This is a genomic window from Coprococcus sp. RTP21204st1_G4_RTP21204_210225, from assembly GCF_040915385.1.
GTDB classification, from domain to species: domain Bacteria; phylum Bacillota; class Clostridia; order Lachnospirales; family Lachnospiraceae; genus Allocoprococcus; species Allocoprococcus comes.
In genome coordinates, this window is record NZ_JBCPDP010000003.1 from 173,015 (window position 1) to 230,685 (window position 57,671).

The window sequence follows — 57,671 nt, forward strand, 5'->3', positions numbered from 1 at the left end:
TGTGCAGTATCTGCGTTGCCTGCGGGAGAAGATGGAAGCAGTGCCGGATGAAGCGGATCGGGTGATCTGGGCGCAGTCGGTTGAAGATGCGGTGGAATATCTGCAAAATACAGAAGGAAAGATCCTGATTACCACCGGAAGCAAGGAACTGATAAAATATACAAAGCTTACGGAGTATAAAGAGCGCTGCTTTGCGCGAGTCCTCTCTACGGAGCAGGCGGTTATGGAGTCGGTCGCGCTTGGCTTTGAAGGAAAGCATCTCATTGCAATGCAGGGACCATTTTCAAAGGAGATGAACGTGGCTACGATCCATCAGACAGGCGCAAAATATTTTGTGACCAAAGAATCGGGAAAAGCCGGAGGCTTTGGAGAAAAGGTACAGGCAGCAAAGGAAACAGGGGCAGTTCTTGTTGCGGTAGGAAGACCAAAAGAAACAGGGAGAACATTTTCAGAAGTCTGTAAATGGCTGGAAAAGAATCTGTAATAAAAGTTCAGAAAATAGTTATGGGGAGATAAAGTCAGAGATCAGAAAGGCAGATGGGGAAGATGAATCTGACAGATTTGCATTATGTAGTTGAAATCGATAAGAGTGGATCAATCTCAAAGGCGGCGAAGGAACTTTATGTGGCGCAGCCAAATCTTAGTAAAGCGATCAAGCATCTGGAGCGGGAATTTGGAATTTCTATCTTTGAGCGGTCGTCAAAGGGAGTTAAGGCGACAAGAGAAGGACAGAAATTTCTGGAGTATGCCAAAAGGATCATTTACGAAATAGAGGAAATGAAAAGGGACTGCAGTGATCTGGGGAAAGAAAATCTCTCATTTAAGATTACTGTTCCGAGGGCAAGTTACATTTCCAGTGCATTTGCAGAGTTTATCGGAATGCAGAGCAAGGAAACGGCGATCAAAGCAGAATTTCAGGAAAGCAGTTCTATGCATGCCATTGAAAATGTGTTGCAGAACGGGTATTCCATGGGAATCATCCGGTATCTGTGCGAGAATGAACCTTATTTTCAGTCGCTTCTTGATCTGAAAGGGCTGGATGCAGAACTTCTGGCAGAGCTTCCGTATGTGATCTTAACTTCTGCGGATGGAGATCTTGCAAAGAGGGAGTTAAAGATAAGAGAAGAACTGGAAGATGGTGTGGAAATCCTGCATGGGGACTGGAAACTTCCGACCGGAGAATACACCGAGCTGAGTGAGAATGGAGAGTCGCTTTATCCACATAATAAAATTTATATTTTTGAAAGGGGAAGCCAGTTTGATATTTTGCGGGAAGTAAAAAACAGTTATATGTGGGTATCGCCAGTACCGGAAAAATTAAGGAAAAACTACAATCTGGTGCAGAAGCATGCCGGATTTTCCAGACAGATGATCCGGGATGTGCTGATCTACAAAAAGGGTTATCAGAAAAAATTGTACGAAAGAGAATTTATTGGGCATTTAAAAGAAACAATCCGTGAAATGATGTAAATGAGAGCAGAATGATATATCGGACCAAGATATATCCATTCTGCTCTTTTTGTGTATTTGATGAGCTGGGTACACATTTATCCGTCTATTCATAAATACTAATACTTTTGATTCTTGTATTATTATATATTGGAAAATATATAGCTATCATATATGAAACGTATAAACGAAAACTATAGATATATGTTATAATGTCATAAAAATAATAGAATAATAAGAAGGAAATGTACAATATGACGAAGGAGGAAATGGAATGTTAGATGCATCTTATTATCAGAAAACGGATGAGATCATTGCCATGCATACAAGGGAGGAACGCTCATTGATACCGATCATTCAGGATATTCAGGAGGAATACCGTTATCTTCCACCGGAACTGCTTACCTATGTAGCAAAACAGATCGGGATTACAGAGGCAAAAGCGTACAGTGTGGCAAGCTTTTATGAGAATTTTTCATTTGAACCGAAAGGAAAGTATGTGATCAAGGTCTGTGACGGAACAGCCTGTCATGTGCGTAAATCCATTCCTATCCTGGAAGCGCTGTATAAAGAGCTGGGGTTAAATGAGCACAAGCATACATCAGACGATATGCTTTTTACAGTAGAGACTGTATCCTGTCTTGGAGCCTGTGGACTTGCACCTGCGATCACAGTTAATGATGAAGTACATCCGAAGATGTCACCGGAGAAGGTAATCAAACTTCTTGAAGAACTGAGAGGTGAAGAAAATGAAAATTGAAAACAGAACGGAACTGAAGGAATATCGTATTGAATGTCAGAAAAAACAATCGGCTGACTGCAGAGTACTGGTTTGCGGGGGAACCGGATGTCTGGCAAGTGGATCAGGCAAGATTTATGAAAAGTTAAAAGAACTGACAAAAGATCATACAGGGGTAGAAGTAAAGATCGGGGAAGAAATCGCACATACAAAGGTTATGAAGAGTGGATGTCATGGCTTCTGCGAGATGGGACCTCTGGTAAGAATTGAGCCATATAATTATTTATATATTAAAGTAAAACTGGAAGACTGCGAAGAGATTTATAACAAAACAATCCTGGGCGGCAGACCGGTAGAGCGACTTCTCTACAAGATGGATGGAGTGACCTATCCGTCACAGGAAGAGATTCCGTTCTACGCAAAGCAGACCAGACTGGTACTGAAGAATTGCGGACATATCGACGCAGAGCATATTGGGGGTGCACTTGCAGTCGGTGCTTATGCTGGAATCGAAAAGGCACTCTTTGAGATGACACCGGAAGCAGTGATCCAGACAATCTATGATTCGAATCTGCGTGGACGTGGAGGTGCTGGATTCCGCACCGGCAGAAAGTGGCAGCAGGTTGCTTCCCAGAAAGAAAAGATCCGCTATGTGGTCTGCAATGGTGATGAAGGTGATCCGGGTGCATTTATGGATCGAAGTATCATGGAAGGTGATCCGCACCGTATGATCGAGGGCATGATGATCGCAGCATATGCAGTACAGGCACAGGAAGGCTATATCTATGTACGTGCAGAATATCCGCTTGCGATTGAAAGACTGAAGACAGCGATCAGCCAGGCAGAGGCAATCGGACTTTTAGGAGACAACATTCTTGGAACCAATTTCAGTTTCCATTTACATATCAACCGTGGTGCAGGTGCATTCGTCTGTGGAGAAGGCAGCGCACTGACGGCATCCATTGAAGGAAAACGTGGAATGCCGAGAGTAAAACCGCCACGTACAGTAGAGCAGGGATTATGGGCAAGACCAACTGTTCTTAATAATGTAGAAACCTATGCCAATGTTCCAATGATCGTAACAAATGGTGCAGACTGGTTCAAAGGAATCGGTACACCAGAGAGTCCCGGAACGAAAGCATTTGCACTGACCGGTAATGTAAGAAATACAGGACTGATCGAAGTACCAATGGGAATTACATTGCGCGAAGTTATTTATGACATCGGCGGTGGAATCCAGAATGACAAGAAATTCAAAGCAGTACAGATCGGTGGTCCGTCCGGTGGATGTCTGACCGAGGATCAGCTGGACAGTAAGATGGACTTTGATTCACTGGCGAAGATCGGGGCAATGATCGGTTCGGGCGGTCTGGTTATCATGGACGAGGATACCTGTATGGTAGAGGTTGCCAGATTCTTCATGAGTTTTACACAGAGAGAAAGCTGTGGAAAATGTGTTCCTTGCCGTGAAGGTACAAAGAGAATGCTTGAAATCCTGGAGCGTATTGTAGCAGGAAACGGAAAACCATCCGATATGGACGAGCTTCGTGAACTGGCAGATATGATTGAGAGTACGGCGCTTTGCGGACTTGGAAAGAGCGCACCGAAACCGGTTATCAGTACCATGAATGCATTTGAAGAGGAATATCTGGAACATATCAACGAGAAACGCTGCCGGACAGGTGTCTGTTCAAATCTGCGTAAATTCCAGATCGATCCGGAGATATGCAAGGGCTGCTCGAAGTGTGCAAGAAACTGTCCGGCAGGTGCAATTGAAGGCGTGCTGAAATCTCCTTATCATATCAATCAGGAGAAATGTATCAAGTGCGGAGCCTGCATGGAACAGTGTCCGTTTAAAGCAATTCATATCGAGAAATAGGAGGAATGAGTCATGGGATATATGACAATAGATGGAAGGAAGGTAGAGTTTACAGATGAGCCGAATGTACTTTCTGTCATCCGTAATGCAGATATAGATATACCGACACTCTGCTACCATTCAGAACTGTCTGTGTATGGAGCCTGTCGTTTGTGTACCGTAGAAGATGAGAGAGGAAAGACGTTTGCATCCTGTTCAGAACCGCCAAGAGATGGGATGGTCATTTACACGAATACTCCGCGTCTTATGAAATATCGTAAGATGATTCTGGAGCTTTTACTTGCTGCACATTGCAGAGACTGTACAACCTGTATCAAGAGTGGAGAATGTCAGCTTCAGGCGCTGGCACACCGTATGGGCGTCACAACCGTCCGATTTGAAAATACAAAAGAACAGTATCCACTGGATTTCAGTTCACCGTCAATCGTGCGTGACCCGAATAAATGTATTCTCTGTGGTGACTGTGTCCGTATGTGCGACAATGTACAGTCTGTTAATGCGATTGATTTTGCATACCGGGGAACAAAGGCTCTGGTAACACCGGCATTTAACAAAAAGATTGCAGAGACAGACTGCGTAAACTGTGGACAGTGCAGGGTTGTCTGTCCTACAGGTGCGATCAGTATCAATACCAATATCGAAGTGATCTGGGATTTTCTTGCAGATAAGAATACAAAGGTGATCGCACAGATCGCACCGGCAGTCCGGGTCGCAGTCGGCGATCAGTTCGGCCTTCCAAGAGGGGAAAATGTGATGGGAAAACTCGTCAATGTGTTGCACCGCCTTGGATTTGATGAAGTTTATGATACTTCTTATGGTGCAGACCTTACGGTGATCGAGGAATCTGAAGAGCTTCTTGAACGACTTGCATCCGGAGAAAATCTCCCATTATTTACATCCTGCTGTCCGGCATGGGTAAAATTCTGTGAGAACCGTTATCCGGATCTGGCAAAAAATCTGTCAACCTGCCGTTCACCGCAGCAGATGTTTGGTGCTGTGATCCGTGAATACTATAAGGATCCGGAAAAGAATGGTGGAAAGAGAATCGTTTCTGTATCGATCATGCCGTGTACTGCAAAGAAAGAAGAGATTTTAAGACCGGAATCTTCCACGAATGGAAAACAGGATATTGATTATGTACTGACTACAACAGAGCTGATTACAATGATCCGGAAATCCGGTATCCGCTTTGAAAATCTGGAGATCGAAGCATCCGATATGCCGTTTGGTATCGGATCTGGTGCAGGTGTGATCTTCGGAGTAACCGGTGGTGTGACAGAAGCCGTACTCAGGCGCCTTCGTGAAGGACATAACCGTGTGGAAATGGATAAGATCAAATTCAGTGGAGTTCGTGGAGAAGAAGGACTGAAAGAAGTAGAGTTTGATTACAACGGACGTACTATCCATGCAGCTGTTGTCAGTGGACTTGGAAATGCAGATGCGCTGATGAAGAAGATCCAGAAGGGCGAGGTACATTACGACTTTGTTGAGGTTATGGCATGCAGGCGCGGATGTATCATGGGTGGCGGACAGCCAGTCCCGGCAGGTCCGAGAAGCAGGATAGCCAGAAGCAAAGGCCTGTATGATACCGATATCAATACGCAGATTAAGAAGTCGAATGAGAATCCGCTGATCCTGTCATTATATGATGAACTTCTGAAAGGAAAGACCCACGAATTACTTCATCGTAATTTTGAGGCAGCGAAAAAATAAAATTGTACGAAAAAGAGTATAAGACAATGCAGTCGTCGATCTGGTGGCTGCATTGTCTTATTTCAGAGTATTTCCATACATTCACTGGCACTTTTTTCTCATTTCGATCCCCTTCGCTTTCTATATATAAATGAAGTAGGTCATGAAATTATGATAAACATATAGTCATTAAGGTGTCGATTTTGAAACAAAAACTTCCGGGATTTTTAATGGAGAGTTTGGAAAAAATAGGGAAATAAACCAGGAAAGATGACTCTTGTCAAGAAGAAACATATCTGTTATAGTGAGTAAGAATAAATAAAGAAACTTTTTCAGTGCTAGGCAGAAGAATTTCTGGTCGGCTTAAAAGGGAATCAGGTGAAAGTCCTGAGCGATCCGGTCACTGTAAATGAGGAGCAAAGCGGCGGCAAGCCATTGCATAAAAATGTGAGAAGGTGCAGCTTTGTTAAGATCCATAAGCCAGGAGACCTGCTGAAAGAGAGTAAATTGCTTCCGATGAAAGCGCGTTTACATACACAAAGAAATGATATCTTGCTTCATACTGAGTATGAAAGCAAGATTTTTGTGCTGCCATATATACGGAAAAGAGTTCCGGTGGCAGAGGATGTAGGTGAAGTCTGCTTTCAGGAAAAAGGAAGCAGATTTTTTTGCATACGATGAGCCAAGTGCAGATTTATGCTTGCACGAGGAACTGAATTTGGCGAATGTACATCATCGAGCTGTCAAGCGACAAAAGATCAGGACATCAGGAGGAAGAGTTGGATTATGAAGAGGAATTCAAAACAGTTTCTTGCACTTTTCATGGCAATTGCAATGTCGGTTACACCGGTTTCTTATGCTTACGCTGAGGACAGTGCAGTGGCAGGAGTAGAAAATACAGAATCAGGTCAGCAGACTGTAGAAGTAACAGACGGAAAAATCGGTGCGGCAGACGCAGCAGGTCAGCCGGCTGAAGAAGTGACTGGACAGGAAGAAGAAACGACTGCCGGACAGGGAACGGACGAGAATCAGAAGAGTCAGGAAGAGCCGAAAGCAGAAGAAAATGCGGCAACAGGGAATGTAACTGAGGCAGAGAAGAAAGAAGCGGGCGAAGACGGAAAGAGCGAAGAGAAAGCTGCAGAGGAGCAGAAGGTTAAGTCGGAAGAAACGGCGGAAAATGCCGGGGAAGTGAAGACGCAGGAAGCGAAAAATATTATCAGTGATTTTGCAATGTTTAAGGTTGGACCGTCTTCTGTTGTAAAAGAAAATGATCACCTGAAAGTTTCGATAGAAACAGAGAGTAAAACTTACAATAAAATTTATATTGGAAGTAAAGCTGATACAGTTGAACGGAAAGAAGAAAAGGCGATAGTTGGAACGGGAACAGGCAAAGGGTATTTATTTACGTTTGAACTTCCACTGTCAGCAGATGGAACGGATGTTGCCTTTGTACCACATAGCCAAGAGAACGGCTGGGAGAGTAGGAAAGCAGACGGAGATTACACGCTTCATATCTCATCGTCAGCAGAAAATAAAAAAGACGACACAGAAAATCCTGAACAGAGAGGCAATTCAGGAGAGAGCAAACCGGGAACCGAAAGTGGCGAGAATCAGAAAGAAGATGAGAGTACTAATAAGACCTTACCTGGTGGAAAGTATGCAATAAAAGAGGTTACTTCTAGTTCACCTATGTTCCGTGTAGTAAGTTGTGAACTTATTTCAGCTAATGGGGAAATGTATGCAGATATTACACTTAATGGGACAGGTTACGATTATTTATATGCCGGAACAGCTGATGCAGCCGGAAAAGCAAAACAGGAAGAGTGGAGTTGTTATAAAGAGAATGCACTTGGACGGTATGTATATAGAGTTAAGGTAACGAGTGTAGATAAAGGAATTGCGATAGCTGCACATTCGAAAAAAAATAATAAATGGTATGACCGTACATTAACTTTTAATACAATTGGAATGACTAAGGCTGTAGAAGCGGAAGATGGAACTTATAAGGCAAATGTAACTTCAAGCTCATCTATGTTTAAAGTTACAGATTGTGTTCTTACATCAAAGAACGGAAAGATGACTGCAAAGGTTACACTTAGTGGAACTGGCTATGATTATTTGTATGCAGGAACCAGTGCGAAAGCTGCTGCCGATTCAGCGAACTGGGTAAAGTTTGTTGAGGAGAATGGTAAGTATACCTATATAATTCCGGTAGATGCACTGGATGCAGAAATTCCGGTGGCTGCACATTCGAAAAAAAATAATAAATGGTATGACCGTACATTAGTATTTTCATCAACAGGTGTAAAAAAACCAGGCAGTAACGGTCCTGCAAATGGCAATAATGGCAACACCAACCAGGGAAATAGCACCAGCCAGAACACCAACTTTGGAACTGGCACCACTTCCGGCAACACAGGCACAAACCAGACCCCGGACAAAGAATCCAAATATGAGGCAGATTTAAATGGTGGAACTGCCCGTGTAAACAGTGCAACAACACTTGCAGACGGTGTCTATACACCGGATAAATTTTCCTGGTCAGGTGGAACCGGAAAGGTCAGCATCAGTTGTACCAAGATTACCGTGACAGGCGGTCAGGCATATGCTACCATTGTATTTAGCAGTGGTTCTTATGGCTATGTAAAGGCGAATGGAAATACCTATTATCCGACAACAACCGGAAGTACGTCTACATTTGTCATTCCGGTAGAACTGAACAAGAACAATACGATCATTGGTATGACAACCAAGATGTCAACAGCGCATGAAATCAGCTATTCGATTTTCATTTACCTAAGTGCTGCAGCAAAAGCAGACGGAACTACAGTAAGTGGGGAGACCAATTTAAGTGCAGATACACTGGATGAGAAAGCGCCGGAAATCATGGGACTTTCTTATCAGTCTGAGACAAAGGTAGAGCATGCTAAGTACTTCAAGATCTATCATTATGATCAGGGAATCACTCTTTTAGAAATCGATCAGAGAAAAGATGAGGATACAAAAGAGACCAAGACAAAGGATACAAAAGAAGATACAGATTCCGGACTGACACCGGCACAGGAAGAACAGCTTGCGCTTTACAAAGCAAAGATCGTCCGTTATCTGATCGTTCCGGAAGACGCAGAAATTCCGGCAGGTCTGGATAAAGAAATGATCGTGATCCAGAAGCCAAAGAAGTCTGCATATGTAGGTTCAGAGGAAGTACTGGAAATCCTGGATAAGCTGAATGCAACAGACCAGATTACATCAGTAGGGGTAAAACAGAAGAACTGTAAGGTAGAAGGCATTGCAAAAGCAATGAAAGCTAAGAAGATCATTTATGCAGGAACCTATAAGAAACCGGAAAATAAAAAACTGATGAAGAGTAAGTGTGATCTTGCAATCCTTTCCAATAAAATTCTTCCGGATGAAAAGAATGAGAAGAAAATGTCGGTAGAAGATCAGCAGAAGAGATACGAAGAGCTGGCAGAAAAATTTGTTCTTCTGGATGTTCCGATGATCGTTGACCGGTCAGCAGATGAGGAAAAGGATGATGCAAAAGCAGAGTGGAGCAAGGTTTACGAGGCAATTTTCGCGCAGACAGACAGTACAGATTCTTCTGCAAAAAACTAGGTAGATTCTTTTTTGGATACAGAGGTAGAAAATGAAAAAGAGAACGATGCGTCTGGGGTGCATTCTTTTGAGTACAGTGCTGCTTGGGACGGCAGCACTGACCGGATGCGGGCAGACGAAAAAGAATACAACAGATACAAAAAAAACAGAAAGCAGCAGTACGAAAGAAAGTGCCAAAGAAAAAAAAGGTCCGGAGATTGACGGACTCACTTATGAATCCGCGATGGATCTGGAATATGCCGAAGGTTTTCAGGTATATTACTACAAAGACGGCTATAAGATGATCGATATCAAAGACGATGCAAAATTTCTGGTCGTCCCGGAAAATCAGGATGTGCCGGATGGAGCCGAGGAGGATTACGTGATCCTTCAGCAGCCGCTGGATCATATTTATCTTGCGGCGACATCTGCAATGGCACTTTTTAATGCGATCGATTCTCTGGATAATATCACAATGACAGGTACCCAGGCTTCCGGATGGTATATTGAAAATGCAGTCAAAGCGATGGATGACGGGAAAATAAAATTTGCAGGGAAATACAGTGAACCGGATTATGAGATGCTGGTGGACGAAGACTGTGATCTTGCCATCGAATCGACCATGATCCTTCACACACCGAAGGTACAGGAGATGATTGAATCTCTGGATATCCCGGTGATGATCGACCGGTCCAGCTATGAATCGCATCCTCTAGGAAGAACTGAATGGATCAAACTTTATGCAGCAATGCTGAATAAAGAAGATGCAGCGGATGCATTTTTTGAAAAGCAGGTGGAAAATGTCGATGCGCTCAAAGATTTTAAGAATACCGAGAAGACAATTGCATTTTTCTATGTAAGCAGTGACGGAACGGTGGTAGTAAGAAGAAGTGATGATTATATTCCGAAAATGATCGAACTTTCCGGTGGAAGATATGTATTCGATGATCTGACTGGCGATGACAGTAATACTTCAGCAGTAAAACTTACAATGGAAGAATTTTACGCACAGGCGGCGGATGCAGATTATCTGATTTATAATTCAAGTATCGATAATCCAATCAACAGTGTAAAAGATCTGGAAGAAAAAGATGCACTTTTTTCTGATTTCAAAGCAGTCAAAGAAGGAAATGTATGGTGTACCGGTAAATATCTGTATCAGGCAACCGATATCGTCGGGGAACTGATCACGGATATGAATCTGATGCTGACAGGCGGCGATGAAAGCAAGATGACATTTTTATACCATGTAAAATAGAAAACGGAGAAGAAAATGGGACAGGCAGGAATGAAAAATAACTGGAAAAGGAATACAAGATATATGGGAGTCTTTGCGGTGCTGGCAGCAGTTTTTTGCATGATCGTAGTGCTGAACATCAATACCGGAAATGTACAGATCTCGGTTCCTGAGATTTTACGGATCCTGTTTCTGAAAAAAGGAACACAGGTGCAGATGAATATTATCTGGAAAATCCGTCTTCCGCGTGTCCTGATGGCGGGGATTCTGGGAGGGGCACTTGCCCTTTCCGGATTTTTATTGCAGACATTTTTTTCCAACCCGATCGCAGGACCGTATGTACTGGGGATTTCTTCGGGTGCAAAGATGATGGTCGCTCTGGCGATGATCATCTTTTTAAAATATTACACTTTGGTATCATCTTATATACTGATCATTGCAGCATTTATCGGATCTATGCTTTCAATTGGATTTATCCTGCTTCTTGCAAGAAAAATCCGGAATATGGCAACTCTTCTGGTTGGCGGAATCATGATCGGTTATATCTGCTCGGCAGTAACTGATTTTGTAGTGACTTTTGCGGAGGATTCAGATATCGTGAATCTGCATGGCTGGTCACAGGGAAGCTTTTCCGGTATGAGCTGGAGCAATGTAAAGGTAGCAGCGCTTATGGTAGGAATCACACTGATCCTTACCTTTTTCCTGTCAAAGCCGATCGGAGCGTATCAGCTGGGAGAAATGTATGCGCAGAGTATGGGGGTCAATATCCGTGTGTTCCGGGTGCTTCTGATTCTGCTTTCCAGTGTATTTTCCGCATGTGTGACTGCATTTGCAGGACCGATTTCATTCGTTGGAATCGCAGTTCCGTACTTGATCAAGCATCTTCTCGGGACGGCAAAACCGCTGGTTGTGATACCGGCAACATTTCTTGGCGGGGCGGTGTTCTGTATGGGATGTGATCTGATTGCGCGTATGGCATTTGCACCACTGGAGCTGAATATCAGTACTGTGACTTCGATCTTTGGTGCACCGATCGTAATTTTCATGATGATAAAAGGAAGAAAAGGGAAATAAATATGAGTGAGAACTATTTTCAGATGAAAGATCTTTCTGTCGGATATCATGGAAATGTACTGATCCATGATATCTGTACAGAGATTAAAAAAGGTGAGATATTGACACTGATTGGACCAAACGGTTCCGGGAAATCTACGATTTTAAAAAGTATTACCAAACAGCTTACGCTCATTGGAGGTAAGGTGACGATCGGTGAAAAGAATCTGAAAGACTTATCTTACAAAGAGCTTGCAACGAAGATGGCAGTGGTGCTGACACAGCGGGCAAAACCGGAGCTGATGACCTGCTATGAGGTCGTAGCAGCAGGGCGGTATCCTTATACAGGACGGCTCGGGATATTAACGCGAGAAGATGAGAAAAAGACACAGGAAGCACTGGAAATTGTCCATGCAACAGAATACGCAGAAAAAAGTTTTGAGGCGATCAGTGACGGGCAGAGACAGCGGATCCTTCTGGCAAGAGCGATCTGCCAGGAACCGGAGGTACTGATCCTGGATGAACCCACTTCTTTTCTGGATATCCGTTATAAGCTGGAGTTGCTTACTATTTTGAAAAATATGGCGAAAGAAAAGCAGATCACGGTCATTATGTCACTTCATGAGATCGATCTGGCGCAGAAGATCTCGGATAAGATCCTGTGCGTTAAAGGAGATACAATTTTCGGTTATGGAGAGCCGGAGGCGATTTTTAAAGAAGATTTTATCCAGAAACTTTATGAGATCGACAACGGGCATTTTGATCCTGTGTTCGGAAGTGTGGAGCTTGCAAAGGCAGAGGGAGAGGCAGAAGTATTTGTGATCTCTTCCGGAGGCAGTGGAATCCCTGTTTACCGGAACCTTCAGAAAGCAAAGATTCCATTTTCGGCAGGAATCCTGTATACTAATGATATTGACTATCATCTGGCAGAACATCTGGCAGTCAGTGTAATCGAAGAAGAGCCATTTGAACCGGTAAGCGACCGTGCATTTGAACGGGCAAAGCAGATGATCAGGCAGTGTAAAAAGGTGATAAATGCAGGAATTGTGATTGGGACAACCAACCAGAAGATAAAAGAACTGCTTGTATTTGCAGAAGAAATGGGAAAGCTGGAATCATATGAAAAATAGACTTTTGCACATTTACTGTGGAGATGGAAAAGGAAAGACGACGGCGGCAACGGGGCTTGCAGTTCGCGCAGCTGGAAGTGGTATGCGGGTTCTGTTTGCCCGTTTTTTAAAAAATGAATTTTCGGGAGAATTGAAGATCCTGGATCGGATCCCGGAGATCGAGGTACTTCATCTGGAAAAAAGCTATGGATTTTTTAAGACACTTTCCGAAAAGGAACAGGAAGAAGTCCGAGAGATGTATGGCAGGCTGTGGAATACGATCCGGGGGAAAATCAGTACAGGGGATTATGATATGCTTGTGATTGATGAATTTATGGCGGCATACCGGTATGGACTGATCCCGAATAAAGAGGCGGTGCAGTTCTTAAAAGACAGACCGGACAATCTGGAAGTGGTTCTGACCGGACGGGATCCGTCAGATGAGCTTCTGGAGCTGGCAGATTATATTTCGGAAGTAAAGATGGTACGGCATCCTTTTGAAAAAGGAATCCGGGCAAGGAAAGGCATCGAATACTAAGGAGACGAAATGGAAATGGACAAGATGCAGGTCGTGTGGAAAAATCAAAAAGAACTGCGGTGTGGATATACAACAGGAAGCTGTGCTGCGGCAGCAGCAAAGGCGGCAGCGGCAATGCTCTTTTCCGGGGAGGAAATCCGTCAGGTATCTCTTATGACGCCGAAAGGGATCGAACTGTATCTGGAAGTAGAAAAGATCCAAAGAGAAAATGAATCTGTCAGCTGTGCCATTCAGAAGGACAGCGGAGATGACCCGGATGTGACGAACGGGATCTTCGTTTACGCCAAGGTCACGAAAAAAAGGGAAAAAGGAGTGACCTTAGATGGTGGGATCGGAGTAGGGCGGTTCACCCGGAAGGTGCTGGAGCAGGAAGCCGGGGAAGCGGCGATCAATAAGGTTCCGCGGCAGATGATCCGGGAAGCGGTGCAAAGCCAGATTGAGAAATATGACTGGGATGGTGGCGCAGACGTTCTGGTCTATGTTCCGCAGGGCGTGGAGATCGCGAAGAAAACGTTTAATCCAAGACTTGGGATCGAAGGTGGGATTTCGGTACTCGGAACCTCAGGAATCGTAGAACCGATGAGTGAACAGGCACTGACGCAGACTATTTTCCTGGAAATGAAGATGCTTCGTGATGAAGGTCACCGGTATTGTTATCTGACACCGGGAAATTATGGAAATGATTTTTTAAGGCAGACACTTGGGTACGATCAGGAGCTTGCGGTGAAATGCAGCAATTATATCGGGGATGCGATTGATGACGGCGTGCGGCTGAAGATGGACGGACTGCTGCTTGTAGGACATATCGGAAAGCTGGTCAAGATCGCTGCAGGTGTAATGAATACCCATTCCAGACAGGCAGATGCAAGAATGGAAGTGCTTGCCGTCCATGCGGCAATGGCAGGGGCAGACCGTGAGACAGTCTGTGCTCTGATGAAGTGTTTTACGACGAAGGAAGCATTGGACATTCTGGAAGCAAAAGGACTTTTAGAAGAGACGATGCGGACCGTGATGGAGAAGATCGAGTATCATTTGGCGAAGCGTGCCGGCGAGAAGATGAAGGTCGGGGCGCTGATGTTTTCGGATGAACTCGGGGTTCTTGGGAAGACATCTCTTGTGGACAAACTGAGGGAAAAGATCGGATAGGTAGAAAGGTATGACAAAAAATGGCAGGAAGATTTGACCTTGCGGGTGTAGGTCCGGGAGATCCGGAACTGATGACGATAAAGACAATTCGTGCGATTAAGGCGTGTCAGGTATTGGTACTTCCAATTGGCAGTCCGGAGTTAAAGAAACCGGAACTGGAAGAGGGGGAAGAAGAGACATTTGCAAAAGAATGTCTGGCATATCGGATTGCGTGTGAGGCAGAGCCGGAGACGAAAAAGAAGCTGCGGCTGTATCTTCCCATGCCAATGATCAAGGAAAAAAAGCTACTGAAAGAGATACACGATGTGGGTGCAAGAAAGGCGTCAGAGCTTCTGGAGAAAGGAAAGAATCTGGTTTTTCTGACGATTGGAGATCCGACCGTGTATTCGACAGGAATTTATATTTATAAAAGACTGAAAAAGATGGGATATCAGGGGGAGATTTTTTCCGGGATTCCGTCTTTTTGTGTTGCGGCAGCAAGGCTGGAGATCTCGCTTGTGGAGAACCGGCACGAGCTGCATGTTCTTCCGGTGTCCTATGGAATTGAAGAAAAGTTGAAGCTTCCGGGGACGAAGGTTCTTATGAAGACCGGGAAAAAAATGGCGCAGGTCAAAGCTGTTCTGAAAGAGGAAGGACAGCAGGCGAAAATGGTAATGAACTGCGGAATGGATGGAGAAAAAATTTACAAATGCACAGAAGAAATACCGGAAGATGCGGGATATTTTTCGATTGTAATAGCAAAGGAGAAAGAAAAATGATTCATTTTGTTGGAGCAGGAAGCGGTGCTGTGGATCTGATCACAGTACGGGGGCAGAAGCTTTTGGAGGAAGCAGATATAGTGGTGTATGCCGGTTCACTGGTAAATCCGGAGCTTCTTAAGAATTGTCAGAAGGACTGTCAGATCTACAACAGTGCGAAGATGACGCTGGAAGAAGTGATGGAAGTGATGATTTCCGGAGAGAAGCAGGAGAAAAAAGTTGTCCGGCTGCATACGGGTGATCCGTGTCTGTATGGTGCGATCAAAGAGCAGATGGATCTGCTGGAAAAGGAGAATATTTCTTATAAAGTGTGCCCGGGAGTCAGCTCCTTTTGCGGAGCGGCATCTGCACTGAATGCAGAATATACTCTTCCCGGGATTTCACAGTCTGTGGTGATCACACGGATGGCAGGAAGAACACCGGTTCCGGAAAAAGAATCCATTGAAAGTTTCGCTGCGCACCAGGCAACGATGGTAATCTTTTTAAGTACCGGGATGTTGGAAGAACTGTCGAAGCGTCTGATCGAAGGCGGTTATCAGCCGGAGACTCCGGCAGCGATCGTCTACAAGGCAACCTGGGAGGATGAAAAGGTGTGCAGATGTAAGGTGAAAGATCTTGCGGTGACAGCAAAGGAGAATGGAATTACAAAGACAGCACTGATCGTGGTTGGTGAGGTGCTTGGCGGAGAGTATGAACGGTCACTTTTATATCATCCGGAGTTTACAACAGAGTTCAGGCAGGGCAAAGGAAAAGAAGGTGTAGGAAATGTGTAAAATTGGAAAAGTCTATGTAATCGGTCTTGGACCGGGTGCTGAGAAAGAAATGACATACCAGGCGTCCACGGCACTGGAAAAAAGTGAGGTTATTATCGGGTATACCGTATATACGGGACTGATACGGGAAAGGTTTCCGGATAAAAAGTACCTTTCCACACCAATGCGGCAGGAAGTGATCCGCTGTGAGATGGCAATGGATGAGGCGATGAAAGGAAGTACGGTAGCTATGGTATGCAGTGGGGATGCCGGAATTTACGGAATGGCAGGTCTGCTCTATGAGATGGGACAGGGCTACCCGGAGGTGGAGCTGGAGGTCGTGCCGGGGATCACGGCGGCAAATGGCGGTGCGGCAGTTCTTGGTGCACCTCTGATGCATGATTTTGCAGTGATCAGTCTGAGTGATCTTCTGACACCGTGGGAGAAGATTGAAAAGAGGATCCGCGGAGCTGCGATGGCGGATTTTGTGATCTGTCTGTATAATCCGTCCAGCCGGAAACGGGCAGATTACCTGAAAAAGGCATGCGAGTATATCCTGGAGTACCAGAGCTCGGATACAGTCTGCGGTTATGTGCGGAACATCGGACGTGAAGGCGAAGATGCACATATTCTGACACTTTCTGAGCTGAAGGATACGGAGGTCGATATGTTTACAACCGTTTATATCGGCAACAGCCAGACGAGAAATGTGGATGGGAAAATGGTGACACCGAGAGGCTATCGATTGGAGGAATAACTGTGGAAAACCGAAAATGCCAGGTAAATCTTGCCGGGATCGGGATGGGAAGCAAAGGAACGCTTACGGAAGAGGTCAGAAAGATCATTGAGGAAAGTGATGTGCTGATCGGAGCTACGCGGATGCTGGAAGGATTCCGGGAAAAAAAGAAATGCTGCTATGCAGAGTATCTGCCGGAAAAAATCAGAGCAATCCTGGATGAGCAGGAGGAAAAGACCAGATGTACGGTGCTGTTTTCCGGGGATACCGGATTTTACAGCGGGGCAAAAAAGCTGGCGGATATTCTGAAAAAAGACGGATATGAAGTACAGATTTTTCCGGGGATTTCATCTGTAATCTATCTTGCGGCAAAGCTTGGAAAAAGCTGGGAGGATGCGAAGATTCTCAGCTTGCATGGAAGAAGTCAGAATTTTATCCATGTAGTTGCAAACCATGAAAAGACATTTCTGATCCTTGGGAAAAGTGCGGGAAAAGAGATCTGCGAAAAACTGAAATATTACCATCTGGAACAAGTAACCGTTTCGGTTGGAAATCATTTGTCTTATCCGGATGAAGAGATTGTGATCAAAAAAGGAAACGAGCTTCAGGCAGAAGATTTTGGTGATCTTACCACTATTCTGATCGAGAATCCAAAGCCGGAAAAGAGAACAGGAATTCATCTTGCAGATGAGGAGCTGATCCGTGGAAGTGTTCCGATGACGAAGGAGGAAGTGCGGACAGTCAGCATTGCAAAATTGAAGCTTACAAAGAATGCAGTAATATATGATGTGGGGGCCGGAACCGGTTCAGTGTCTATAGAGGCTGCTCTTCAGGGAGAGAATCTCCGCGTTTATGCAATAGAGAAGAATCCGGAGGGTGCAGAACTGATCAGGAAGAATATGCAGAAATTCCGGGCAGACCAGATTCAGGTTATAGAAGGAGTTGCACCGGAGGCACTGGAAGCACTGGAAATGCCGACCCATGCTTTTATCGGAGGCAGTACAGGACAGTTAAAAGAAATTATTCAGTGCATAAAGAAAAAAAATCCGGACGTCCGTATCGTGATCAATGCAATTTCGCTGGAAACCGTGAAGGAAGCGATGGAGGCGATGGAGGAAGGACTGCTTGCAGATCCGGAAATCATACAACTGAATGTGGCAAAGTCAAAGAAACTTGGAAGATATCACATGATGACCGGGTTAAATCCGATTTATATTATTTCAGACGGAGGAGATATAGAATGAAAATTCCCGGAATTGTAATCGCGGCATCTGCCAGTGGGAGTGGAAAGACAGCGGTGACAATGGCAATGATGAAAGCATTTAAAAATACCGGAAAGAAGGTACGCGCCTGCAAATGCGGACCGGATTATATTGATCCTATGTTTCACCGGGAGGTGCTGGGAATTGATTCCGAGAACCTGGATCTGTATTTTTGTGACCGGGAGCGCTTGAAAGAGCGGTTTATGCATCATGCGGAAGGCGCGGAGCTTGTGGTGACAGAAGGTGTGATGGGGTACTATGACGGGATCAGTCTGGATTCGGATGAGGCAAGTACTTATGACGTTGCGAGAACCCTGGGACTTCCGGTAATCCTGGTTGTTCCGGCAAGAGGTATGGCATCGACAATCCTGGCAGTATTGAAGGGAATGATTGAATACCGGAATGACAGTAATATCCGGGGAATCATTCTGAACCGGATTTCCCCGATGCTGTATCCGAAGATGAAGAAGATGATCGAAGAGGGATTGCAGACAATGGGATTCCAGGTTCAGGTGGTTGGTTATGTGCCGGAGGAGGATGCTTTTCATCTGGAGAGTCGGCATCTGGGACTGATGCTTCCGGAGGAAATAGGGAACCTGGGAAAACAGATTGACCGGGCAGCAGAGATTCTGACAGAGACACTTGATATGGAATCGGTGCTGAAAATTGCCTGGGAAGCAAAAGAAATGGAGTATCATCCGGTGAAGGCAAAACAGGAAGCAGCCGGACGAAAAGTGCGTATCGGCGTAGCGCGTGACTTGGCCTTTTGTTTCTATTACAAGGATAATATGGAGCTTTTAAAAGAGCTTGGATGTGAGATCATTCCGTTTAGTCCTTTGGAGGATACAAGGCTTCCGGAACATTTAGACGGACTTTTATTTGGTGGTGGATATCCGGAACTTTGTGCGAAACATCTGGCAGAAAACAGAGCTATGCGAAAAGATGTAAGAAAGCAGATTGAAAATGGAATTCCATGTATTGCGGAATGTGGAGGATTTCTATATTTGGCAGAAGAGCTGGAAGGGGAAGATGGAAAGCACTATCCGATGGTGGGGGTACTTCCGGGAAAAGGGATCAAAAAAGGGCGACTTACCAGATTCGGATACATTGAGCTGACTGCGGAAATGAACGGAGTGTATATGAAAAAGGGAGAGAAGATCCGGGCGCATGAGTTCCATTATTGGGATTCTACGGAAAACGGAGAGGATACACTTGCCGTAAAGCCGGATGGTGTGAGAAAATGGCAGGCTGTTCATATGAAGGGGAATCTGTTTGCGGGATTTCCGCATTTATACTTTTATTCCAACCCCAAAGTGGCCAGACGCTTTGTAGAAGCGTGTAGAACCTACAGAAGCAAGTAAAAAGCTGACAAAGACAAATCGAAAAGACAGGAGATTAGACTTACAGATGGAAGAGACCAGATGGAAAGAGAAAATAAAACCACTTGATGAAAATGCAATGGAAGAGGCGCGGGCGCACTGGATGACGGTAGGGAAGCCGCTGTTTAGTCTGGGAAGTCTGGAGGATGCGGTGATCCAGATTGCCGGGATTAAGGGGACTTCAGATTTTGAACTGCGAAAGCGCGGGCTGATCATTATGTGCGCGGACAACGGTGTGGTAGAAGAAGGCGTGACACAGACCGGACAGGAAGTAACGGCAATCGTGGCGGATAACTTTACAAGAGGAGAGACAAGCGTCTGCATCATTGCAGAAGAGGCAAAGGTAGATCTTTTCCCGGTGGATGTAGGAATGGCAACAGATGTGCCGTCTGTGACAAAGAAAGAATACAAAGTGATGTATGGCACACACAATTTTGCAAAAGAAGCGGCGATGACAAGAGAAGAGGCAGTTGCGGCGATAGAAGTTGGGATTCAGATGGTAAAGAAGTGTGCCGAAGCGGGATACGAAATTCTTGCGACAGGTGAAATGGGAATTGGAAATACAACGACCAGCAGTGCGGTTGCCTCTGTATTGCTCGGAGAGGATCCGAAGGTCATGACAGGAAAGGGGGCAGGTCTGACGAAAAAAGGTCTGCAAAAGAAGGTACAGGTCATCCGGGAAGCGGTTGAGCGGATGCAGCCGGATAAAACAGATGCGATCGATGTACTTTCTAAGGTTGGAGGACTTGACATAGCAGGACTTGCAGGTGTATATCTCGGTGGGGCGATCTACCGAATTCCGGTGCTGATAGATGGCTTTATTTCTGCAGTGGCTGCACTTGTGGCAGTACGGCTGGTTCCGGAATGTGCAGGATATATTTTACCATCCCATTTGTCTGATGAACCTGCGTCAAGAAAGATTTTAGATGCTTTAGAAAAAAAACCATTTCTTACATGTGGCATGTGTCTGGGGGAAGGAACAGGAGCAGTGGCAGCGATGCCGCTTCTTGAGATGGGACTTCAGGTGTACCGTAAAATGGGAACTTTTGATGATATTCACGTAGAGCAGTATGAAGTACTGGATGGGAAGGACGAAAGATGAAATTTTTAGAACCGATGATCGTTGCGTTTTCTATGTATTCAAAAATACCGATGCCGCGCATTGAGTGGAACAAGGAAAATATGAAATATACGATGTGTTTCTTTCCGCTGATCGGTGTTGTGACCGGAGTACTCATTTATCTGGCAGGAATGTTTCTTGATGGAAATATTTTTCCGAAAGTAAACAGTGGAAGACTGATGTTTGCTGCGGTTATGACATTGATACCGGTTTTTGTAAGTGGAGGGATCCATCTGGATGGATTTATGGATACGATGGATGCACTTGGATCCTGGGGAGATAAAGAAAAGAAACTGGAAATCCTGAAAGATTCGCATAACGGTGCTTTTGCGGTCATCGGAATCTGCTGTTATTTTACCGTAAGCCTTGGCGTATGGAGTGAAATCCGGACGGAGATGCTTCCGGTAGTAGCAGCAGGATATGTAATTTCAAGAGCGCTCAGTGGGATTGCTGTAGTGACATTTCCGGCAGCAAGAGGAAGCGGTCTTGTAAAGACTTTCCAGGATGGAGCACAGAAAAAGGCAGTAAGGATCACAATGATTGTATACCTGATCCTGGCGGCAGTATATTTGTATTTCTGTTCGCCGGTTGGTATGGTGGTACTTCTTATAATTGCAGGAGTAGTATTTGGATATTATTACCGGATGAGCAGGAAACAGTTTGGAGGTGTTACCGGGGATCTGGCGGGATACTTTCTGCAGATTTGTGAGCTGGCATTATTAGTTGGGGGATTGATTGTGCAGGGAATCAAATGAAAAGCAGGGAATCAAATGAAAAGCAGAGAAAGGAAGAGGAGATGTATAGAAGATGGAAATCGAGCTGATTCGGCATTTTGCGACGGAAGGGAATTTGGAGAAGCGGTATATTGGGGTGACAGATGAAGAAATAAAGGCAGAGTTCGTTCTGGAGCATACTCTGAAAAAAGAAGAAAATGGACGTGAGGAGTGGAAGCCGGAGCTTGTGATTGTCAGTCCGCTCAGGAGGTGCAGGCAGACGGCAGAGATTCTTTTTCCGGGAGCAGAGCAGGTTGTCTGTGAGCAGATGCGGGAATGTGATTTTGGCCTTTTTGAGGGGAAGAATTATCAGGAGCTGACTGGGAATCCAAAGTATCAGAGCTGGATTGATTCTGGAGGTACAAAGGCATTTCCGGGAGGAGAAGATCCGATGGAGTTCCGGAAACGGTGTGTCTGCGGATTTGAACAGATGATGGAAAAGATGATAAAGGGAAAAAGAAAGAAGATTGCCTTTGTGGTTCATGGGGGGACGATCATGTCGGTGATGGAAGCATTTGATCCGGAAAAGAAAGAATTTTATCACTGGCAGGTGAAAAACGGAAAAGGTTTTCATTTTCAAATTGAGGAAGAAAAATGGCAGCAGGGAAAGAGACAGTTTGAGGAGATTGAGGAAATATGAGTTCTTTGATGGCATGTATAGCAGGAATGGCGCTGGATGCGATTTTCGGGGATCCGGTATGGCTTTACCACCCGGTACGGATCATTGGAAACTGGATTTCGATACTGGAAAAGTGGCTGCGCGGATTTTGTAAAAATGATGAGAAAAAAGAAAGAATCGCAGGATGTGTTTTATGGTTTGGTGTGGTGATCGCATCGGTCGGAATTCCGTGGGGACTTTTGTATCTTGTCGGAAAGGTCAGCTTCTGGCTTCAATTTGCACTGGAAACTTTCTGGTGTTATCAGCTTCTTGCCGGAAAATGCCTGAAAGATGAAAGCAGGAAGGTTTATGTACGGCTCGTAAACCACAATCTGGAGGGGGCAAGACATGCGGTATCGATGATCGTGGGGAGAGATACCGGAAATCTTTCTGAGGCCGGAGTGACAAAGGCAGCGGTAGAAACGGTAGCCGAAAATACATCGGACGGAGTGATCGCACCGCTCATTTTTATGCTGATCGGTGGGGCACCACTTGGATTTTTTTATAAGGCTGTTAATACAATGGATTCTATGGTAGGATATAAGAATGAAAAGTATTTACATTTTGGTCGGTTTGCGGCTAAAATGGATGATGTATGGAATTATATTCCGTCCAGGATATCAGCACTTCTGATGATCGCAAGTGCATGGATTTTCCGGATGGATTATAAAAGGGCGTGGGCAGTCTGGAAAAGAGACAGGCGAAAGCATGCCAGCCCGAATTCCGCGCAGACAGAAGCGGTATGTGCAGGTGCACTTCAGGTGCAGCTTGCGGGAGATGCCTATTATTTTGGAAAATTATATCCGAAAGAGACAATCGGAGATGATGTGCGTCCTATCGAGCCGGAAGATATTTTAAGAGCCGGTAATCTAATGGACGGAACAGCACTTCTGACACTTCTTGTCTTTGGATTACTGAAATATTGTATGATACTGATGTAAGGGGAATAAAAGGTTATGGAATATGTACATGGTGGAGATATTTATACACACAAAGGAATGACAGATTTTTCTGTGAATCTGAATCCGTTCGGACCTGGAAGAGCTGTAGTGGAAGCGGCAAGAAAGTCAATAGACCAGATTGGAAATTATCCGGATGCCAGCTGCAGGAAACTGAAAAGTGCTCTGGCGAAAAGACTGGAAGTTCCGGCTGAGCATATTATCTGTGGAAATGGAGCGGCAGATCTGATTTTTACGGCAGTACTTGCGGACTGCCCAAGGAAAGCGCTGATACCGGTTCCTGCATTTGCGGAATATGAACAGGCACTGCGTGCGACCGGGTGCGAGATCTGTTATTATAAGAAAAGAGAAGCGACTGGTTTTCAACTGGAAGAAGATTTTCTGGATCTTCTGAATGAAGATATTGATATGGTATTTTTGTGTTCACCGGATAATCCGACCGGAAAGCTGATCGACCGGAGTATGCTTTGGAAGATTCTTGCAAGATGCGAGACTTACGGAATCCGGATGGTGTTGGATGAATGTTTTATTGATTTCGCGGAAAATGCAGCTACGGCATCCATTCTTGCAGATACTAAGAGATGGAGAACGTTATTTATCCTCCGTTCACTGACTAAGATGCACGCGATTCCGGGAATCCGTATCGGGTATGCCGTTACTTCGGATATGGAATTTCTGGAGAAGATGGAACAGTCCAGACAGCCATGGAGCGTATCGATACCGGCACAGGCGGCAGGCATGGCATCTTTAAAAGAGCGGATGCGTGTGAAACGGACCTGTGATTTTACGAACCGTGAAAGAATCTGGATGGAAAATGAATTAGACAAGCTTGGAATTACCCATTATCCGTCAGATGCCAATTTCATTCTGATGCGAAGCGGTATAAATTTATATGAGAAACTGAAAAAACAGAAGATCCTGGTCCGGGATTGCAGCAATTACAAAGGTCTCGGAGAAGGATATTATCGTGTTTGTATGCGGCAGAGAGGAGACAACCAGAAACTGATCGATGCGCTGGGAGAAATTCTCTATGCAGGTCAGGGAGAATTTTAATATGGCAAAGTCGATTATGATTCAGGGAACCATGTCAAATGTCGGAAAGAGCCTTCTTGCGGGAGGGCTCTGTCGTGTTTTAAAGGAAGATGGAATCAAGGTTGCACCATTTAAGTCACAGAACATGGCACTCAATTCTTTTATCACGGCAGATGGTCTGGAAATGGGACGCGCACAGGTCATGCAGGCAGAAGCTGCTATGATCCGGCCGGAAGTTTATATGAACCCGATTCTTTTAAAACCGACCTCCGATATAGGAAGTCAGGTAATTGTAAACGGAGAAGTTGCGGGAGTCATGCCGGCGATGGAATATTTCCGTAAAAAGAAAGAATATATTCCGGCTATTTTAGAAGCTTATCATAAACTGGAAGAAAAGTATGATGTGATCGTCATTGAAGGCGCGGGAAGTCCGGCAGAAATAAACCTTAAGCAGAATGATATTGTCAACATGGGACTTGCTGAGCTGGTGGATGCACCGGTTCTTCTTGCCGGAGACATTGACCGTGGTGGTGTGTTTGCGCAGATCGTCGGGACGGTTATGCTGTTGGAAGAAAAAGAGCGGGCAAGGATCAAAGGTACGGTGATCAATAAGTTCCGCGGGGATGTGAAAATTCTGGAGCCAGGTATCAGGATGCTGGAGGAGCGGACAAAGATACCGGTATGTGGCGTGATGCCATATATTTATGCGGATATTGATGATGAGGATAGTCTGTCAGAAAGGTTTGAGCGGAAAGAAAAGGCGGCACTTCTGGATATTGCAGTGATCCGTCTGCCGCGTATTTCCAATTTCACAGATTTTGCGGTACTGGAATGCAGGGAAGAAGTTTCGCTTCGGTATGTGTCAAAGGCAGGAGATTTCGGGAATCCAGATCTGGTAATTCTGCCGGGAAGTAAAAATACGATGGAAGACCTGTTGTGGCTTCGTCAGAGCGGACTGGAAGGGAAAGTGCTGCGCCATGCCTCATCAGGGAAACCGGTATTTGGTATCTGTGGCGGTTACCAGATGCTTGGAGAAGAGATCCTTGATCCGGAAGGGGTAGAACGTGGTGGAACCATAAAAGCAATGGGACTGCTTCCTACAGTTACTGTATTTGAAAATACCAAGAGAAGAACCCGTGTTACCGGAAGGTTCGGAGAAGTTAACGGAATCTTAAAAGCAATGTCCGGTGCAAAGCTGGATGGATATGAGATCCATATGGGGGAAACTATTTTTTCTGATAAAGATGCTGCAGATCATAAGATGATGGTACAGATCTGTGATCAGGTGACAGGTGAGAGCCGGTGGGACGGAGCGCAGAAGAAGAATGTGTACGGCTGCTATGTACATGGGATTTTTGATGACCGGGAAGTAGCGGATGCACTGATCGGGGCACTTCTGGAAGAAAAAGGATACGGCGAGGAAGCCATGCACTCCATGGACTACCATGCTTACAAAGAGAAGCAGTATCAGATTCTTGCAAATGCAGTTCGTGAGAATATGGATATGAAGAAAATATATGAGATTATCGAGAAGGGAAATGCAGCAGAATGTTTCATCTGATCACAGGTGGCAGTGGAAGTGGTAAATCCGAATATGCAGAGCAGAAGCTTATGGAATATGCCAGCCATTCAAAAAGAAACAAAAAACGCTACTATATAGCAACTATGATACCTTTCGGGAAGGAAACGGAAGAGAAAATTGCACGTCACAGAAAACTTCGTGCGGGCAAAGGGTTTGAAACAATCGAATGCTATACGGATCTTAAAAAAGCTGCAGAAATCCTGCAGACAAAAGAGACAGGAAGTGTTCTCCTGGAATGTATGTCCAATCTTGTGGCAAATGAAATGTACGATCCGTCAGGAGCAGGTGAAAATGCAGAAGAGTCCATTCTGGCGGGGATCCATAAGCTGCAGAAGGTCAGTGATGATCTGGTAGTTGTTACAAATGAAGTATTTTCAGACAGCATGACAGATAATCCGGAGATGGAAGAATATCTGAAGCTTCTCGGAAAGCTAAATCTTCGGATGGGAGAGAGGGCAGATCTGGTGACAGAAGTTGTGTACGGAATTCCGGTTGAAAGGAAAGATATAAAAAAATGAAAATGATAATCGGCGGTGCATATCAGGGGAAGCTTGCGTATGCAAAAAAGCAGAACCCATACATTCATTGGACGGATGGGGAACTATGTGAAGGAGATAATATTTTTGAGGCAGAAGGAGTCTTTCATTTTGAAAAATATATCCAGAGCATGATAAAAAAAGAAAACTGGTCGGAAAAAGAAGCAATTGATTTCGCATCGAAACTAACAAAAAAGTGTCCGGATATTGTAATTGTGACACAGGAGATCGGCTATGGTCTGGTTCCGATAGACGCATTTGATCGCAGATACAGGGAACTGACCGGAAGGATCTGTACCGTACTTGCGGCAAATTCAGATCAGGTAGACCGGGTAGTATGCGGGATCGGTGTGACGATCAAAGGAGGAAATATCAAGTGAAGATAGAACTGGAAAATGTAAAACCTGCAGAAATAGAAAAACGCAGTTTTGAGATCATAACAGAAGAACTGGGTGATACGCATCTGATCCCCGGAACAGAACCGATCGTCAAACGCTGTATCCATACAAGCGCAGATTTTGATTATGCCAAGAACCTGATGTTTTCAGAAGGTGCAGTAGAAAAAGCGCTGGATGCTATCCGAAATGGTGCAGTCATTGTAACCGATACCCAGATGGGAAAAGCAGGTATCAACAAACGGAAGCTTGCAGAATACGGAAGCGAAGTTCTTTGCTTTATGTCCGATGAAGATGTAGCAGAAACTGCCAAAAAGAACGGAACCACGCGTGCCGTTGCAAGCATGGAAAAAGCAGCCACCCTCGATAAAAAAATCATCTTTGCCATCGGAAATGCCCCGACAGCCCTTGTAAGACTCTATGAACTGATCCAGGATGGCAAATTAACCCCAGAACTCATCATCGGAGTTCCTGTAGGATTTGTAAATGTTGTCCAGTCTAAAGAGTTAATCCTTTCACTGAAAGACACACCATATATCGTGGCAAGAGGCAGAAAAGGTGGCAGCAATATTGCTGCATGTATCTGCAATGCACTATTGTATATGTTGTAGATAGATAAGATGTTGGGGTCAAAAGGTATTTTGACCCCTTTGATACCAGATTGCTACGTGCGTTTTGCATCGGTTTTCTGACCTTTTGCCCCTGGTATCTATATAATAAACAACCCTTATTTAATGAGGTTTTTGCATTCTAACTGTCTTTGCGATAATCAAAAAATTAACTATATTGTCAGAAAATAGACACAATTCGGTATTGAATTCTGACCTGTACTCTGCTATTATAATTGTATGCTAGTTGAAGGACAGCAGGAAGGAGAAATTGATTATGGGATTTTTAACAGGAAAGACTGCAATTATCACAGGCGGCGGAAGAGCTGTATTAAGTGATGGAAGCTGCGGATCTATTGGATATGGAATTGCAACAGCTTACGCAAAAGAAGGAGCGAATCTGGTAATTACCGGGCGTAATGTAAAGAAACTCGAAGATGCCAAAGAAGAACTGGAGAGACTCTATGGTATCAAAGTATTACCTGTACAGGCTGATGTCAGCGCGGGGGCTGATAATGAAGCAACAGTACAGAACGTAGTAAAGCAGGCAATTGATACATTCGGAAGAATTGATGTCCTGATCAATAATGCACAGGCATCCGCATCTGGTGTTACGATCGCAGATCATACAACAGACCAGTTCAATCTGGCAATGTATTCCGGCGTATATGCGGTATTCTATTATATGCAGGCATGTTATCCGTATCTGAAAGAGACAAAGGGATCTGTTATCAACTTTGCTTCAGGTGCCGGACTTTTCGGAAATTACGGACAGTGCGCATATGCAGCGGCAAAAGAAGGAATCCGTGGACTTTCCAGAGTAGCTGCAACAGAGTGGGGACCAGATGGAATCAATGTCAATATCGTATGCCCGCTCGCATGGACAGCACAGCTTGAGAATTTCCAGAAAGCTTATCCGGAAGCATTCAAGGCAAATGTAAAGATGCCGCCGGCTGGACATTACGGAGATGTAGAAAAAGAAATCGGACGTGCATGCGTACAGCTTGCATCACCGGATTTCAAATATATGAACGGAGAGACGATCACCTTAGAAGGTGGAATGGGACAGAGACCTTAAGAAAAATCCATAAAAGCCAAAGAGAGTGCCTGTGCGTTTTTTGAATCGTACAGTCGCTCTCTTTTTATTTCATAGGAAATTCCGAAGAAACTTCCTATGAAATAAAAGGCACTGTGTGCCGGAGATGCGCACTCGCACGAAGATGAAGAATGTCGCAAGCGACTGCGCTCGGCGCGAGAATGTGCCAAGGCACATTCTTTTTAGCTTCTCCGTCTTGACATCTTTAAAAACGTCATTCAAAATAAGAACGGAAAGAGAATTTAAATCATTTAATCGAGGCTAAAAAGATATGAAAGCAGTTATTTTTGATATGGACGGTGTTCTGATCAACACAGAACCATTACACTATCGTTGCTGGAAAGAAATTTTAAAAGAGAAGAACGGAATCGATCTTGACTATGAGGTTTACCTTCCGTGTATCGGTTCTACCCGTGGATTCTTCATGGATTTGATCAATGAGAATTATGGGCCGGTTTTTGATGATGTGGATAAGATGAATGCGCTCATGAAAGAGAAAAAAGCGCAGATTACAGAGGCAGAAGGATTTCCGGAGATGCCGGGAATCAAAGAAGCATTGAAGCAGTTAAAAGACGAAGGATATCTGCTTGCAGTAGCGTCTTCCTCTCCGGCTTATGCGATCAAAGATGCATTAAAGTCTCTGGATATGGAGAAATATTTTACAGTGGTCATGAGTGGAGATTATGTAGAGCATCCAAAACCGGCACCGGATACTTTCCTTGTAACGGCAGAGAAACTGGGAATGGAGCCGGAGGACTGTCTGGTAGTAGAGGATTCGACTAACGGTGGAGGAGCTGCCAGAGCAGCCGGTATGAAATGTATCTGGTTCCACAACCCGGATTCTGGAAGGCAGGATATCCCGGATGCGGTACTGGAATTTCCGGCATGGACCAGCGAAAATGTAGAAAAAATGCTGAAAATATTAGAAAAAGAGGGAGAGTAAAGATGAGAATAAGAACAGCAGATCTGAGTGATCTGAAAGAAATTGCCCGTGTGGAGGCAGCGTGTTTCCCGGCAGCAGAAGCGGCAACAGAAGAAGAATTTGAAAAGAGACTTACTTTTTATAAAGATCATTTCTGGCTGATGTTTGAAGAAGAGAAGTTGATCGCCTTCGTGGACGGTATGGTGACGAATCAGGAAGATCTGACAGACGAAATGTATGAAAAAGCGGAAATGCATGATGAAAAAGGTGACTGGCAGATGATTTTTGGTGTAAATACGCTGCCGTCTTACCGGAAACATGGATATGCAGGAGAATTGATCAAAAGAGCGATTACAGATGCAAAAGAGCAGGGAAGAAAGGGACTTGTCCTTACCTGCAAGGACCGGCTGATATCTTATTATGCCAGGTTTGGATTCAAAAATGAAGGTGTCTCAGAATCAGTACATGGAAACGTGGTCTGGAATCAGATGAGACTTACATTTGATGAAGGGCTGGGTGAATAATGTGAAAAAAAATAAGTTTGAAATTGATATGTGCAACGGCTCCATCATGGACAAGCTGATCTCTTTTTCACTGCCGCTTATGGTTTCCGGAATTCTGCAGCTTGCGTTTAATGCAGTGGATATCATCGTGGTAGGAAGATTCTCCGGGAGTCAGGCACTTGCCGCAGTCGGCTCCACAACAGCACTGATTAATGTGTTTACGAACCTGTTTATCGGAATTTCACTTGGTGCCAATGTTCTTGCAGCCAGATTTTATGCAGCGGGCAAAGACCGGGAGATGTCGGAAACAGTACATACTTCGATCACACTTGCGCTGATCAGTGGAATTATGATGGCAGTTATCGGGGTGCTTCTTGCAAAGTGGGCACTTGAAATTATGGGAACGCCGGATGATGTGATCGGGCAGTCTGCCTTATATATGCGGATCTATTTTATGGGAATGCCATTTTTTATGTTATATAACTATGGGGCGGCCATTTTAAGGGCGATTGGTGATACAAAAAGGCCATTGATCTTCCTGATCATTTCCGGAATTGCAAATGCCGCGCTGAACATGATACTGGTTATTCTTTTTCATATGGGAGTTGCCGGGGTTGCAATTGGAACAATTATTTCACAGCTGATTTCCTGTGTGCTGGTACTGACCTGTCTGTACCGGTCGGAAGGAAGTTATCAGCTTCGTTTCTCCAAACTGAAGATCAATGGTGCCTACATGGAACAGATTTTCCAGGTGGGAGTTCCGGCGGGAATCCAGAGTACGGTCATCAATTTGTCCAATGCACTGTTGCAGTCCTCGGTTAATTCATTTGGATCGATTGCGATGGCAGGCTATACAGCAGCGAACAATATGCTTGGGTTCCTTTATATGTCAGTGAATTCGATAACTCAGGCATGTATGAGTTTTACCAGTCAGAATTATGGTGTCGGTAAGCTGAAACGAATGGATAAGGTGCTGCGTGACTGTGCGATTCTGTCTATATCGATCGCGGTAGTGCTTGGTGGTCTTGCCTATTGCTTCGGACCGCAGATTCTGACAATTTATACTTCAGATCCAAAGGTTATCAACTGCGGAATGGAAATCCTGGCGTATACATCGATCACTTATTTCCTGTGTGGGATCATGGATTTGTTTCCGGGTGCGCTTCGTGGAATGGGATATTCAGCAGTCCCGATGGTGCTTTCAGTGATCGGAACGGTGGGAACAAGAATTGTGTGGGTATTTGGAATTTTTCCGAACCACAGATCTTTATCCGTACTTTTTGTATCCTATCCGGTGTCATGGATCCTTACCATTGTACTTCAGGTCGTGTGCTTCTATTTTGTGAGAAAAAGGGTACATCAGAAAGAAAAAAGATTGTTATAAACAGAACGAAATTGTGAAAATCGACAGTAGGGCATTGTGAAAAACAGACAGATTTATCTGTCTGTTTTTGTATATATATAATAAATGTGCTTGCAATAGAAAGACACATGTGCTTGTATCTGCTACAAAAACATGAACATGTAAAATGTTTGTGTATCACGGAAAATAGATTGAAAAGAGAAGAAAAATAGGGTATCCTAAGTATAGAAAAACAAAAGTAATAAAAAGTCCGCGTTAAACGGACATATGTGTCATGCGGAGGTAATGAAGATGAATGATAATAAAATGTGGGCGTTAGTAAAGGAAAAACCGGAACAGGGACTCTGGCTGAAAAGAGTACAGATTCCGGAAGTAGGACCAAATGACGTAAAGATCAAGATCCATAAAAATGCAATCTGTGGTACCGATGTACATATTTACCAGTGGAATGAATGGGCACAGCATACTATTCCGATCGGACTGACCGCAGGACATGAATATGTCGGGGAAGTTGTAGAAGTCGGTGCAGGTGTACAGGGATTCAAGGTGGGCGATCTGGTATCCGGTGAAGGACATATCACTTGTGGAAAATGCAGAAACTGTCTAGAAGGGCACAAAGAGAACTGCAAAGATGCCAAAGGCGTTGGGGTAAACCGGAACGGTGCGTTTGCAGAATATCTGGTTATTCCCGCTTCAAATGTATGGCCGTGCAATCCGGCAATTGATGAAGAATTATATGCGATCTTTGATCCATTTGGAAATGCAACCCATACTGCATTATCTTACGACATGCTTGGTGAAGATGTGCTGATCACAGGTGCAGGGCCGATTGGGATCATGGCAGCGGCGATTGCAAAATTTGCAGGAGCAAGACATGTGGTAATCACGGATATGAACCAGTACCGTCTGGATCTGGCAGCAAAAATGGGTGCGACCAGATGCGTTAATCTGACACAGGAAAAACTGATGGATGTGATGCATGAGATCGGAATGACAGAAGGCTTTGATATCGGACTTGAAATGTCCGGAAGCCAGCCGGGACTTTCTGATATGATCCATAACATGAAACATGGTGGAAAGATCGCACTTCTCGGATTGCAGAGACAGGATGCAACCGTAGATCTTGAGACAGTGATCTTCAATGGGCTGAATATCCGCGGAATTTATGGAAGAAAAGTATGGGATACCTGGTACAAGATGTCTACGATGATCCAGGCGGGACTTGATATTTCACCGATCATCACACACCATTTTGATATCCGCGATTATGAAAAAGGATTTGAGGCAATGATCTCAGGACAGTCAGGAAAGGTGATCCTTGACTGGGCACATATTAACGATTAGGAAAAGCAGAAGAAGGAGAGAATAAAATGGCAAGAAAAAATGATATTTTAAGTATTTATACAAAAGAAGTAGAACAGATCAAAGCAGATGGTCTTTTCAAAGGGGAAGCACCGTTCGTATCTCCGCAGGGCGCAAAGGTTGTAATGGAAGACGGAAGAGAGCTTCTTAATATGTGTGCCAATAACTATCTTGGACTTGGGGACAATCAGAGACTGATCGATGCAGCGAAGAGAACTTATGATGAAAAAGGATATGGGGTTGCTTCTGTCAGATTTATCTGCGGAACACAGGACATTCACAAAAAACTGGAAAAGAAGATTTCCGGATTTCTGGGAACAGATGATACGATTTTATATTCTTCTTGCTTTGATGCAAATGGTGGACTGTTTGAAACAATCCTGACTGCGGAGGATGCAGTGATCAGTGATGAACTGAACCATGCTTCCATCATTGACGGAGTTCGTCTCTGTAAGGCAAAAAGATACCGCTACAAAAATAACAACATGGAAGATCTGGAAGCACAGCTTCAGGCTGCAGATGCAGCAGGAGCAAGAGTCAAACTGATCGCTACAGACGGTGTATTTTCAATGGATGGAATCATCTGTAACTTAAAAGGTGTCTGTGATCTTGCTGATAAATACAACGCACTGGTTATGGTGGATGACAGCCATGCAGTTGGATTTGTAGGAGCACACGGCAGAGGAACTTCCGAATACTGTGGCGTAGAAGGAAGAGTGGATATCATTACAGGAACACTCGGAAAAGCACTCGGTGGGGCTTCCGGTGGATATACATCCGGAAGAAAAGAGATCATCGATCTGCTTCGTCAGAGAAGTCGTCCGTACCTGTTCTCCAACTCTCTTGCACCGGCAATCGCAGGAGCAAGTATTGAGATGTTCAATATGCTGGAAGAAAGCACCGAGCTTCGTGACCATCTGGAAGAAGTAACCGCATACTACCGCAAGCAGCTGGTAGAAAATGGATTTGATATCATCGAAGGAACCCATCCATGTGTACCGGTTATGCTTTATGATGAAAGACTTGCCGGAGAATATGCAAAGAAAATGATGGAAAAAGGGGTATATGTGGTTGCATTCTCTTATCCGGTTGTACCGAAAGGAAAAGCAAGAATCCGCACACAGGTATGCGCGAGCCATACAAAAGAAGATATTGATTTCATTATCAAATGTTTTAAAGAGACTAGAGAAGAGATTGGAAAATAAATTGCTACAGGATAGAAAAATGCCGGACAGTACAAAATGTTGCCCGGCATTTTGTGATGATATAACAGAGAAATTTGACTAAAAAATGTTACAGGAAAATTTTCGGAGGCGTTAAATAAAAATAAAAGAATATTTTTGGAATGTAATCATGGTAATTATGTAAACCCTGAAAAAATGGAGAGAAAAGCTTGTGGGAAAGGCAGGAATACTATAAAATAAACAGGGAACAATAAAAAGATGAATGGGGTGTCATCTGACAGAGGAGAGAAAAGATGGAACAAAAAATATACAATGAATATGTGGAAATTTTAAAGGAAGAGTTGCTTCCGGCGATGGGATGTACAGAGCCGATTGCAGTAGCTTACGCGGCAGCAGTTGCAGTTCAGGCTCTTGGGGAAAAGCCGGAATCTGTAGAAGTAAATGTCAGTGCAAATATTATTAAGAATGTAAAAAGTGTCGTTGTACCGTGCACAGGAGGACTTCGCGGAATCGGTGCAGCAGTCTGTGCAGGGATTGTAGCCGGATGTCCGGAAAAAGAACTGGAAATTCTGGAAGAGATCACAGGGGAACAGAAAGTAGAAATGAAAAAGATGCTGGATACCATGCCGATGACAATCCGGGAATCCGATAAAGAATATATTTTCGACATCCAGATCAAGGCATGTGCAGGCGGACACAGCGGATACGTAGAGATCGCAGGTTTTCACACCAATGTGATCTGTGTAAAGAAAGATGATGAGATCATCAGAGAAAAAGCATATGAAGAGCAGGGATCCAGCTGTGCGACGGACCGTTCTCTTCTGACTGTGGAGAAGATCATTGAATTCGCAGACTGCGTAGACGTTGCAGACGTAGAGGAAGTTCTGCAGAGACAGATTGATTATAACTGGGCAATTGCCGAAGAGGGCATGACAGGAAACTGGGGAGCTGCCATTGGAAAGACTTTGATGGAAGCATATGGAAACAGTGTACATAACCGTGCGAAAGCGATGGCAGCGGCCGGATCGGATGCAAGAATGAACGGATGTGAACTTCCGGTTGTCATCAATTCGGGAAGCGGTAACCAGGGAATGACAACTTCTCTTCCGGTGATCGTCTATGCAAAAGAGCTGAATGTCTCAAAAGAGATGATGCTCCGCGCGCTGGTTGTGTCAAATTTGATCACAATCCATATGAAGACAGGAATCGGAAGACTGTCTGCATATTGCGGTGCGATCAGTGCAGGATGTGGTGCAGGTGCCGGAATCTGTTATCTGTATGGCGGACGTGCATATGAGATTTCTCATGTAATTGTAAATGCAGTTGCCATTAACTCAGGTGTTGTGTGTGATGGAGCGAAGGCAAGCTGCGCGGCAAAAATCGCATCAGCTGTAGAAGCAGGGCTTCTGGGACTTCAGATGCAGAAAAATGGAAAGCAGTTCTATGGCGGAGACGGACTTGTAGAAAAAGGTGTAGAAAACACGATCCGTAATATTGGAGAGCTTGCAAAGAAGGGAATGCGTGAGACGGATAAAACGATCATCCAGATCATGACAAGATAAGAAAAAGAGAAAAGAACTGGTAGAAGAGGCACTTGCATTTAACGGACTTAAGAAAAATATGACTAATATTGAAAAAATAAAACATCTGCGGTATGCATATCGCAGATGTTTTATTTTTGACCGTTAGCTATTTATACTTTTTATTTTTGAATATACTTCTTCAACAACAAAAGCGTATTCTTTACCCCATCCATATGGGATCTTTCATAGTTATGTGATGCATACACCCCAGGACCAACCAGACCATGGCGGATATCATATCCTGCCCGAAGAGTTGCCTCTACATCAGAACCGTAATGCGGATACACATCGATCGCATAATCCAATCCTTCTTCTTTTGCAGTTTCGGCAAGAGCGGATGTTACGTCGTAGTTGTAAGGACCGCCGGAATCTTTTGCGCAAATAGATACCATGCGTTCGGTACATCCGAGATCGGATCCGACGCAGCCCATGTCAACAGAAATCATCTCTGTTGTATCTTCGGCAACAAAACTTCCGCCGTGTCCGACTTCTTCATATACAGTGAAAAGAAGAGAAACTTTGCGGGAAAGCGCAATAGATTCATCTTTTACGCATTTTGCCAGACCGAGAAGGATGGAAGCAGAAAGCTTGTCATCTAAGAAACGGCTTTTGATATAACCGCTCGGTGTGATCTGGGTACGCGGGTCCATGGCGATGATATCTCCAGGCTGTACGCCAAGTGAAAGAGTTCCTTCTTTAGTGTCCACATTTTCGTCCAGAAGGATTTCCATATTTTCTTCTTTTGTCTCAACAGCAGAATCTGCAACATGAACAGAAGGTTCAGTATTTAGTACTACACCGGTATAAACGCGTCCGTCGCGTGTGTGGATCGTGCAGTTTTCCCCATCAGCGGTACTCCACTGGTGTCCACCGAGAGTAGTCGGACGCAGTCTTCCATTTGCTTTGACAGAACGCACCATGGCACCGAGGGTATCAACGTGTGCTGCAAGTACCAGCGGATTCCCCTCTCCGCCGATCGTTACGAATACGTTGCCTTTGTTAGAAAGCTGTGGTTCATATCCCATATCTGATAAAGTCTTCATCAGGTATGCAGCCACATCTTTGGTATAACCGGATGGGCTTGGAATAGAAGTTAAAGCTTTCAGTTCGTTTCCGATAAATTCAAGATAATTTTGCATAGAAAATTCCCCCAAAAAATTTATAGTATATATCATAATAGTTTAATGGAAGAGGATGGAAAATGCAATATACATTGAAGGATAATTTAAAAAGGTTATAATAATTGATGAAAAAATAGATTTATGATTTATTAAAAAAGAATTAAATATTGTTTCCGATATATTTGCTGGTGAATTAACCGTATCAGGAGTATAATAGACTTAAAATATTATAGGAGGACAAGTTTAATTATGGGGGAAACATTAAACGAAAATCTACTGACAACGGGATCTATTCCGAAAAAGATTATTATGTTTGCGATTCCGCTTTTATGGGGGAATTTATTCCAGCAGTTGTATAATGTGGCGGATTCTCTGATCGTGGGAAATTTTCTTGGGAATAATGCACTTGCAGCTGTCAGCTCATCAGGGAATCTGATATTCCTGATGGTAGGATTTTTTGGGGGAATTGGCGTGGGAGCCGGTGTTGTCATTGCGAGGTATTTTGGAGCCGGAGAATATGAGAAGCTGAAAAAAGCAATCCATACGGCACTGGCATTTGGTGGTGTATGTGGAATTTTTCTTACGGTTGCCGCGTTGATCCTTGCACCGCAGATTTTAAAACTGATTGGTACGCCGGAAGAGGTACTGCCGAAATCACTGGTTTATTTCAGGGTGTATTTTGCAGGTTCACTTGGATTTGTAATTTATAACTTTGGAATGGGGATTTTGCAGTCACTTGGTGACAGTAAGAGTCCGGTCATCTATCTGATCATTTCAGCGTGTCTGAATGTGATTCTGGATCTGGTGCTGATCGGAGGTTTAGGATTTGGTGTAGGTGCAGCAGCTTTTGCAACGATTGTTTCACAGATATTAAGTGCGGTTCTGTGTATCAGAAAACTGCGCAGGGAACCAGAGGCGTTCCGGTTATCTTTTCGTGAACTGCGGATGGATGGGAATATGCTGCGGCTGATCGTGGTAAACGGAATACCGGCAGGAATCCAGAATTCCATTATTGCGGTTGCAAATGTATTTGTACAGTCGAATATTAATCAGTTTGGGGCTCTGGCAATGGCCGGGTGTGGGTCATATTCCAAAATTGAAGGATTTGGATTTATTCCGGTTACCTGCTTCTCGCAGGCACTCACGACGTTTATTGGACAGAATCTGGGAGCAAAAGAGTATGACCGGACAAAAAAAGGGGCATTGTTTGGAACCATTTGTGGAATCGGGATAGCAGAAGTGATCGGAATAGCAGTTTTTTTCTTTTCACCATACCTGATCGCTGCGTTTGGAGGAGATCAAAAAGCAATTGAATATGGAATTGCAGAGGCACATACGATCGCTTTTTTCTATTGTCTGCTTGCGTTTTCACATTGTATGGCAGCAATTCAGAGAGGGGCGGGAAGAAGTATTGTTCCGATGTTTGTTATGATGCTTGTATGGTGCGGAGTCCGGGTAACCTATATTAGTATTGTTATCAGGATTATTCCGGTGATCAATGTAATCTACTGGGCATATCCACTTACCTGGTTTATCAGTTCGGTGATATTTTTGATTCTGTTTCTTAAGACAGACTGGATTCACGGATTAGAGAAACAGTGACAGGGCGTATAAAAAAGAAAGCTATACACTACTTATGTAGTGTGCGGCTTTCTTTTTTTGTATTTTTTCCTGAAATTACAGGGAAAGGGAATGAAGTTCCGTAAAAAATGAAGGATAAGATACATCTACACACTGACCATCCTGGATTTCAGTATTTCCCTCGGCGGCAAGGGCTGCGATGGAAAAGGCCATTGCGATCCGGTGATCCAGATAACTGTTGATCTGTCCTCCATGAACCGGATTACCGCCACGGATGATCATGCCGTCGTCGGTTGGTGTTACATCAACGCCCATGGCAAGAAGTCCTTCTGTAGTTGTTTTGATACGGTCAGTCTCTTTGACCTTCAATTCGGCAGCATCCCTGATGATCGTAGTTCCCTCGGCGAAAGCAGCCATCACTGCAATCATCGGAATCTCATCGATCAGTGTAGGGATGATTGCACCTTCTACGGTGGTTCCGTGAAGAGCGCTTGTACGTACAAGAAGATCGGCAGTTGGTTCACCACTGTCACAATTTTCATTTAGATAGGTAATGTCTGCCCCCATTGCCCTGCATACTTCAAGGATTCCGGCACGGGTCGGGTTAGTACCTACATTCTTTATCAGAAGTTCAGAACCTGGAACCAGAAGGGCAGCAGCGATGAAGTAAGCAGCAGAAGAAATATCTCCGGGAACCAGGATCTTCTGTCCGTATAATTCCTCACATGGGAGAATAGATGCAGTTGCACTGCCATCAGAATGTATTTCTGTCTGTACGTTGGCACCGAAGCCATTCAGCATCAGTTCTGTATGATTACGGGAAAGTACAGGTTCTGTAACCAGGGTTAATCCGTCTGCATAAAGTCCTGCCAGGAGTACGGAAGATTTAACCTGAGCAGAAGCTACTTTTGAGTGATAGTGGATTGCGTGCAGGGATGGATTCTGACCGGCAGGAAGCAGGCTGTTGATCAAAAGTGGTGCGCACCCGTTCCCATTCTGGCTTAAAATATCAGCGCCCATCATCCCAAGAGGCTCCATGATCCTCTTCATCGGGCGGGAGTTCAGAGAAGCATCGCCGGAAAGAGTGGTGGCAAATGGCTGACCGGAAAGAATACCGGAAATCAGTCTTGTGGTGGTTCCGCTGTTCCCCACATCTAAAAAAGAAGAAGGTTCGGAAAGTCCGTGAAGGCCTTTGCCGTGAACCAGGATACGGTCAGGTGTGTCTTCGATATTGATTCCCATGGCACGAAAGCAGCCGATGGTAGAGAGGCAGTCGGCACCGTGAAGAAAATGTGTGATCTCAGTAGTTCCTTTTGCCAGTGCACCGAACATAATAGAACGGTGGGAGATGGATTTATCGCCGGGAACAGATACTTCCCCGCGAAGCTGTTTAACAGGTTGGATTTGCATAATATAGTAACCTCTCATTCGTAAAATTCTATTTTCAAGCATTGTGACCAATTTACACAAAGTTCTGAAAAGATTTTTTGGACTGTCTTGCATTTAATGATGTGAGTGTCAAAAATCCTCTTGCAAGCAAGCTTGCATCGGCTTTCTGACCTTTTGACCCTGGTATCATCATTTAATTATTAACGCTCATAAACAATATAACGATGCTTCTGCAAAAGTGCTACTGCCTTCTCACAGGAGATGCTGTCATAGAATTCGATGCGGAGTACGCCTTCTTCAAATTCACGGTTATGAACGATTCCGATGTTCTTAATGCTGAGTGCATTAGAAGCGAGGATGGTCGCAATGGTGGCGATCACACCGGCTTCATCCGGGATGTCACAGTAGATCTCGAATGCACGCTTGATCGGGCCGGCAGAACTGTTTGGCATGGAATTGCGGTAGTTCCGGGAATGGTCGAACATATCGTAGATTCCCTGGGAGTCTCCGGCATCAACCAGTTTTTTCGCTTCATTTAATGTTTCGATATAATTTCCAAGGATCTGGGAAATATTACTCTGATTCTGTGCACAGATATGTTCCCACATGGTCGGTGAGGAAGAGGCGATTCGCGTAATGTCCTTAAAGCCGCCGGCGGCGAGGGTTTTCATCAGCTCATCCTTGGTGTCGGTGTCTCTGACAAAGTTGACCAGACTTGCGGCAATGATATGTGGCAAGTGGCTGATCGTGCCGGTGACGATGTCGTGTTCATGATAATCCAGTACGATTGGAAGTGCACGCAAGGATTCTACGAAGGATGCGTATGCATCAACCTTTTTTTTCGCTACTTTGGCGGAAGGGGTGAGAACAAAGTAAGCGTTCTCAATCAGGATTGGTTTGGAATTGGCAAAACCACTCTTTTCGGAACCGGCCATCGGGTGTCCTCCGATAAAGTAATCCTCCAGTCCCAGCCGGATGATCTCGTCATGGATCGGAGTTTTGACACTTCCGACGTCAGTCAGGATCATATCATCATGCAGGTAAGGCATCATCTGCTTTAAATATGCAGTATTGAAAGCAACCGGGGCACATAAGAAGATGTAGTTGCAGCCTCGGAAATTATCATCGATTGAGGTACAGGCCACATTGATGATGGATTCTTGTGTGGCAAGTGCCAGAGTTTCTCTATTCTTGTCGAAAGCGACAATCTCATAATCCGGATAATATCGCCGGATCGCCTTTGCAATAGAGCCCCCAATGAGTCCGAGTCCGATAAATCCGATTTTTTTCTGTTTCATAATTTTTCGTCCTTTCGTGATAGTCTACCTTTCATAATATAGGAAAACAGGCTATCTGTCAATAAAGCAATACTTTAAAGTGCAAAAGCGAAAGTTTTTGTTGAAATTCTATAAAATAGTTGTGTTTTTATAGAAAGTTTAGTACAATATATCCATGAGAAACTTTAGCAAGGAGGCAGCAAGCATGAAGGTTTACAGAACGGATGAAATTAGAAACGTGGTCCTTTTAGGACATGGGGGAAGCGGAAAGACCAGTCTGGCAGAAGCGATGGCTTATGTATCTGGAGCAACAAATCGTATGGGATCTGTTGAGAACGGTAATACGATCAGTGATTTTGATAAAGAAGAACAGAAACGTAAATTCTCACTTAGCACAAGTCTGATTCCGATTGAATGGGAAAAAGCAAAGATTAATATCCTTGATACACCTGGATATTTTGATTTTGTCGGAGAAGTGGAAGAAGCAGTCAGCGCAGCCGATGCAGCTGTTATCGTTGTTTCCGGAAAAGCCGGTGTGCAGGTAGGAACCGAGAAAGCATGGGAGCTCTGTGATAAGTATAATCTTCCGCGTATGATCTATGTTACTGAGATGGATGTGGATGATGCCAGCTTCCGTCAGGTTGTTGAAGATCTGACCGCAAGATACGGTAAAGTGATTGCACCACATTTCCAACCGATCCGTGAGAACGAGAAATTAGTAGGTTATGTCAATGTTATCAAGAATGCAGGTAGAAGATACACCGGACTTGGACAGAGAGAAGAGTGTGAGATTCCGGATTACTGTCTGCCGAACCTGCAGATTTACAGAGAGAAGCTTCTTGAAGCAGTGGCAGAGACCAGTGAAGCATTTATGGAACGTTATTTTGAGGGAGATGAATTCTCGGTTGAAGAGATCCGCTCTGCCATGAGAACAGAAGTTATGGACGGAGATATCGTTCCGGTAGCAATGGGATCCAATGTTCAGGCACAGGGTGTTGCAAACTTACTGTCTGATATCGTAAGATTTTTCCCAAGTCCGGAATACCGTGAATGCGTAGGCATCAACCGTAAGACCAATGAGATCTTTGAAGCACATCATGATTTTGCAGCCGCAAAGACCGCATATGTATTCAAGACCATGGTAGATCCGTTTATCGGAAAATATTCTTTCGTAAAAGTATGTTCCGGTGTATTAAAGGGGGATGATGTCCTTTACAATCCGGAGTCAGATGCAGAAGCAAAGATCGGCAAGATCTACACCTTATCCGGCAACAAACCGGTAGAAGTTCAGGAACTGTTTGCAGGTGATATCGGAGCGATTGCAAAACTGACAAGTACAAAGACAGGGGATACCCTTTCAACAAAAAATACACCGGTATCTTATGGAAGAACCGAATACTCCAAACCGTATACATATATGAAGTATGTAGTGAATAACAAAGGTGATGAGGACAAGGTATCACAGGCTCTTGCGAAGATGATGGCAGAGGATGTGACACTGAAAGTGGTAAATGACAGTGAGAACCGCCAGTCACTGATTTATGGAATGGGTGACCAGCATCTGGAAGTGACAGCAAGCAAGCTGGCAGAGCGTTACAAAGTCGGAATCAGACTGGAGACACCAAAAGTTGCGTTCCGTGAGACGATCCGCAAGAACTCGGATGTAGATACCAAGTATAAGAAACAGTCCGGAGGACATGGACAGTATGGACATGTTAAGATGCGTTTTGAACCATCCGGAGATCTGGATACACCGTATGTATTCCAGGAAGAAGTAGTCGGAGGTGCTGTTCCGAAGAACTACTTCCCGGCGGTTGAAAAAGGATTGCAGGAATCTGTATTAAAAGGACCTCTCGCCGGATATCCGGTAGTTGGTGTGAAAGCAACTCTGTATGATGGATCTTACCATCCGGTAGATTCTTCTGAAATGGCATTTAAGACTGCGACGATCCAGGCATTTAAGAAAGGATTTATGGAAGCAGGACCGGTTCTTCTTGAGCCAATCGCATCTGTGAAAGTAACCGTTCCGGATGATTATACCGGAGACGTTATGGGAGATCTGAACAAGAGACGTGGCCGTGTTCTTGGAATGAATCCACAGTCAGGCGGATATCAGGTAATTGAAGCGGATGTACCGATGACAGGCATGTTTGGATATTGCACAACACTTCGTTCTATGACAGGTGGACGAGGAAGCTATTCGTATGAATTTGCCCGTTATGAACAGGCTCCGGCAGATGTACAGGAAAAAGAAATTGAAAAGCGTGCAGCTGAAGAATAAGAATAAGGAAAAGCCGGGAGAAAATCCCGGTTTTTTCTATTGTACTTTCGTACTAAAAGTGGTATACATATTATGATGGTGGCAGCTTCGGCTGTCACATTGGTATTTTATACAATTTTAGTATTAAAGGTTTAGTATTAAGAGAAAAAGTAGAGGAAAAGAAAAATGAAAATTGTAATTATTGGGGACGGGAAGGTTGGTCATAAACTGACCATACAGTTATCCGAAGAAAATTACGATGTGGTTTTGATTGACCAGAATGAGGGGAAATTAAAAGAAGCACTGAATCAGCTTGATATTCTCTGCATTACCGGAGATGGTGCAGATGCGAAAGTGCAGAAAGAAGCAGGAGTGCCGGGCGCTGATCTTGTTGTGGCATGTGCATCGACAGACGAACTGAATATGCTGAGCTGCCTGCTCGCAAAGAGACTGGGGGCAAAGCACACGATCGCCCGTGTAAGGAATCCGATCTATTATCAGCAGATCGATCTTTTGAAAGAGGACTTAAGACTGAGTATGGCTGTCAACCCGGAACTTGCGGCTGCATTTGAGATTTCCAGATCGATCCTTCTTCCGGATACTGCAAAGGTAGAGACTTTTATGAAGGGAAAAGTCGAAATGGTAGAATTCATTGTCAAAGAAAGAAGCCATCTGGGCGGAGTATCGCTTGCTGAGCTTTACCGCAAGTTCCAGATCAAAGTTCTGGTATGTGCTGTAAGACGTGGATCGGAAGTGATCATCCCGAATGGTGATTTTGTCATCCATGATGGAGACCGGCTTCATATTGTTGCATCCCACAAATATATTGAAGAATTTTTCCATCTGATCGGAAAGCGGAAAGAGCCGAAGAATATTCTGGTCTGTGGTGGGGGAAAAGTCGGATATTATCTGGCAAAACAGCTTTTAGGACTTGGTATGCAGGTTAAGATCATTGAGCAGGACTGGAAGAAATGCGAAGATCTCTGCGACCAGCTTCCGAAAGCGACGATCATCTGTGGGAATGCCGCAGACCATGACCTTCTGATCGAAGAAGGAATTGAACAGGCAGATGCCCTGGTCAGCCTGACCGGTATGGATGAGGAGAATATTATCCTTGCACTTTTTGCAAAGACAAAAGGTGTGGACAAGATCGTGGCAAAGGTCAACGAAGACGGACGTGCCCAGCTTGTCGAGGAACTTGGGATCGATCTGATCGTATCGGCAAAGACTGCAACAGCAGATGCGATTATGAGTTATGTGCGTGCACGCCAGAATTCTCTCAAGAATGTCAATGTTGAATCTATGTATCAGCTGGTTGGCGGAAGAGTAGAAGCACTGGAATTTATTATCAAAGAAAAAACAGAATATACAGATATCCCGTTTAAGGATCTGGAACTGAAGCCGAACAATCTGATCGCATGTATCGGAAGAAAACGGCAGATTATTATTCCGGACGGGGATGAATCCATTCAGGTGGGCGACAGTGTTGTAATCGTTACAACCCAGAAGAAAGTTAAGGATATCACAGATATTCTGGCTGAGCAATAGGGGTGAAAAGAAATGAATGTGAAAATGATACGCTATATCATCAGCAAGATGATGGGAGCAGAGGGACTGCTGATGCTGCTTCCGATGATGGTTGGAATTATTTATGGCGAGCACACATCGGTTTATTTTCTGATTACAGCTGCGATCCTGACGGCAATTTATCTGCTGTTTGGCAGAAAATGCCCGGAGAACATGACGATTTATGCCAAAGAAGGTCTGATCATTGTTGCAACGGCCTGGATTTTCTGGTCACTTGCAGGTGCACTTCCATTTGTACTCAGTAAAAGTATTCCAAGCTATGTGGATGCTTTTTTTGAAACAGTATCCGGATTTACGACGACAGGTTCTACGATCCTGACTGAGATTGAAGGACTTCCGAAAGGAATTCTTTTCTGGCGTTCCCTGACACATTGGGTTGGTGGAATGGGAGTGCTGGTATTTGTTATGGTACTTACCTCTCTGGATGAGAAGAATTCCATGCATCTGATGCGTGCGGAAGTTCCGGGGCCAGAGGCAGATAAACTGGTTCCAAAGGCAAGAGGAACCGCAAGGATCCTGTATGGAATGTATTTTGCACTGACTACAATTGAGGTAGTTTTTCTTCTGGCAGGAGGGATGAACCTGTTTGACGCAGTGACACATGCATTCAGTACTGCCGGTACCGGAGGATTTTCCGGCTACAATGCAAGTGTGGCACACTTCAACAGTGCCTACATTGATGGTGTGATCACCGTATTTATGATCCTGTTTGGTATCAATTTTAACCTGTATTTCTTTCTGCTTTTGAAAGAATTTAAGAGTGTATTTAAGAATGAGGAGCTGCGTGCTTACCTGGGAATCATTGCAGGAGCAACCGTTGTGATCACCTGCAATATCGCCGGAGGTTATCATTCTCTTTTAAAGGCATTCCGCTATGCGGCGTTCCAGGTGGCATCCGTGATCACGACAACTGGATTTGTGACGGCAGATTTCAACAAGTGGCCGGAGCTTTCCAAATGTGTTCTGCTTCTTGTGATGGTAATCGGTGCTTCTGCCGGTTCAACAGGCGGTGGTATCAAAGTATCAAGACTTCTGATCCTGGTAAAAAGCATCCGCCGGGAGCTGAAAACTATGATCCATCCGAAAGCAGTCAATATCGTAAAAGTAAATGGGAAAAAAGTGAAAGAAGAGACGATGCGGGGGGTATATATATACTTTATTGCGTATATACTAATCCTGATCGTATCCGTGCTTCTGATCTCGATCAATAACTTTGATTTTACTACTTCATTTACCGGAGTGCTTACTACACTTAATAATGTAGGACCGGGACTGAATCTGGTAGGACCGGTGGAAAATTTTGCGAAGTTCTCAGACTTCTCGAAGATTGTTTTCTGCGTGGATATGCTGATCGGACGACTGGAGATTTTCCCGTTCCTGATGCTGTTCTCGCCGTCACTTTGGAGTAGAAAATTCTAAGACAGCTTTGGTAAGGCAAAACGATGAAAAGGAGAATTTATGAAAAAGAAAAATATAGCGATCAGTTTTCTGCTGCTTTTAGTGGCAGCAGGAATCTGGTATTATGTATCACTGCCGGCTTTTAATATCCATTCTTCCGGAGTGTGGTATTTTGTGCTTGTTCTGGTGCTTGCGGTCGGTCTTGTGCTTGCAGGAAAAAAAGGCTTGCGATACGGAGCGATTGATCTGAAGGAGATGAAAGAATCCAAAGGTTTCAAATGGTGTGTCCGTCTTTTTATTCTTTTGTTAGTGATTTATCTGGCTGGAACCATTCTTTCTTCACCGATTGTGAATGCGAAGAAATACCAACAGCTTCTGAAGGTAGAAGAGGGCGAATTCACAAAAGATATCGAGGAGCTTTCCTTTGACCAGATCCCGCTTCTGGATAAGGAGTCTGCGCAGCTTTTAGGAGACCGGAAGATGGGAAGCATGTCAGACATGGTATCCCAGTTTGAGGTGGACGATATCTACAGTCAGATCAACTACAAGGATCGTCCGGTCCGTGTGTCACCTTTGAAATATGCGAATCTGATCAAATGGTTTACCAATCGGAAAGATGGACTTCCTGCATATATCCGGATCGATATGGCAAGTCAGACAACGGAGATGGTAAAGCTGGAGCAGGGAATGAAGTATTCGACCAGCGAGCATTTTGGAAGAAATATTTACCGTCATCTTCGTTTTGCGCATCCGACTTATATTTACGGAGACCTTAGTTTTGAAATTGATGATAATGGTGTTCCATACTGGGTAGCACCGGTCAAAAAGTATAATATCGGTCTTTTCGGAGGAGAAACGGTAGGGCATGTGGTGCTCTGCAATGCGATCACCGGCGAAATGCAGGACTACAGGATCGATGAAGTCCCGGAATGGATCGACCGAGCCTATTCGGCAGATCTTCTGGTACAGCTTTATGATTATTATGGCACGTTAAAGCATGGGTATTTTAACAGTGTACTCAGCCAGAAAGATTGTCTGAAGACAACAAACGGATATAATTATCTGGCGATTGATGATGATGTATGGGTGTACACGGGAGTAACTTCTGTAAACAGTGACCAGTCCAATGTGGGATTTGTGCTGATGAACCAGAGAACTATGGAGACAAAGTATTATCCGGTGGCAGGTGCGATCGAGGATTCTGCGATGGCATCGGCAGAAGGACAGGTACAGAACCTGAAGTATCGGGCGACTTTCCCGCTGCTGCTTAACATTTCCGGGGAGCCGACTTACTTTATGGCACTTAAGGATGATGCAGGACTTGTGAAAAAGTATGCAATGGTCAATGTCCAGAAGTACCAGGTTGTTGCGATCGGGGATACGGTAAGTGTATGTGAAGAATCCTACAATAATCTGCTTCTTACCAATGGAATCAAGGAAAAAGAAGAAGTGAAGATGGATACCGGCACGATCGAAGGAAAGATCACGAAAATCGCCCAGGGCGTTATAGATGGAGATTCTCATTACTACATTATGCTGGAAGGATCAGATGAGATTTTTGATGTATCGGTAGTCGATTTTATTGAGATTATCAAGTACAATGTGGGAGATGATGTAAAACTGGAGTATGCAAAAGGGGATAAGGCAAATACGGTGTTGTCTTTGAAATAGCATGATGTTGGGGTCAAAAGGTATTTTGACCCCTTTGATACCAGATTGCGAGAGTGCAAAAATCCTCTTGCAAGCAAGCTTGCATCGGCTTTTTGACCTTTTGACCCTGGTATCATAGCATAAAAAGAATGTGCTCTGTCACATTTGGAAAACCATAAAAGGAGGGATGAAGATTTACAGAAAATCTTCATCCCTCCTTTTGGATAATGTCTATCTTAGTTAAGGAGTGTACAATCTTCAAAATCTACATTACCAAGCTGTTCATTCGTTGCACTGATGCTGACATAAAAATCTACATCATTTTCTTTGGAAATCTTTTTCAGTGTTTCGATGAAAGAAGGAATGTTCTCAAGTGTGATGTCGGCGTGCTTTAAAATACCGTCGATAAAGATTGCTTTGATATCATGGTCTGCGCTTAACATACCGTAAATAAATCCAAGATATTCATCGGTATTGGTGATTACATCATAGTCATCCATGCAGATCGCTCTGATGTTGAAAGATAAGCTGTATGTATCTCTGTGGCTCTTCTTGATGAAGAATACGTTTCCTTCACATGTCTTTACAGCTTCGTTAGCACGTTCGATCATTTGCTGGGTTTTTCCGCTTCCTTTTGGGCCTGTCAATAAATTAACCATATTATCAAGTCTCCTTTGTTTATGAATTTGTACTAAAAAAGTACGAGATTTTATAAAACTATTATACACTAATCACAATGCATTAACAAGCTATTTATTTGCATCTTTTAAAGAAATGTGATACGATATAGCTCGGAAACAATTTGCAGTTAGAAAAGGCTAATTTATGGAATTATAATAATAAGAAAAGAGGAACGAAAAATGACGAAAGTTGATATTATTTCTGGTTTCCTGGGAGCAGGAAAGACAACATTCATCAAGAAACTGATCGAGGATGTATTTCCGGGAGAAAGACTGGTCCTGATCGAGAACGAATTTGGGGAGATCGGTATTGATGGCGGATTCTTAAAAGATGCCGGCGTTGAGATCACAGAGATGAACTCAGGATGTATCTGCTGTACACTGGTGGGGGATTTTAGCAAAGCACTTCAGAAAGTACTTGTAGATTATACACCGGATCGTGTCATCATCGAACCTTCAGGAGTTGGAAAGCTTTCTGATGTTGTAAAAGCAATCGAGGGTGTCAAAGATGAGGCAGATATTGAGATTGACGGAAGAATCACAGTTGTTGACGGTAAGAAAGCAAAGATCTATCTCAAGAACTTCGGAGAATTCTTCAATAACCAGGTAGAGCATGCATCTACGATCGTTATCAGCCGTACCCAGATGATGACAGATGAAAAGGTAGAAGAGTGCGTGCATATGCTGCGTGAGAAAAATGCAGAGGCAACCATTATTTCCACACCTTGGGAAGAACTTGGAAAAGATGCCGTTTTGCATGCCCTGCAGCATGGTGCTGAGATCGAAGGTATCCTGGAAGAACATGCACATGAGCATGACGACCACGAACATCACCATCATCATGATGACGAATGTGGCTGCGGTCATGATCATGATCACGACCATGAGGAGCATGAGCATCATCACGAACATGATGAGAACTGCACCTGCGGATGCCACGATCATGACCATGAACACCATCATGATCACGACCATGAAGAGCATGAGCATCATCATGAACATGATGAGAACTGCACCTGCGGATGCCATGACCATCACCACGGACACGAAGGACATCATCATGCAGATGAAGTATTTACAAGCTGGGGCAAGGAGACTGCTCATAAGTATACAGAAGAAGAACTGGATTACCTGCTGAAAGCATTATCTGAGACAGATGCTTACGGAACCGTACTTCGTTCCAAAGGAATTATCCAGATGGCAGACGGTTCCTGGAAGCAGTTTGATATGGTTCCGGAAGAATATGAAGTCCGTGAGGGACAGGCTGATTACACAGGACGTGTATGCGTGATCGGAACAGATCTCAAAGAAGAGGATCTGATTAAGTTATTCCATATCTAGGAGGAGCAAGCGGCGATGACAACACCGGTATATATCTGTACAGGATTTCTGGACAGTGGAAAAACAACATTTATCAAGGACACACTGATGAAGCAGGAATGGATCGAAGAAGGTCCGACATTGCTTTTGCAGTGTGAAGAGGGAGAGGAAGAGTACTCGGAAAAATATCTGGATGAGAACGGACTGTTCCTCTTCAATATAGAAGAAAGAGAAAAGTTAAATAAAACTTTCTTTGAAAACTGTGAGAAGATCTATCATCCGGTCCAGGTGATCATTGAGTACAATGGAACCTGGGATCTCCAGGAAATCCTGGATGAAGATTTTCCACGTAACTGGGAGATTCAGGGTGTGTACTCAACGGTTAGCGGTGAGACGCTGGACATGTACCTGAAGAATATGCGGAATATGCTGATGAACCAGCTTACAGAATCTGAGTTGATCATCATCAACCGTTGTGGGGAAAATACAGACCGAAGTGCGTTCAGACGTGCCCTTAAGATCCAGAACCCACAGGCACAGCTGATCTTTGAAGGCGTGGATGGCAATATTATCCCGCAGACAGAAGAGGATCTGCCATATGATCTGAAAGCAGACCATATCTTCATTGATGATGTGGACTTTGGTACCTGGTATGTGGATGCATATGAGCATCCGGAGCGCTACGAGCACAAGAAGATCACCTTCCTTGCACAGCTTTTCCGTCCGAAGGGAATGCCGGCAAATATGCTGATTCCGGGAAGACAGATCATGACCTGCTGCGCAGATGATATCCGTTTCTATGGATATCCATGTAATCTTGGAAGGGCAGCGCAGATTACACAGAGAAGCTGGAAAAAAGTAACCGTCAAGTTCGAGTACGAAGCGTACCGTCCGATGGTTCCAAAGCAGCCGGTTCTTTATATGCTGGAGATGGAATCCGCAGAAAAACCGGAAGAAGAGGTAGTATATCTTGGATAAATTTCAAGTATTAAAGCAATTTTTTGGCTATGACGGATTCCGACTGGGACAGGAGAAACTGATCGATGCGATCCTGTCCGGCCGGGATGTACTCGGCATACTGCCAACGGGAGCCGGAAAGTCCATCTGTTTTCAGATTCCGGCGCTGATGATGGGAGGTATTACACTTGTGATATCTCCCCTTATTTCTCTTATGAAGGATCAGGTGGCATCCCTCAACCAGGCAGGGGTTCATGCAGCCTATCTGAACAGTTCCCTGACTATGGGGCAGTACCGGAAGGCACTTGCTTTTGCAAAAGAAGGAAGATATAAGATTATCTATGTGGCACCGGAGCGGCTGGAAACTGCAGAGTTTATGGATTTTGCTATGAGCGTGGATATTTCTATGATCGCAGTCGATGAAGCACACTGTGTTTCCCAGTGGGGACAGGATTTCCGGCCAAGTTATTTAAAGATCACAGAGTTTGTAGAGTATCTTCCAAAGCGGCCGGTTGTGAGTGCATTTACTGCAACAGCGACGAAAGAAGTAAGAGAGGATATGATCGATATCCTGATGCTGGAGGATCCGGAAGTAGTAATGACAGGTTACGACAGACCGAATCTGTTCCTTGCGGTACAGTTCCCAAAGAATAAATATGCCGCACTCAAAGCATTTATTGAGGAGCATCCGGATCAATGCGGGATCGTCTACTGCCTGACCAGAAAGCAGGTGGAGGAAAATTGCGCACTCCTGGAAATGGATGGGTTTTCCGTAACCAGGTATCATGCGGGACTGACAGACCGGGAGCGGCGTGATAATCAGGATGATTTCATTTATGACCGGAAACAGATCATGGTGGCGACGAATGCATTCGGGATGGGAATTGATAAATCCAATGTCCGCTTTGTCGTACATTACAATATGCCGAAGAATTTGGAATCCTATTATCAGGAAGTGGGACGCTGCGCCCGAGACGGTGAGCCGGGGGAGTGCCTGCTTTTATATAGCGGACAGGATGTGATCACAAACCAGATGTTCATTGAGAACAACCGCGACAATCAGGAACTGGATGAACTGACGCGCCGGATCGTGATAGAGCGGGATCAGGAGCGCTTGAAAAAGATGACTTATTATTGTTTTACAAAGGAATGTCTGCGTGATTATATTCTGCGGTATTTTGGGGAATACGGAAGCAATTACTGTGGGAACTGTTCAAACTGTAAGACGCAGTTTGATACCGTGGATATGACGGCAGAGGCAAGGATACTTGCCATGTGTGTAAAAGAAAGTCATCAGCGTTATGGAATTAATGTGATTCTGGATACGGTGCATGGAGCAAATAATGCGAAGATCCGGCAGTATGGCATGGGTGCCAGTCCGGCTTACGGGGTACTTTCTAAGACGCCATCGTGGAAGCTCAGGCAGATATTCAACCAGCTTCTGGCAGAAGGATATCTGAAGACCACGCCGGATTCTTATATGATTGTGAAGCTGACTGAAAAGTCGGAAGCACTGATTGCAGGGCGGGAGACATTTACAATGAAGATGGCAAAAGAACCGGAGAAAGAGGCGAAGACAACACCGAAGAAAAAAGTGAAGAAAACGGCCGGACTGGTTCTGAATAAAGAGCAGGAAGAGTCTTTTGAAATCCTGCGCGCTCTGCGGGCAGAGATAGCGAGAGAAGAAAAAGTTCCGCCTTATATTGTATTTTCCGATAAGACCCTTGTGCAGATGTGTATCGAAAAACCGACAAATAAGAATGCTATGCTGAAAGTTTCCGGTGTGGGAGAGTTCAAGTTTGAAAAATATGGAGAACGCTTTCTGGAGGTGATCCGGTCGTGGACATAGAATATCATCTGATCCGGTCAGACAGGCGCAGTATTGGAATCGAAGTTGACCGGGAAGGAAAGGTGACGGTCCGTGCACCCTATTCCTGTGAGAAAAAGCGGATTGACCGGTTTCTTCTGGAAAAAGAGAACTGGATCCGACAGAAGGTAAAGCTTCAGAAGGAAAATGCAATGAAGCGGCAGGAAAAGAGAGAGATGCCGGAAGCAGAAAAGAAATATTACCGGAATCTTGCAAGAGAAGTATTAGGTGCAAGGACCGGATACTATGCCCGGAAAATGGGTGTGACCTATGGGCGTATTTCCATCCGGGAGCAGAAGACCAGGTGGGGAAGCTGCAGCAGCGTAGGGAATCTCAATTACAACTGGAAGCTGGTGTTGATGCCGCCGGGAGTTCTGGATTATGTTGTGGTGCATGAGCTGGCACATCGTAGAGAAATGAATCATTCCGCTGCATTCTGGAAGGTCGTGGCGACGTGGATGCCGGACTATAAAAAATATAGAAAATGGCTGAGAGATAACGGAAATCAATTTTAAATGGTAAAAATAATCAAGAATTCGTAAAAAACAATCAAGAATCTCTTGACGGAACTTGTATTTATTTTTATAATAACAAGGTATATGAAAAAAACAAGGATAAGGATCAGTAAAAGATTAGAGTCTGTACAGAGAACTGCCGGGCGGTGCAAGGCAGCAGATCAAATCTTTGAACTCGCCTTTGAGTTCTTCTGCTGAACGGTTTTCAGATAGGCAGAAGCGGGAATTCCCGTTATAGAATCACAAGTGCGCTGCACCGTAAGTTATGTTACCGGGATGCGGCGAAGAAGAGTGGTACCACGGAATTTAATCTTTCGTCTCTTTGAATTTATCAAAAGAGGCGAAAGATTTTTATTTAACAGGAAATCCTGATGGAATTTCCTGTTAAATAAAAGGTTAAGACACTTTTTTTCATACTGAAACAATACCAGGAGGAAAGAAAAATGGCAGTACCTTACAATCATAAGGCAATCGAAAAGAAATGGAAAGAAAAATGGGCTGAGAATCCGGTTAATCCGAAAGTGGATGAAAACGGCAACCCGAAAAAGAAATATTATTGTCTGGACATGTTCCCGTATCCGTCAGGAAACGGTCTTCATGTAGGACACTGGAGAGGCTATGTTATCTCCGATGTGTGGAGCCGTTACAAATTGCTTCAGGGATATTACATCATTCATCCGATGGGATGGGATGCATTCGGCCTTCCGGCTGAAAACTATGCGATCAAGATGGGAACCCATCCTGCAAAATCGACAGCAGCAAACATCGCGAATATCAAACGTCAGATCAATGAGATCTCAGCGCTTTATGACTGGGATATGGAAGTCAATACAACAGATCCTGATTTCTACAAATGGACACAGTGGATCTTTGTAAAGATGTTCAAAGAAGGACTTGCATACGAAAAAGAATTCCCGATCAACTGGTGCCCGTCTTGTAAGACAGGTCTTGCAAACGAAGAGGTTGTAGGTGGAAAATGCGAACGCTGCGGCGCTGAAGTTACAAAGAAGAACCTTCGTCAGTGGATGCTGCGTATCACAAAATATGCAGACCGTCTGTTAAATGACCTGGATAAGCTTGACTGGCCGGAAAAAGTTAAAAAGATGCAGACAGACTGGATCGGTAAATCTTACGGTGCAGAAGTAGATTTCCCGGTTGAAGGAAGAGAAGATAAGATCACTGTATACACAACAAGACCAGATACGCTTCATGGAGCAACCTTCATGGTACTTGCACCGGAACATAAGCTTGCAGCAGAGCTTGCAACACCGGAACACAAAGAAGAAGTAGAAAAATATATCTTCGATTCTTCTATGAAGTCTAATGTAGACCGTCTGCAGGACAAAGAAAAAACAGGTGTATTTACAGGAACTTACGCGATCAACCCTCTGAACGGAGCAAAGGTACCGATCTGGCTTTCTGATTATGTACTGGCTGATTATGGTACAGGAGCCATCATGTGTGTACCGGCTCATGACGACCGTGACTTTGAATTTGCAACCAAGTTCAACATCCCGATCATCCAGGTTATTGCAAAAGACGGTAAAGAAATCGAAAATATGACAGAAGCTTACACAGAGGCTTCCGGAACGATGATCAATTCCGGAGAATGGAATGGCATGGAAAGCTCTGTCCTTAAGAAAGAAGCTCCACATATCATCGAAGAAAGAGGAATCGGACGTGCAACTGTAAACTACAAGCTGCGTGACTGGGTATTCTCCCGTCAGAGATACTGGGGAGAACCAATTCCGATCGTACACTGCCCGGAATGTGGCGCTGTACCGGTACCGGAGGATCAGCTTCCGCTGAGACTGCCGGATGTAGAATCTTATGAACCGACAGGAACAGGAGAATCTCCACTTGCGGGAATCGATGAATGGGTAAATACAACCTGTCCTGTTTGTGGAAAACCGGCAAAACGTGAGACAAATACCATGCCGCAGTGGGCTGGATCTTCATGGTATTTCCTGCGTTATGTAGATAATCACAACAACGAAGAACTTGTATCCAGAGAAAAAGCAGATGCAATGCTTCCGGTAGATATGTATATCGGTGGTGTAGAACATGCAGTACTTCACCTTCTGTATTCAAGATTCTATACTAAATTCCTTTGCGATATCGGTGTGATCGATTTTGATGAGCCGTTTGTCAAACTGTTCAACCAGGGAATGATCACAGGTAAGAATGGTATCAAGATGAGTAAGTCAAAAGGAAATGTCGTGTCTCCGGATGATCTTGTAAGAGATTATGGATGCGATTCTTTAAGAATGTATGAACTCTTCGTAGGACCACCGGAACTGGATGCAGAGTGGGATGACAGAGGAATCGATGGTGTATACCGTTTCCTTAAGAAACTCTGGAACCTGCTTATGGACAGCAAGGATAAAGATATCAAACCAACCAAAGAGATGATCAAAGTACGTCATAAACTGGTTTATGATATCACAACCCGTCTGGAAAGCTTCAGCCTGAATACCGTTATTTCTGCATTCATGGAGCATACAAATACACTGGTTGCGATCGCTAAGAAGGAAGGCGGAGTAGACAGAGATACTCTGGATACCCTTGCTGTATTACTGGCACCATTTGCACCACATATGGCAGAAGAAATCTGGGAAGAACTTGGCAACAAAGAAAGCGTATTCCGTGCCGGATGGCCAAAATACGATACAGAAGCCATGAAAGATGATGAAATCGAAATTCCGGTACAGATCAATGGAAAAACAAGAGCAGTCATCAAGATTTCCGCAGAGGCTACAAAAGAAGAAGCAATCGCTGCCGGAAAAGAAGCAATCGCAGATAAACTTACAGGAAATATCGTAAAAGAAATCTACGTTCCGAAGAAGATCATAAACATTGTGCAAAAATAGGCAGTGCAAATAAGGAAAGCCGAGGTCAAATCCTGCTAGCAGGAATTTGACCTCGGCTTGAGTTATTTATAGGGCGTACGCCCGTCAATCGAACGAACTATGTTCGTGAGATTGTGCACTGCCGTAAATTTGCGACAAAAGTAATCCATTCAAGGCGTATGCCCGTCAATCGAACGAACTATGTTCGTGAGATTGTGCACTGCCATAAATTTGCGACAAAAGTAATCCATTCAAGGCGTACGCCCGTCAATCGAACGAACTTGTTCGTAAGATTGGAGCACTGCCGTAATTCTGCGACAAAGTAAATCATTCAAGTATAAGTCCGTCAATTTTCCGGTAATCCTTTACGGATTCCAAAAGTGGATGCAGGGGAAAAGGGAATACAGCTGATCAACCGGAATATGGTCAGAAATATTTCATTTGATAACAAATAAAAATATGCTATACTGTTCTTGAACTTTGAGTAAGGAGGAACAAACAGATGGAAAATGTACACAGTATAGACGTAGAAGAGGATCAGTTTGCATACCGTTATGATACGCAGCTTCTGATCGACAGAAGAGATGAAGATCTGGATGAAGATGAGATTGCAGAATATATATCCGAACATTTTGAGGGAAACTGCCTGATCGCGGTAGGAGATGAAGACCTGATCAAAATTCATTTCCATACAAACGAGCCATGGAAGATTCTGGAATATTGTAACAGTATCGGCGAGATCTACGATATTGTAGTGGAAGATATGATCCGGCAGTCAGCGGGACTGAAAGGATAGCATGTACCTCATATCGCTTTATTTTGACGAAGGGACAAACAAGAAGATCCAGTTATATATGGAACAGATTGCGCAAAGAACGGGCAATATGGCGATGATTGACGGAAAGGTTCCGCCACATATTACCTTGTCGGCATTTGATATGGCAGAAGAAGAGAAAGCAATCGCCGGCTTTATGGCAATGGAACAGGAATTTGAAAAAGGACAGATTTTCTGGTGCTCGGTAGGGATGTTTCTGCCACATACAATTTATTTGTCACCGGTTTTAAATGCATATCTGCAAAAGCTGTCAGAGTCTGTTTTCTCAAAGATCAGATATCTGGAGGAGGTACGAATCCAGATCAGATACCAGCCGTTTTCCTGGTTCCCGCATACAACACTGGGAAAAAGACTGAACCAGGCGGAAATGCGGGAGGCATTTGTTGTGATGCAGAACCAGTTTGCACCGTTTACAGGTGAAGCGGTTGAGATTGGGCTTGCGAGGACGAATCCATACAGGGATTTATGTAAGATAAAGTTAAAATAAAAAGAAGATTTTCGCGGATCTGAATCGACACGTGAAAATCTTCTTTTTCGCTATCAGAGGAACTATCCGAGCACAGTTCTACTAAAGTTTTCCCTCTGGAACCCTGGAAATGATCGTCCGGTTGATCCGTACCAGGAAGAAGGAGGATACCATAAGTGAAATGACCTCCGCAATCGGGAATGACCACCACACTACATGAAGACCGCCAAGCTTTGCAAGGATATATGCGGCAGGGATCAGTACAAATAACTGACGCATAATGGAGACGATCATACTGAAAAATGCTTTTCCAAGAGCCTGAAATACTGTTCCTGATACAATACAGAACCATGCGATCAGATAGTGGATTCCGATGATCCGCAGGGCAGGAACTCCGATGGTGAGCATCTCGTCCGATGCATTGAACATACCCAAAAGTATCTGTGGGATTCCTTCAAAGCAGAGGAATCCGATGAAGGTGAGGCAGAAGGCAACCAGCATACTGAGCTTGATCGTCTTGAGCATACGTTTTCTCTGACCGGCACCATAATTGTAGGCAATGATCGGAGTAATCCCATTGTTGAGACCGAATACCGGCATGAAGAAGAAACTCTGTAGCTTAAAGTAAACGCCGAATACAGCAGTTGCGGTTGATGAAAACTCGATCAGGATGCGGTTCATGCAGTAAGTCATAACCGATCCGATGGACTGCATAATAATCGTTGGAATTCCAACTGCATAAATGGTGCCGATAATATGGAAATCGAGTCTGAATCCATGAAACTTCAGTTTCACATCATGATTGTACCGGTGGTTACAAAATCCGGCGACAAGTGCGGCAACGCATTGTCCGATCACGGTTGCAACAGCAGCTCCGGTCACACCCATTTTCGGAGCTCCGAGAAGTCCGAAGATCAGGA

General features: G+C 44.3%; 49 protein-coding genes, 1 riboswitch and 1 other annotated feature (2 of these 51 running past the window's edge). Of the genes, 44 read left to right on the forward strand and 5 right to left on the reverse strand.

Translation table 11 applies throughout. From position 1 onward, the window contains the following. From cobK to AB5213_RS04280, 32 genes are all read left to right on the forward strand, one after another. On the forward strand, nucleotides 1–484 hold the 3' portion of the coding sequence (gene cobK, locus AB5213_RS04125; RefSeq protein ID WP_055246534.1) for a precorrin-6A reductase. The gene continues 278 nt to the left of window position 1, outside the view; only the last 484 of its 762 coding nucleotides appear in the window; its start codon lies off the left edge, out of view; the stop codon is at nucleotides 482–484. A gap of 62 nt (nucleotides 485–546) precedes the next feature. Next, on the forward strand, nucleotides 547–1,470 hold the full coding sequence (locus tag AB5213_RS04130; RefSeq protein WP_368276371.1) for a LysR family transcriptional regulator: 924 nt from the start codon (nucleotides 547–549) through the stop codon (nucleotides 1,468–1,470). Nucleotides 1,471–1,723: 253 nt separating this feature from the next. Beyond that, nucleotides 1,724–2,209, forward strand: a complete 486-nt coding sequence (locus AB5213_RS04135) for an NAD(P)H-dependent oxidoreductase subunit E (RefSeq protein WP_022220742.1) — start codon at nucleotides 1,724–1,726, stop codon at nucleotides 2,207–2,209. Beyond that, on the forward strand, nucleotides 2,199–4,067 hold the full coding sequence (locus tag AB5213_RS04140) for an NADH-ubiquinone oxidoreductase-F iron-sulfur binding region domain-containing protein (protein WP_368276372.1): 1,869 nt from the start codon (nucleotides 2,199–2,201) through the stop codon (nucleotides 4,065–4,067). The genes AB5213_RS04135 and AB5213_RS04140 overlap by 11 nt, the downstream gene beginning before the upstream one ends. A gap of 12 nt (nucleotides 4,068–4,079) precedes the next feature. Continuing rightward, a complete protein-coding gene (locus tag AB5213_RS04145; protein WP_022220741.1) occupies nucleotides 4,080–5,780 on the forward strand; it encodes a [FeFe] hydrogenase, group A in 1,701 nt (566 codons plus the stop codon). 295 nt (nucleotides 5,781–6,075) lie between these two features. Continuing rightward, nucleotides 6,076–6,271: riboswitch (cobalamin riboswitch) on the forward strand. Between the two features lie 274 nt (nucleotides 6,272–6,545). Further along, the gene (locus AB5213_RS04150) at nucleotides 6,546–9,374 is read left to right on the forward strand and encodes a hypothetical protein (protein ID WP_368276373.1); all 2,829 of its coding nucleotides are present in this window, start codon (nucleotides 6,546–6,548) and stop codon (nucleotides 9,372–9,374) included. Nucleotides 9,375–9,405: 31 nt separating this feature from the next. Further along, nucleotides 9,406–10,611 (forward strand): ABC transporter substrate-binding protein, encoded by a 1,206-nt coding sequence (locus tag AB5213_RS04155; RefSeq protein ID WP_368276374.1) that lies wholly within the window; start codon nucleotides 9,406–9,408, stop codon nucleotides 10,609–10,611. Between the two features lie 15 nt (nucleotides 10,612–10,626). After that, a complete protein-coding gene (locus AB5213_RS04160; RefSeq protein WP_008371797.1) occupies nucleotides 10,627–11,664 on the forward strand; it encodes an iron ABC transporter permease in 1,038 nt (345 codons plus the stop codon). Nucleotides 11,665–11,666: 2 nt separating this feature from the next. Continuing rightward, complete coding sequence (locus AB5213_RS04165; protein WP_173699452.1) at nucleotides 11,667–12,773, forward strand: ABC transporter ATP-binding protein; 1,107 nt, start codon at nucleotides 11,667–11,669, stop codon at nucleotides 12,771–12,773. Then, entirely contained in the window at nucleotides 12,763–13,290 is a 528-nt protein-coding gene (locus AB5213_RS04170; RefSeq protein ID WP_055157969.1) for a cob(I)yrinic acid a,c-diamide adenosyltransferase, read from the forward strand. The genes AB5213_RS04165 and AB5213_RS04170 overlap by 11 nt, the downstream gene beginning before the upstream one ends. Nucleotides 13,291–13,299: 9 nt before the next feature. Continuing rightward, nucleotides 13,300–14,436 carry a cobalt-precorrin-5B (C(1))-methyltransferase CbiD gene (gene cbiD / locus AB5213_RS04175; protein ID WP_368276375.1) on the forward strand — a complete coding sequence of 379 codons (1,137 nt, stop codon included), beginning with the start codon at nucleotides 13,300–13,302 and terminating at the stop codon, nucleotides 14,434–14,436. A 20-nt stretch (nucleotides 14,437–14,456) separates the two neighbouring features. Then, the gene (locus AB5213_RS04180; protein WP_368276376.1) at nucleotides 14,457–15,194 is read left to right on the forward strand and encodes a precorrin-2 C(20)-methyltransferase; all 738 of its coding nucleotides are present in this window, start codon (nucleotides 14,457–14,459) and stop codon (nucleotides 15,192–15,194) included. Continuing rightward, entirely contained in the window at nucleotides 15,191–15,967 is a 777-nt protein-coding gene (gene cobM, locus AB5213_RS04185) for a precorrin-4 C(11)-methyltransferase (RefSeq protein WP_173685201.1), read from the forward strand. The genes AB5213_RS04180 and cobM overlap by 4 nt, the downstream gene beginning before the upstream one ends. A 1-nt stretch (nucleotide 15,968) precedes the next feature. Continuing rightward, nucleotides 15,969–16,703 carry a precorrin-3B C(17)-methyltransferase gene (gene cobJ, locus AB5213_RS04190; RefSeq protein ID WP_173692011.1) on the forward strand — a complete coding sequence of 245 codons (735 nt, stop codon included), beginning with the start codon at nucleotides 15,969–15,971 and terminating at the stop codon, nucleotides 16,701–16,703. A 2-nt stretch (nucleotides 16,704–16,705) separates the two neighbouring features. After that, on the forward strand, nucleotides 16,706–17,926 hold the full coding sequence (cbiE, locus tag AB5213_RS04195) for a precorrin-6y C5,15-methyltransferase (decarboxylating) subunit CbiE (RefSeq protein ID WP_330586379.1): 1,221 nt from the start codon (nucleotides 16,706–16,708) through the stop codon (nucleotides 17,924–17,926). Next, nucleotides 17,923–19,305, forward strand: coding sequence for a cobyrinate a,c-diamide synthase (locus AB5213_RS04200; RefSeq protein WP_022220736.1), 1,383 nt, complete (start codon nucleotides 17,923–17,925; stop codon nucleotides 19,303–19,305). Before cbiE ends, AB5213_RS04200 begins: the two co-directional genes overlap by 4 nt. Before the next feature lie 46 nt (nucleotides 19,306–19,351). Beyond that, nucleotides 19,352–20,425, forward strand: coding sequence for a nicotinate-nucleotide--dimethylbenzimidazole phosphoribosyltransferase (gene cobT / locus AB5213_RS04205; RefSeq protein WP_368276377.1), 1,074 nt, complete (start codon nucleotides 19,352–19,354; stop codon nucleotides 20,423–20,425). After that, nucleotides 20,422–21,198, forward strand: coding sequence for an adenosylcobinamide-GDP ribazoletransferase (locus AB5213_RS04210; protein WP_022220735.1), 777 nt, complete (start codon nucleotides 20,422–20,424; stop codon nucleotides 21,196–21,198). The genes cobT and AB5213_RS04210 overlap by 4 nt, the downstream gene beginning before the upstream one ends. 52 nt (nucleotides 21,199–21,250) lie before the next feature. After that, on the forward strand, nucleotides 21,251–21,856 hold the full coding sequence (locus AB5213_RS04215) for a histidine phosphatase family protein (RefSeq protein WP_022220734.1): 606 nt from the start codon (nucleotides 21,251–21,253) through the stop codon (nucleotides 21,854–21,856). Further along, complete coding sequence (cbiB, locus tag AB5213_RS04220) at nucleotides 21,853–22,815, forward strand: adenosylcobinamide-phosphate synthase CbiB (RefSeq protein ID WP_008371777.1); 963 nt, start codon at nucleotides 21,853–21,855, stop codon at nucleotides 22,813–22,815. Before AB5213_RS04215 ends, cbiB begins: the two co-directional genes overlap by 4 nt. 15 nt (nucleotides 22,816–22,830) lie before the next feature. Continuing rightward, entirely contained in the window at nucleotides 22,831–23,886 is a 1,056-nt protein-coding gene (locus AB5213_RS04225) for a histidinol-phosphate transaminase (RefSeq protein WP_008371775.1), read from the forward strand. 1 nt (nucleotide 23,887) lies between these two features. Then, nucleotides 23,888–25,426, forward strand: a complete 1,539-nt coding sequence (locus tag AB5213_RS04230) for a cobyric acid synthase (protein WP_368276378.1) — start codon at nucleotides 23,888–23,890, stop codon at nucleotides 25,424–25,426. Next, on the forward strand, nucleotides 25,414–25,965 hold the full coding sequence (locus AB5213_RS04235) for a bifunctional adenosylcobinamide kinase/adenosylcobinamide-phosphate guanylyltransferase (protein ID WP_008371769.1): 552 nt from the start codon (nucleotides 25,414–25,416) through the stop codon (nucleotides 25,963–25,965). The genes AB5213_RS04230 and AB5213_RS04235 overlap by 13 nt, the downstream gene beginning before the upstream one ends. Then, on the forward strand, nucleotides 25,962–26,363 hold the full coding sequence (locus tag AB5213_RS04240) for a bifunctional adenosylcobinamide kinase/adenosylcobinamide-phosphate guanylyltransferase (RefSeq protein WP_173691984.1): 402 nt from the start codon (nucleotides 25,962–25,964) through the stop codon (nucleotides 26,361–26,363). Before AB5213_RS04235 ends, AB5213_RS04240 begins: the two co-directional genes overlap by 4 nt. Then, a complete protein-coding gene (locus tag AB5213_RS04245; RefSeq protein ID WP_022220732.1) occupies nucleotides 26,360–26,989 on the forward strand; it encodes a precorrin-8X methylmutase in 630 nt (209 codons plus the stop codon). Before AB5213_RS04240 ends, AB5213_RS04245 begins: the two co-directional genes overlap by 4 nt. Before the next feature lie 274 nt (nucleotides 26,990–27,263). Further along, nucleotides 27,264–28,064: an SDR family NAD(P)-dependent oxidoreductase gene (locus AB5213_RS04250; RefSeq protein ID WP_044998928.1), complete on the forward strand. Its 801-nt coding sequence runs from the start codon at nucleotides 27,264–27,266 to the stop codon at nucleotides 28,062–28,064. A gap of 289 nt (nucleotides 28,065–28,353) precedes the next feature. Next, nucleotides 28,354–29,025: an HAD family phosphatase gene (locus AB5213_RS04255; protein WP_055157979.1), complete on the forward strand. Its 672-nt coding sequence runs from the start codon at nucleotides 28,354–28,356 to the stop codon at nucleotides 29,023–29,025. A gap of 2 nt (nucleotides 29,026–29,027) precedes the next feature. Then, on the forward strand, nucleotides 29,028–29,528 hold the full coding sequence (locus AB5213_RS04260; RefSeq protein WP_008371757.1) for a GNAT family N-acetyltransferase: 501 nt from the start codon (nucleotides 29,028–29,030) through the stop codon (nucleotides 29,526–29,528). Beyond that, nucleotides 29,509–30,891, forward strand: a complete 1,383-nt coding sequence (locus tag AB5213_RS04265) for an MATE family efflux transporter (RefSeq protein ID WP_008371755.1) — start codon at nucleotides 29,509–29,511, stop codon at nucleotides 30,889–30,891. The genes AB5213_RS04260 and AB5213_RS04265 overlap by 20 nt, the downstream gene beginning before the upstream one ends. A 270-nt stretch (nucleotides 30,892–31,161) precedes the next feature. Next, nucleotides 31,162–32,214: an L-threonine 3-dehydrogenase gene (tdh, locus tag AB5213_RS04270; RefSeq protein WP_368276379.1), complete on the forward strand. Its 1,053-nt coding sequence runs from the start codon at nucleotides 31,162–31,164 to the stop codon at nucleotides 32,212–32,214. Nucleotides 32,215–32,240: 26 nt separating this feature from the next. After that, nucleotides 32,241–33,437 carry a glycine C-acetyltransferase gene (locus tag AB5213_RS04275; protein ID WP_022220729.1) on the forward strand — a complete coding sequence of 399 codons (1,197 nt, stop codon included), beginning with the start codon at nucleotides 32,241–32,243 and terminating at the stop codon, nucleotides 33,435–33,437. A 272-nt stretch (nucleotides 33,438–33,709) separates the two neighbouring features. Next, the gene (locus AB5213_RS04280) at nucleotides 33,710–34,978 is read left to right on the forward strand and encodes a serine dehydratase subunit alpha family protein (protein WP_008371747.1); all 1,269 of its coding nucleotides are present in this window, start codon (nucleotides 33,710–33,712) and stop codon (nucleotides 34,976–34,978) included. A 140-nt stretch (nucleotides 34,979–35,118) separates the two neighbouring features. Here the strand turns inward: AB5213_RS04280 and AB5213_RS04285 are convergent, their stop codons facing one another. Next, a complete protein-coding gene (locus tag AB5213_RS04285) occupies nucleotides 35,119–36,138 on the reverse strand; it encodes a M42 family metallopeptidase (protein ID WP_022220728.1) in 1,020 nt (339 codons plus the stop codon). Between the two features lie 231 nt (nucleotides 36,139–36,369). Between AB5213_RS04285 and AB5213_RS04290 the strand changes: the two genes are divergently transcribed. Then, nucleotides 36,370–37,722 carry an MATE family efflux transporter gene (locus tag AB5213_RS04290; RefSeq protein WP_368276380.1) on the forward strand — a complete coding sequence of 451 codons (1,353 nt, stop codon included), beginning with the start codon at nucleotides 36,370–36,372 and terminating at the stop codon, nucleotides 37,720–37,722. Between the two features lie 75 nt (nucleotides 37,723–37,797). Here AB5213_RS04290 and aroA read toward each other — a convergent pair whose 3' ends face one another. Together aroA and AB5213_RS04300 are read right to left on the reverse strand one after the other, a co-directional pair. Further along, entirely contained in the window at nucleotides 37,798–39,111 is a 1,314-nt protein-coding gene (gene aroA / locus AB5213_RS04295) for a 3-phosphoshikimate 1-carboxyvinyltransferase (RefSeq protein ID WP_055157985.1), read from the reverse strand. Nucleotides 39,112–39,290: 179 nt separating this feature from the next. Continuing rightward, complete coding sequence (locus AB5213_RS04300; protein WP_215634096.1) at nucleotides 39,291–40,388, reverse strand: prephenate dehydrogenase; 1,098 nt, start codon at nucleotides 40,386–40,388, stop codon at nucleotides 39,291–39,293. Between the two features lie 184 nt (nucleotides 40,389–40,572). On the opposite strand from AB5213_RS04300, the gene AB5213_RS04305 reads away from it, so the two are divergent. The 4 genes from AB5213_RS04305 (at nucleotide 40,573) to AB5213_RS04320 (ending at nucleotide 47,283) form a co-directional block, all read left to right on the forward strand. Beyond that, on the forward strand, nucleotides 40,573–42,648 hold the full coding sequence (locus AB5213_RS04305; RefSeq protein WP_022220725.1) for an elongation factor G: 2,076 nt from the start codon (nucleotides 40,573–40,575) through the stop codon (nucleotides 42,646–42,648). Nucleotides 42,649–42,813: 165 nt separating this feature from the next. Further along, the gene (gene trkA / locus AB5213_RS04310) at nucleotides 42,814–44,175 is read left to right on the forward strand and encodes a Trk system potassium transporter TrkA (protein ID WP_022220724.1); all 1,362 of its coding nucleotides are present in this window, start codon (nucleotides 42,814–42,816) and stop codon (nucleotides 44,173–44,175) included. Between the two features lie 12 nt (nucleotides 44,176–44,187). Continuing rightward, a complete protein-coding gene (locus AB5213_RS04315) occupies nucleotides 44,188–45,633 on the forward strand; it encodes a TrkH family potassium uptake protein (protein WP_008371730.1) in 1,446 nt (481 codons plus the stop codon). 39 nt (nucleotides 45,634–45,672) lie between these two features. After that, nucleotides 45,673–47,283, forward strand: a complete 1,611-nt coding sequence (locus AB5213_RS04320; RefSeq protein WP_008371728.1) for a hypothetical protein — start codon at nucleotides 45,673–45,675, stop codon at nucleotides 47,281–47,283. A gap of 215 nt (nucleotides 47,284–47,498) precedes the next feature. On the opposite strand, the gene AB5213_RS04325 is transcribed toward AB5213_RS04320, so the two are convergent. Beyond that, nucleotides 47,499–47,921 carry a DsrE family protein gene (locus tag AB5213_RS04325; RefSeq protein WP_008369803.1) on the reverse strand — a complete coding sequence of 141 codons (423 nt, stop codon included), beginning with the start codon at nucleotides 47,919–47,921 and terminating at the stop codon, nucleotides 47,499–47,501. 201 nt (nucleotides 47,922–48,122) lie between these two features. Between AB5213_RS04325 and AB5213_RS04330 the strand changes: the two genes are divergently transcribed. The 7 genes from AB5213_RS04330 (at nucleotide 48,123) to AB5213_RS04360 (ending at nucleotide 56,772) form a co-directional block, all read left to right on the forward strand. Continuing rightward, complete coding sequence (locus AB5213_RS04330; RefSeq protein WP_055158434.1) at nucleotides 48,123–49,283, forward strand: CobW family GTP-binding protein; 1,161 nt, start codon at nucleotides 48,123–48,125, stop codon at nucleotides 49,281–49,283. A gap of 15 nt (nucleotides 49,284–49,298) precedes the next feature. Next, complete coding sequence (locus tag AB5213_RS04335) at nucleotides 49,299–50,240, forward strand: GTP-binding protein (protein WP_008369798.1); 942 nt, start codon at nucleotides 49,299–49,301, stop codon at nucleotides 50,238–50,240. Next, nucleotides 50,233–52,068: a DNA helicase RecQ gene (gene recQ / locus AB5213_RS04340; RefSeq protein WP_368276381.1), complete on the forward strand. Its 1,836-nt coding sequence runs from the start codon at nucleotides 50,233–50,235 to the stop codon at nucleotides 52,066–52,068. Before AB5213_RS04335 ends, recQ begins: the two co-directional genes overlap by 8 nt. Further along, on the forward strand, nucleotides 52,059–52,601 hold the full coding sequence (locus tag AB5213_RS04345; protein ID WP_008369795.1) for a M48 family metallopeptidase: 543 nt from the start codon (nucleotides 52,059–52,061) through the stop codon (nucleotides 52,599–52,601). Before recQ ends, AB5213_RS04345 begins: the two co-directional genes overlap by 10 nt. Before the next feature lie 87 nt (nucleotides 52,602–52,688). Then, nucleotides 52,689–52,926: a binding site (T-box leader), on the forward strand. 118 nt (nucleotides 52,927–53,044) lie between these two features. Continuing rightward, the gene (gene leuS / locus AB5213_RS04350; RefSeq protein ID WP_055249511.1) at nucleotides 53,045–55,471 is read left to right on the forward strand and encodes a leucine--tRNA ligase; all 2,427 of its coding nucleotides are present in this window, start codon (nucleotides 53,045–53,047) and stop codon (nucleotides 55,469–55,471) included. A 481-nt stretch (nucleotides 55,472–55,952) separates the two neighbouring features. Continuing rightward, nucleotides 55,953–56,246, forward strand: coding sequence for a hypothetical protein (locus AB5213_RS04355; protein ID WP_055249520.1), 294 nt, complete (start codon nucleotides 55,953–55,955; stop codon nucleotides 56,244–56,246). Nucleotides 56,247–56,304: 58 nt separating this feature from the next. Continuing rightward, a complete protein-coding gene (locus tag AB5213_RS04360; RefSeq protein WP_243269661.1) occupies nucleotides 56,305–56,772 on the forward strand; it encodes a 2'-5' RNA ligase family protein in 468 nt (155 codons plus the stop codon). An 81-nt stretch (nucleotides 56,773–56,853) separates the two neighbouring features. On the opposite strand, the gene AB5213_RS04365 is transcribed toward AB5213_RS04360, so the two are convergent. Further along, nucleotides 56,854–57,671 carry the 3' portion of an MATE family efflux transporter gene (locus AB5213_RS04365; RefSeq protein ID WP_173685119.1) on the reverse strand. The gene runs 571 nt beyond the window's last position, so 818 of the gene's 1,389 nt are visible here — the last part of the coding sequence; its start codon lies off the right edge, out of view; it ends in the stop codon at nucleotides 56,854–56,856.

Coding starts and splice junctions, on each gene's coding strand:
- AB5213_RS04130 (WP_368276371.1), top strand. CDS start 547: ATGAATCTGACAGATTTGCATTATGTAGTTGAAATCGATAAGAGTGGA.
- AB5213_RS04135 (WP_022220742.1), top strand. CDS start 1,724: ATGTTAGATGCATCTTATTATCAGAAAACGGATGAGATCATTGCCATG.
- AB5213_RS04140 (WP_368276372.1), top strand. CDS start 2,199: ATGAAAATTGAAAACAGAACGGAACTGAAGGAATATCGTATTGAATGT.
- AB5213_RS04145 (WP_022220741.1), top strand. CDS start 4,080: ATGGGATATATGACAATAGATGGAAGGAAGGTAGAGTTTACAGATGAG.
- AB5213_RS04150 (WP_368276373.1), top strand. CDS start 6,546: ATGAAGAGGAATTCAAAACAGTTTCTTGCACTTTTCATGGCAATTGCA.
- AB5213_RS04155 (WP_368276374.1), top strand. CDS start 9,406: ATGAAAAAGAGAACGATGCGTCTGGGGTGCATTCTTTTGAGTACAGTG.
- AB5213_RS04160 (WP_008371797.1), top strand. CDS start 10,627: ATGGGACAGGCAGGAATGAAAAATAACTGGAAAAGGAATACAAGATAT.
- AB5213_RS04165 (WP_173699452.1), top strand. CDS start 11,667: ATGAGTGAGAACTATTTTCAGATGAAAGATCTTTCTGTCGGATATCAT.
- AB5213_RS04170 (WP_055157969.1), top strand. CDS start 12,763: ATGAAAAATAGACTTTTGCACATTTACTGTGGAGATGGAAAAGGAAAG.
- cbiD (WP_368276375.1), top strand. CDS start 13,300: ATGGAAATGGACAAGATGCAGGTCGTGTGGAAAAATCAAAAAGAACTG.
- AB5213_RS04180 (WP_368276376.1), top strand. CDS start 14,457: ATGGCAGGAAGATTTGACCTTGCGGGTGTAGGTCCGGGAGATCCGGAA.
- cobM (WP_173685201.1), top strand. CDS start 15,191: ATGATTCATTTTGTTGGAGCAGGAAGCGGTGCTGTGGATCTGATCACA.
- AB5213_RS04200 (WP_022220736.1), top strand. CDS start 17,923: ATGAAAATTCCCGGAATTGTAATCGCGGCATCTGCCAGTGGGAGTGGA.
- cobT (WP_368276377.1), top strand. CDS start 19,352: ATGGAAGAGACCAGATGGAAAGAGAAAATAAAACCACTTGATGAAAAT.
- AB5213_RS04210 (WP_022220735.1), top strand. CDS start 20,422: ATGAAATTTTTAGAACCGATGATCGTTGCGTTTTCTATGTATTCAAAA.
- AB5213_RS04215 (WP_022220734.1), top strand. CDS start 21,251: ATGGAAATCGAGCTGATTCGGCATTTTGCGACGGAAGGGAATTTGGAG.
- cbiB (WP_008371777.1), top strand. CDS start 21,853: ATGAGTTCTTTGATGGCATGTATAGCAGGAATGGCGCTGGATGCGATT.
- AB5213_RS04225 (WP_008371775.1), top strand. CDS start 22,831: ATGGAATATGTACATGGTGGAGATATTTATACACACAAAGGAATGACA.
- AB5213_RS04230 (WP_368276378.1), top strand. CDS start 23,888: ATGGCAAAGTCGATTATGATTCAGGGAACCATGTCAAATGTCGGAAAG.
- AB5213_RS04235 (WP_008371769.1), top strand. CDS start 25,414: ATGTTTCATCTGATCACAGGTGGCAGTGGAAGTGGTAAATCCGAATAT.
- AB5213_RS04240 (WP_173691984.1), top strand. CDS start 25,962: ATGAAAATGATAATCGGCGGTGCATATCAGGGGAAGCTTGCGTATGCA.
- AB5213_RS04250 (WP_044998928.1), top strand. CDS start 27,264: ATGGGATTTTTAACAGGAAAGACTGCAATTATCACAGGCGGCGGAAGA.
- AB5213_RS04255 (WP_055157979.1), top strand. CDS start 28,354: ATGAAAGCAGTTATTTTTGATATGGACGGTGTTCTGATCAACACAGAA.
- AB5213_RS04260 (WP_008371757.1), top strand. CDS start 29,028: ATGAGAATAAGAACAGCAGATCTGAGTGATCTGAAAGAAATTGCCCGT.
- AB5213_RS04265 (WP_008371755.1), top strand. CDS start 29,509: ATGAAGGGCTGGGTGAATAATGTGAAAAAAAATAAGTTTGAAATTGAT.
- tdh (WP_368276379.1), top strand. CDS start 31,162: ATGAATGATAATAAAATGTGGGCGTTAGTAAAGGAAAAACCGGAACAG.
- AB5213_RS04275 (WP_022220729.1), top strand. CDS start 32,241: ATGGCAAGAAAAAATGATATTTTAAGTATTTATACAAAAGAAGTAGAA.
- AB5213_RS04280 (WP_008371747.1), top strand. CDS start 33,710: ATGGAACAAAAAATATACAATGAATATGTGGAAATTTTAAAGGAAGAG.
- AB5213_RS04285 (WP_022220728.1), bottom strand. CDS start 36,138: ATGCAAAATTATCTTGAATTTATCGGAAACGAACTGAAAGCTTTAACT.
- AB5213_RS04290 (WP_368276380.1), top strand. CDS start 36,370: ATGGGGGAAACATTAAACGAAAATCTACTGACAACGGGATCTATTCCG.
- aroA (WP_055157985.1), bottom strand. CDS start 39,111: ATGCAAATCCAACCTGTTAAACAGCTTCGCGGGGAAGTATCTGTTCCC.
- AB5213_RS04300 (WP_215634096.1), bottom strand. CDS start 40,388: ATGAAACAGAAAAAAATCGGATTTATCGGACTCGGACTCATTGGGGGC.
- AB5213_RS04305 (WP_022220725.1), top strand. CDS start 40,573: ATGAAGGTTTACAGAACGGATGAAATTAGAAACGTGGTCCTTTTAGGA.
- trkA (WP_022220724.1), top strand. CDS start 42,814: ATGAAAATTGTAATTATTGGGGACGGGAAGGTTGGTCATAAACTGACC.
- AB5213_RS04315 (WP_008371730.1), top strand. CDS start 44,188: ATGAATGTGAAAATGATACGCTATATCATCAGCAAGATGATGGGAGCA.
- AB5213_RS04320 (WP_008371728.1), top strand. CDS start 45,673: ATGAAAAAGAAAAATATAGCGATCAGTTTTCTGCTGCTTTTAGTGGCA.
- AB5213_RS04325 (WP_008369803.1), bottom strand. CDS start 47,921: ATGGTTAATTTATTGACAGGCCCAAAAGGAAGCGGAAAAACCCAGCAA.
- AB5213_RS04330 (WP_055158434.1), top strand. CDS start 48,123: ATGACGAAAGTTGATATTATTTCTGGTTTCCTGGGAGCAGGAAAGACA.
- AB5213_RS04335 (WP_008369798.1), top strand. CDS start 49,299: ATGACAACACCGGTATATATCTGTACAGGATTTCTGGACAGTGGAAAA.
- leuS (WP_055249511.1), top strand. CDS start 53,045: ATGGCAGTACCTTACAATCATAAGGCAATCGAAAAGAAATGGAAAGAA.
- AB5213_RS04355 (WP_055249520.1), top strand. CDS start 55,953: ATGGAAAATGTACACAGTATAGACGTAGAAGAGGATCAGTTTGCATAC.
- AB5213_RS04360 (WP_243269661.1), top strand. CDS start 56,305: ATGGAACAGATTGCGCAAAGAACGGGCAATATGGCGATGATTGACGGA.